At 68.3% G+C, this 57,671-nt stretch carries 45 protein-coding genes (2 of these 45 only partly in view); 16 read left to right on the top strand and 29 right to left on the bottom strand.

All coding sequences use genetic code 11. The features are described from left to right. The 10 genes from OG488_RS39060 to OG488_RS39015 all read right to left on the bottom strand — a co-directional run. On the bottom strand, positions 1-40 hold the 5' end (the start) of the coding sequence (locus OG488_RS39060) for a DUF6059 family protein (RefSeq protein WP_329239505.1). The gene continues 230 nt to the left of window position 1, outside the view; 40 of the gene's 270 nt are visible here — the first part of the coding sequence; the start codon lies at positions 38-40; its stop codon lies off the left edge, out of view. Positions 41-175: 135 nt separating this feature from the next. Further along, positions 176-931: a 4'-phosphopantetheinyl transferase family protein gene (locus tag OG488_RS39055; protein ID WP_329239503.1), complete on the bottom strand. Its 756-nt coding sequence runs from the start codon at positions 929-931 to the stop codon at positions 176-178. 116 nt (positions 932-1,047) lie between these two features. Next, on the bottom strand, positions 1,048-2,823 hold the full coding sequence (locus OG488_RS39050; RefSeq protein WP_329239500.1) for an acyl-CoA dehydrogenase family protein: 1,776 nt from the start codon (positions 2,821-2,823) through the stop codon (positions 1,048-1,050). A 13-nt stretch (positions 2,824-2,836) separates the two neighbouring features. Then, positions 2,837-3,805 (bottom strand): aromatase/cyclase, encoded by a 969-nt coding sequence (locus OG488_RS39045; RefSeq protein ID WP_329239498.1) that lies wholly within the window; start codon positions 3,803-3,805, stop codon positions 2,837-2,839. Positions 3,806-4,070: 265 nt separating this feature from the next. Beyond that, entirely contained in the window at positions 4,071-4,331 is a 261-nt protein-coding gene (locus OG488_RS39040; RefSeq protein ID WP_329239495.1) for an acyl carrier protein, read from the bottom strand. A gap of 95 nt (positions 4,332-4,426) precedes the next feature. After that, positions 4,427-5,209, bottom strand: a complete 783-nt coding sequence (locus OG488_RS39035) for a thioesterase II family protein (RefSeq protein ID WP_329239492.1) — start codon at positions 5,207-5,209, stop codon at positions 4,427-4,429. Positions 5,210-5,301: 92 nt separating this feature from the next. Further along, positions 5,302-6,123, bottom strand: coding sequence for an AfsR/SARP family transcriptional regulator (locus tag OG488_RS39030; RefSeq protein ID WP_329239489.1), 822 nt, complete (start codon positions 6,121-6,123; stop codon positions 5,302-5,304). A gap of 228 nt (positions 6,124-6,351) precedes the next feature. Further along, complete coding sequence (locus OG488_RS39025; protein WP_329239486.1) at positions 6,352-7,173, bottom strand: AfsR/SARP family transcriptional regulator; 822 nt, start codon at positions 7,171-7,173, stop codon at positions 6,352-6,354. Positions 7,174-8,392: 1,219 nt separating this feature from the next. Continuing rightward, the gene (locus OG488_RS39020; protein WP_329239483.1) at positions 8,393-9,688 is read right to left on the bottom strand and encodes an McrC family protein; all 1,296 of its coding nucleotides are present in this window, start codon (positions 9,686-9,688) and stop codon (positions 8,393-8,395) included. Continuing rightward, positions 9,685-11,946 carry an McrB family protein gene (locus tag OG488_RS39015; protein ID WP_329239480.1) on the bottom strand — a complete coding sequence of 754 codons (2,262 nt, stop codon included), beginning with the start codon at positions 11,944-11,946 and terminating at the stop codon, positions 9,685-9,687. The genes OG488_RS39020 and OG488_RS39015 overlap by 4 nt, the downstream gene beginning before the upstream one ends. A gap of 133 nt (positions 11,947-12,079) precedes the next feature. On the opposite strand from OG488_RS39015, the gene OG488_RS39010 reads away from it, so the two are divergent. The 3 genes from OG488_RS39010 to OG488_RS39000 all read left to right on the top strand — a co-directional run bounded on the left by OG488_RS39010 (position 12,080) and on the right by OG488_RS39000 (position 13,792). Next, positions 12,080-12,799 carry a hypothetical protein gene (locus OG488_RS39010; RefSeq protein ID WP_329239477.1) on the top strand — a complete coding sequence of 240 codons (720 nt, stop codon included), beginning with the start codon at positions 12,080-12,082 and terminating at the stop codon, positions 12,797-12,799. Between the two features lie 142 nt (positions 12,800-12,941). Further along, the gene (locus tag OG488_RS39005) at positions 12,942-13,373 is read left to right on the top strand and encodes a hypothetical protein (protein ID WP_329239474.1); all 432 of its coding nucleotides are present in this window, start codon (positions 12,942-12,944) and stop codon (positions 13,371-13,373) included. Positions 13,374-13,654: 281 nt separating this feature from the next. Further along, positions 13,655-13,792 (top strand): hypothetical protein, encoded by a 138-nt coding sequence (locus OG488_RS39000; protein ID WP_329239472.1) that lies wholly within the window; start codon positions 13,655-13,657, stop codon positions 13,790-13,792. Between the two features lie 41 nt (positions 13,793-13,833). Here the strand turns inward: OG488_RS39000 and OG488_RS38995 are convergent, their stop codons facing one another. After that, on the bottom strand, positions 13,834-14,997 hold the full coding sequence (locus tag OG488_RS38995; RefSeq protein WP_329239469.1) for a hypothetical protein: 1,164 nt from the start codon (positions 14,995-14,997) through the stop codon (positions 13,834-13,836). 827 nt (positions 14,998-15,824) lie between these two features. Here OG488_RS38995 and OG488_RS38990 point away from each other — a divergent pair. Further along, entirely contained in the window at positions 15,825-17,159 is a 1,335-nt protein-coding gene (locus OG488_RS38990; protein ID WP_329239466.1) for a hypothetical protein, read from the top strand. Between the two features lie 880 nt (positions 17,160-18,039). Here the strand turns inward: OG488_RS38990 and OG488_RS38985 are convergent. Beyond that, the gene (locus OG488_RS38985) at positions 18,040-18,612 is read right to left on the bottom strand and encodes a hypothetical protein (protein ID WP_329239463.1); all 573 of its coding nucleotides are present in this window, start codon (positions 18,610-18,612) and stop codon (positions 18,040-18,042) included. 358 nt (positions 18,613-18,970) lie between these two features. Between OG488_RS38985 and OG488_RS38980 the strand changes: the two genes are divergently transcribed. Together OG488_RS38980 and OG488_RS38975 are read left to right on the top strand one after the other, a co-directional pair. Further along, positions 18,971-21,355 (top strand): N-6 DNA methylase, encoded by a 2,385-nt coding sequence (locus OG488_RS38980; RefSeq protein WP_329239460.1) that lies wholly within the window; start codon positions 18,971-18,973, stop codon positions 21,353-21,355. 53 nt (positions 21,356-21,408) lie between these two features. Beyond that, positions 21,409-21,648, top strand: coding sequence for a hypothetical protein (locus tag OG488_RS38975; RefSeq protein WP_329239458.1), 240 nt, complete (start codon positions 21,409-21,411; stop codon positions 21,646-21,648). Between the two features lie 173 nt (positions 21,649-21,821). Here the strand turns inward: OG488_RS38975 and OG488_RS38970 are convergent, their stop codons facing one another. The 3 genes from OG488_RS38970 to OG488_RS38960 all read right to left on the bottom strand — a co-directional run bounded on the left by OG488_RS38970 (position 21,822) and on the right by OG488_RS38960 (position 24,896). Further along, on the bottom strand, positions 21,822-22,202 hold the full coding sequence (locus OG488_RS38970; RefSeq protein ID WP_329239455.1) for a DUF6009 family protein: 381 nt from the start codon (positions 22,200-22,202) through the stop codon (positions 21,822-21,824). Between the two features lie 133 nt (positions 22,203-22,335). Next, the gene (locus OG488_RS38965; protein ID WP_329239453.1) at positions 22,336-23,883 is read right to left on the bottom strand and encodes a DNA primase family protein; all 1,548 of its coding nucleotides are present in this window, start codon (positions 23,881-23,883) and stop codon (positions 22,336-22,338) included. Further along, positions 23,880-24,896, bottom strand: coding sequence for a bifunctional DNA primase/polymerase (locus OG488_RS38960; protein WP_329239450.1), 1,017 nt, complete (start codon positions 24,894-24,896; stop codon positions 23,880-23,882). The genes OG488_RS38965 and OG488_RS38960 overlap by 4 nt, the downstream gene beginning before the upstream one ends. 1,077 nt (positions 24,897-25,973) lie before the next feature. Between OG488_RS38960 and OG488_RS38955 the strand changes: the two genes are divergently transcribed. Then, positions 25,974-26,834: a hypothetical protein gene (locus tag OG488_RS38955; RefSeq protein ID WP_329239446.1), complete on the top strand. Its 861-nt coding sequence runs from the start codon at positions 25,974-25,976 to the stop codon at positions 26,832-26,834. A 32-nt stretch (positions 26,835-26,866) separates the two neighbouring features. Here the strand turns inward: OG488_RS38955 and OG488_RS38950 are convergent, their stop codons facing one another. The 6 genes from OG488_RS38950 to OG488_RS38925 all read right to left on the bottom strand — a co-directional run bounded on the left by OG488_RS38950 (position 26,867) and on the right by OG488_RS38925 (position 33,511). Continuing rightward, positions 26,867-27,898 (bottom strand): hypothetical protein, encoded by a 1,032-nt coding sequence (locus tag OG488_RS38950; RefSeq protein ID WP_329239444.1) that lies wholly within the window; start codon positions 27,896-27,898, stop codon positions 26,867-26,869. A gap of 544 nt (positions 27,899-28,442) precedes the next feature. After that, positions 28,443-29,108 (bottom strand): type I-E CRISPR-associated protein Cas6/Cse3/CasE, encoded by a 666-nt coding sequence (locus OG488_RS38945; protein WP_329239697.1) that lies wholly within the window; start codon positions 29,106-29,108, stop codon positions 28,443-28,445. 50 nt (positions 29,109-29,158) lie between these two features. Continuing rightward, a complete protein-coding gene (gene cas5e / locus OG488_RS38940; RefSeq protein WP_329239442.1) occupies positions 29,159-30,007 on the bottom strand; it encodes a type I-E CRISPR-associated protein Cas5/CasD in 849 nt (282 codons plus the stop codon). Further along, positions 30,004-31,323 (bottom strand): type I-E CRISPR-associated protein Cas7/Cse4/CasC, encoded by a 1,320-nt coding sequence (locus OG488_RS38935; RefSeq protein ID WP_329239440.1) that lies wholly within the window; start codon positions 31,321-31,323, stop codon positions 30,004-30,006. The genes cas5e and OG488_RS38935 overlap by 4 nt, the downstream gene beginning before the upstream one ends. Next, positions 31,320-31,820 (bottom strand): type I-E CRISPR-associated protein Cse2/CasB, encoded by a 501-nt coding sequence (gene casB, locus OG488_RS38930; protein ID WP_329239437.1) that lies wholly within the window; start codon positions 31,818-31,820, stop codon positions 31,320-31,322. Before casB ends, OG488_RS38935 begins: the two co-directional genes overlap by 4 nt. 104 nt (positions 31,821-31,924) lie before the next feature. After that, the gene (locus OG488_RS38925) at positions 31,925-33,511 is read right to left on the bottom strand and encodes a type I-E CRISPR-associated protein Cse1/CasA (RefSeq protein ID WP_329239434.1); all 1,587 of its coding nucleotides are present in this window, start codon (positions 33,509-33,511) and stop codon (positions 31,925-31,927) included. 72 nt (positions 33,512-33,583) lie between these two features. On the opposite strand from OG488_RS38925, the gene OG488_RS38920 reads away from it, so the two are divergent. Further along, entirely contained in the window at positions 33,584-34,453 is an 870-nt protein-coding gene (locus tag OG488_RS38920; RefSeq protein WP_329239432.1) for an HD domain-containing protein, read from the top strand. A 180-nt stretch (positions 34,454-34,633) separates the two neighbouring features. On the opposite strand, the gene OG488_RS38915 is transcribed toward OG488_RS38920, so the two are convergent. The 5 genes from OG488_RS38915 to OG488_RS38895 all read right to left on the bottom strand — a co-directional run bounded on the left by OG488_RS38915 (position 34,634) and on the right by OG488_RS38895 (position 45,847). After that, complete coding sequence (locus OG488_RS38915; protein ID WP_329239429.1) at positions 34,634-39,136, bottom strand: NACHT and WD repeat domain-containing protein; 4,503 nt, start codon at positions 39,134-39,136, stop codon at positions 34,634-34,636. Beyond that, positions 39,133-39,999 (bottom strand): hypothetical protein, encoded by an 867-nt coding sequence (locus OG488_RS38910; protein WP_329239426.1) that lies wholly within the window; start codon positions 39,997-39,999, stop codon positions 39,133-39,135. Before OG488_RS38910 ends, OG488_RS38915 begins: the two co-directional genes overlap by 4 nt. A 1,441-nt stretch (positions 40,000-41,440) precedes the next feature. Then, positions 41,441-42,676 (bottom strand): ParB/RepB/Spo0J family partition protein, encoded by a 1,236-nt coding sequence (locus OG488_RS38905; RefSeq protein WP_329239423.1) that lies wholly within the window; start codon positions 42,674-42,676, stop codon positions 41,441-41,443. Further along, a complete protein-coding gene (locus OG488_RS38900) occupies positions 42,673-43,830 on the bottom strand; it encodes a ParA family protein (RefSeq protein ID WP_329239420.1) in 1,158 nt (385 codons plus the stop codon). Before OG488_RS38900 ends, OG488_RS38905 begins: the two co-directional genes overlap by 4 nt. A 1,276-nt stretch (positions 43,831-45,106) precedes the next feature. Further along, on the bottom strand, positions 45,107-45,847 hold the full coding sequence (locus OG488_RS38895; protein WP_329239417.1) for a hypothetical protein: 741 nt from the start codon (positions 45,845-45,847) through the stop codon (positions 45,107-45,109). A 190-nt stretch (positions 45,848-46,037) separates the two neighbouring features. On the opposite strand from OG488_RS38895, the gene OG488_RS38890 reads away from it, so the two are divergent. Beyond that, positions 46,038-46,871 carry a hypothetical protein gene (locus OG488_RS38890; protein ID WP_329239415.1) on the top strand — a complete coding sequence of 278 codons (834 nt, stop codon included), beginning with the start codon at positions 46,038-46,040 and terminating at the stop codon, positions 46,869-46,871. Between the two features lie 229 nt (positions 46,872-47,100). Beyond that, on the top strand, positions 47,101-47,535 hold the full coding sequence (locus OG488_RS38885) for a DUF6420 family protein (protein WP_329239414.1): 435 nt from the start codon (positions 47,101-47,103) through the stop codon (positions 47,533-47,535). Positions 47,536-47,619: 84 nt separating this feature from the next. Here the strand turns inward: OG488_RS38885 and OG488_RS38880 are convergent, their stop codons facing one another. Further along, a complete protein-coding gene (locus OG488_RS38880) occupies positions 47,620-47,988 on the bottom strand; it encodes a hypothetical protein (RefSeq protein ID WP_329239705.1) in 369 nt (122 codons plus the stop codon). Between OG488_RS38880 and OG488_RS38875 the strand changes: the two genes are divergently transcribed. The 4 genes from OG488_RS38875 (at position 47,932) to mobF (ending at position 54,258) form a co-directional block, all read left to right on the top strand. Then, positions 47,932-48,234: a DUF6420 family protein gene (locus tag OG488_RS38875; RefSeq protein ID WP_329239688.1), complete on the top strand. Its 303-nt coding sequence runs from the start codon at positions 47,932-47,934 to the stop codon at positions 48,232-48,234. The two genes, OG488_RS38880 and OG488_RS38875, sit on opposite strands and share 57 nt — an antisense overlap. Positions 48,235-48,297: 63 nt before the next feature. Next, positions 48,298-48,624 (top strand): hypothetical protein, encoded by a 327-nt coding sequence (locus OG488_RS38870; RefSeq protein ID WP_329239685.1) that lies wholly within the window; start codon positions 48,298-48,300, stop codon positions 48,622-48,624. A 311-nt stretch (positions 48,625-48,935) separates the two neighbouring features. After that, positions 48,936-49,832, top strand: a complete 897-nt coding sequence (locus OG488_RS38865; RefSeq protein ID WP_329239682.1) for a hypothetical protein — start codon at positions 48,936-48,938, stop codon at positions 49,830-49,832. Positions 49,833-50,178: 346 nt separating this feature from the next. Continuing rightward, complete coding sequence (gene mobF, locus OG488_RS38860; protein ID WP_329239679.1) at positions 50,179-54,258, top strand: MobF family relaxase; 4,080 nt, start codon at positions 50,179-50,181, stop codon at positions 54,256-54,258. A gap of 151 nt (positions 54,259-54,409) precedes the next feature. On the opposite strand, the gene OG488_RS38855 is transcribed toward mobF, so the two are convergent. After that, positions 54,410-54,625: a hypothetical protein gene (locus OG488_RS38855; RefSeq protein ID WP_306105304.1), complete on the bottom strand. Its 216-nt coding sequence runs from the start codon at positions 54,623-54,625 to the stop codon at positions 54,410-54,412. A 192-nt stretch (positions 54,626-54,817) separates the two neighbouring features. Here OG488_RS38855 and OG488_RS38850 point away from each other — a divergent pair, with 192 nt between their 5' ends. After that, the gene (locus OG488_RS38850) at positions 54,818-55,396 is read left to right on the top strand and encodes a hypothetical protein (protein WP_329239673.1); all 579 of its coding nucleotides are present in this window, start codon (positions 54,818-54,820) and stop codon (positions 55,394-55,396) included. Positions 55,397-55,539: 143 nt separating this feature from the next. Continuing rightward, a complete protein-coding gene (locus OG488_RS38845; RefSeq protein ID WP_329239670.1) occupies positions 55,540-56,346 on the top strand; it encodes a pentapeptide repeat-containing protein in 807 nt (268 codons plus the stop codon). A gap of 150 nt (positions 56,347-56,496) precedes the next feature. Here OG488_RS38845 and OG488_RS38840 read toward each other — a convergent pair whose 3' ends face one another. Beyond that, positions 56,497-57,671: the 3' portion of a hypothetical protein gene (locus OG488_RS38840; protein WP_329239668.1), read on the bottom strand. The gene runs 367 nt beyond the window's last position; only the last 1,175 of its 1,542 coding nucleotides appear in the window; the start codon falls outside the window, past its right edge; it ends in the stop codon at positions 56,497-56,499.

Raw genomic sequence — 57,671 nt, 5'->3', positions numbered from 1 at the left:
GCCTCTCCGTAACCGAGGACCCGATCGTCTGTACGGGCACGAGGGGTCCTCCTCGATGTGATGTCGGACGGTTCACGGTCACACGGTGGGCTCAAGACCTCTTGGAGGTGGGCTCAAGGCAGCGCGCCGCGCACAACGCCCGCCATCGCCGCAGAGGCCCTGGGTCTGGGAGCGGTCACGGCTCCTGGCACAGCAGTCGCGACACCAGGCTCATGGACTCCTCGTCGCACAGGCCGTCACCGCCGAACTCAGGGGGCGCCGCGGGAACGGCGTCGTGGCAGGCCACGCTGACGAGATACCGGTCCAGGGCCCGGTAGGCGCCGAACGCCCACGCGTCGAGGGCAGCCGGGGCACCGTCGGGTGCGAGCAGACCGCTGTGACCGTTCGTAGCGATCTCCCCTTCGATCACGTGGGGGATGTCGAACTCGGTGAAGAGCAGGCGGAGTCCCTGCCCCAGTGCTTTGGTGTAGGCCTCCTTCAGGGTCCACAGGCGCAGCATGGCAGCTGTCAGGGCCGGGCCCTCGACAGCTCCCAGGACTGCCTGCTCGCCTGGCGTGCACACGCGGGAGCGCATCACGTCGAGGGAGAGGGAACGTGACAGCGGCTCCGCGTCGACGCCGATCCGCCCGGTGCGGCTGATGCCGACCACGATGAGTTCGTCGGTGTGGGCGAGACTCACGTCGATCTGGCGCAGGCCGCGCAGATGCGGGCGCCCGCCGATCTTGTAAGCGAGATCCAGTTCCGCGGCGTCGGTCTCCAGAGCAGCCGCCGCCGTGTGTTTCAGGAGGAGCCTCGCGGCGGCGAACCGATGTCGCACGGTGGGGTCGCCGGTACGCCGGTAGCGCTGCCAGTCGCGGCCGAGCAGGTGGCGCAGCCGGGGTTCGGTGACGAGAGCGGGCAACCACTCCCCCCAGGTGGTGAAGACGACCACGCTGCCACACTCATCCCAGGCACGGTGGAGTTCCTGCCAGGGGCCGCCCGGGCCTCCTATGTGCACGGGGTGTGCGATGCGCGGCGCCCCGGCCTTCCCGATGCGTTTCCGGTGCCTCACCGCGTCAGCTCCGCGCCGTCGAGGTCGAAGCCCCGGCCGGTGCGCTGGCGGCTCAGCAATTCGTCGAGGACGCCGGTGACGCAGTCCTCCGGTCGGTTCGGTACCTCGATGCCCGCCCGGTAGGCGAGGCGGGACAGGGCGAGCAACGCCCAGCCCGGGTCGGCGAGGAAGGACGCTCCGTCTTCCTCGGCCTCCCAGGTACCCAGAACGGCTGCCGCGGTCACGACGAGCCCGTACCGATCGCTGAGCGCCGCTGTCCAAGGGCCGGACATCGAAGCTCCGAACCGCCCGGGCAGGGCACGGCACTGCTCGCGCAGGACGCGGAGTTCGCCCAGGAATCCGTCGGCGAACCGCCCCAGCAGGGCCGTTCGCCCGTCGGCGGCCCGGGCGCACGCGATCCGCTCGGCGGAACCGGCCAGGTACGCGGCCAGGAAGTCCGCGTCCCCGGCGAACGTCAGCAGCCGGTGATCCAGCCTCGGCAGGTCGATGCTTTCCCCGAACAGACCCGGCGGCGGTTCAGCCTCCACGAACCACGAGCGGTTCGCCAGTGTGCGCAGCTGCGGGACGATCACCGCCTGGCACGCGGCTGCGCCTGCCCGGCCGAGTCCCGCAGCGGGCAGGTCGCGAGTGAGCTTGGCAAGCAGGCCATGGGGAAGACCATCGCCTTGCCGGCCCGCCGAGCCGAGGACGGCGGAGAGTTCGTCCAGGGCGTCCCCGAGCAGGGCCGAGATCATGTACGTGGCCGCCACGGTCGGGACGTGAGCCCGTTCGGGGACCAGGCTCGCGGCCCGCAGGCATGCCTGTGCCAGGGCGTCGCAGGCGAGCAGATCGGCGAAGACGCCGGCGAGCGGCCGGCGCCAACGGCGGGCCGGCGACGCGGCGCTGTTCGCGGTGGCGGCGCTCACGGCCGAACGCAGCACCGGGTCGACCGCCGCGGTCACCGCGCCGGCGAGCAGACACCTGTTGATCTGGTTCGTGCGCAGGGCCAGGGCGACGCCCTCTCCGGCGCGGCCCACAAACGCGTTCTCGGGCACGGGGCACCGGGTGAACCGCAGGCCCGAGAAGACTGCCGCGCGCAGTCCCGGGGTGACCGCACGCGGCAGCAGGCGCATGCGCCCGGCGGGAAGCCGGGCGGGATCGAGGAGCAGCGCGGAGTGGCTGTGGGGCCCGGCCGCGGTGGCGGTCGCGGCGTGGAGGACGAAAGCGCCCGCCCGCTCGGCGTCCATGATCACGTCCTTGCAGCCGTCGAGGACCGGTCTCCCGTCGGCCGGCCGACGCAGGGTGAACCCGTCCCGCGACACTCCACCGGCCGGCCCGAGGCCTGGGTGGACGACGGTGATCCGGCCGCCACCGAGCAGCAGTGCGGCGACCGAACTCTGCTGGGTGGCGTTGCCGGCCGCCCATACCGCCGAGGCGGCGAACGACGAGGAGATGCCGCATCCGAGACCGAGGGCCACGTCGCGCCGGAACACGGGACGCAGTACCCGCATCAGCAGATCGGCACGGGCCAACATGCCCCCGTGCCGGACGGGGACGAGTTCGCTCCCCATCCCTGCCACCGCGAGCAGTTGCTCGGTCTCCACCGGTGGACGCCGGTCCCTGTCGAACTCGGCCAGTGCGGTGAATCCGTGCGGGTTTCCCGGGTCGAGGGGATCGCCGAGCATCCCGTCGAGGAGGGCAGCACGCCGCAGCGCGGTGGCCCGGTCATGCGTGCCGGCGGCTTGTTCGAGGGTGTTCCGGGAACTCGATGGGGAGTCCGCGAAGGGGGGCATGTGCGGCTCCCGGTCATGACTTCGGAGTGATCCTGCGGACGGCGCTCTGCGCGTGCTGCCGGGCCGACCGGAGGATGGCGGTGCTGTCCCGGCTGAGTACCTGGCGCGCGTGCCGGTGAGCACCGGTCGCGTCGGCGTGGGTGCCCATCGCCTCCGTCATGTCCTGTAGGTGCAGCACCGCTTGGTGCCGCGCGACGACGGTCACGCCGGTCGCGTCGGGCTCGACCGACCATTCACCGGTCTGCGCGGCTGTCGACGCGAGCGGCTCGGTCAGCTTGTAGACGATCCGGCCGCTGTGGGGGAAGCACACGCGTACGGCCTCGGCGGTGTGCGTGCGGCCGTCGTCCGTGGCCGTATCCATTCTGATCTTCTGGATTCCGGGGGTCTCTTCCATGAGATCGAGGCGTCTCAGCCACGGGAGCTGTCCGGACCAGTTCTCCATCCTGTACAGGAAGTCGTAGACGAGTTCGGCCGGCCCGTCGACGCGCAAGGTGTCCTCGACGGCGACGACGCGTTCGTCGAGGGTGGTCCAGCGTTCGGCCAGATGTTTCACGTTCGTCAACAGGGCACGGAGATCGGTGTCCCGGGCCAGTTCCAGCCAGGTGGCACCGGCGCCGCGTCCTGCGGACACCGGAAGGGCGTGGTGCAGGGTCAGGCGAGACGAGCCTTTCGGAAGCTCTTTGACGACCCAGGAGCCGGACACCCCTTGCATGTGTGGTGCGGGCATCGCCTGACGGAAGTCGATCCGTCGCGCGGCGGGGTCGAGTGTGCGCCGGGTGACCCAGGAGGTGACCTCGCCGTACGCGAGCGCCCATATTCGCAGGCGCTGGTCGGCACCCTCCAAATCCAGCTGCTCCACGTGTACCGTCGGGGCGAGGAAGAGCGGCCAGCGCACCGCGTCCGCGACGATTCCGTAGACGACTCCGGCGGACGCGGTTATGTCGACACGGTGGGACGTGCGGTGGAAGGCCGTCTCGGGCATCGTTGTCTGTTCCTTTCTCCGGCACACGTGACCGACCGTGGGCCATGCCACTCGTGAAACGGTCAGCTGCAGATGAAGACCGGATCACCGGGGGCTGCGGCGGGAGAATCTGCCGGGAGTACCCGCGCCGCTGCTCGGGTCCCTATGTTTCGTGGAGGCTGAGTACTGGCTACCGGAGTGACGTAGGGGGACCTCGCCCCGTCTGGCTGGGGCGGACCCGGCGGGCCCGCCCCAGGGTGCGGTCTTTTTCTGCCGACCGTCTGGATCAGGCTGTGGCGCGCGTGGACAGCGCCCTGTTGACGGCCACAATGTACTGGCGTGGGGTCTCGGCCTCGTCCAGTGCCTCCTCGTCGAGCGTGACACCGGAATCGCGCTCGATGATGCCGGTGACCTGGAGAAGCGACAGGGAGTCGTAACCGAGTTCGGCGAACCCGATATCCAGCACGTCACCGTTCATCTCATGGGTCTCGCTGCCTCCGCTGCTGCGCAGAAGGTCGATCAGGGTGGTGATGTCGAGCTGCTGCATGATGATGTCTCTCTCCTCGTGCTGAGCACGATTAAGGGTTCGGGTCCCTATGGATCGGTGAGCGGGGCCGGCCGTTCGCCGACGGACGGCACCTTTCAGGGCTGTGGGGCGGGGGCCGACACCGACGCGCGCCCGGCTACGGCCTCGAGTCGCCGCACGACGCGGCAGGCTCGGCCCGTCAGGCGAGGCAGCACGCCACCGCGCACGAAGAAGTGGTCACCGGCCACGGTGCGGGTCGCGACGGGCCCGGCACTCCACCTGCGCCAGCCGGCGACCGTGGCAGGTGACACCAACGGGTCGCGGTTCCCGGACACTGCGAGCAGTGGAACCGGTAGCGGCCCGTGCGCGGCCGCCGATGTACGGGCGGCGATGCGTAGCGCACCGGCCAGGCGCAGGTCGTCGCGGAGCACAGGGAGCGAGGCACGACGCCAGTACCGCCGCGCTTCGGCGCCGTCGGGCAGCGCTCCCATGATGTGGAGCATCTCCAACAGATCGTCGTCGGAGCTCTCGCAGGCGTCGGAGAGCTTGCTGGTCTCGTCCGGGGGTGGGCAGGCGCCCACCGCGAGGAGCGCGGGCAGTGGCATCCCTTGTTCGTGCAGAGCCTGGGTAAGGGTGTGGGCCACCATCGCACCGAGGCTGTGCCCGTACAGCGCGTACGGCTGCCCGGCCGTGACGCTAATGCGGTCCATCAGGTGCGCGACCAGTGAGTCACGGCCGGTCAGGCGTGCTTCCTGACGCCGGCCCCCGCGGCCCGGCAGCAGCACAGGCACGGGTTCGACGCCCGGACCGGTTCTACGTGCCCAACCGTGGAAGACCGAAACTCCTGCCCCGGCGTGCGCGAAGCAGTACAGCCGCACGGGCAGTCCTGTGTCCGCCATCTCTGCTCTCCTCGGCCCGTCGGAATCGCGCGTGCCTGTTCAGGCTCCCTGACAGCCCTAGAGGCGGGCTCGAAACTCGACCGGCCGGCACCTCAGGCGGCGTAGAGATCGAAGGTCGAGCCGCGCCGGGGCCCGGTGGACAGGTCGAGGGCAGGATCCACTGCGAGCATTGCCTGGTGCATACGCTGCATCTGCGGCGACGGCTCGACGCCCAGCTCCTCGATGAGCCGCATCCGCAGCTTCCGATAGAGGTCGAGAGCCGCAGCCTGCCGACCCGACCGGTACAGAGCCACCATGGCCTGCGAGTGCAGCCCTTCGTGGTGCGGGTGGCGTGCCGTCAGGTCCCGGAGCTCGGCGGTGATCTCGCAGTGCCGCCCCAGGCGTAGGTCGGCGTCTATGCGTCGCTCCACCGTGACCAGCCTGCTCTCCTCCAACCGGAGCACCTCTATGGTGAGCGCGGGGCCGACGCGCACGTCGACCAGGGCGGGCCCCCGCCAGAGGGCAAGAGCCTGACGCAGGGTCTGGGCGGCGCCTTCGTCGTCCCCGGCTTCGAAGGCCGCCTGCCCCGCCGACACCCTTCGCTCGTACTCGTGCACGTCCGCGCTGTCCGTCGGGATCTGCAGCACATATCCGCCGTGCCGGGTGGCGAGTACGTCCTTGGCGGTGTGCGGCGCATCGGGTCCCATGGCAGTGCCCAGCCGGCGCCGCAGCTGCAATATGTAGGTCTGCAGCGTCGTCAGGGCGCTGACCGGCGGGTCAGCGCCCCAGATCTCCTCCATCAGCGTCGGCACAGGCATGATCTGCCCCGGGTACAGCGCGAGAAGCGACAGGATTTGTCGGGGTTTTCCCGCTGTGGGAACGATGGAGACACCATTGACGTCAGCATTGAGCGGCCCCAGAACCCGGATCCTCATTGACGTTCTCCCATGACTCGTCGAGAGCTTCTCGTTTTGATCTCCGAAGCAAGGCATACGGACTTCTTTGTCCGCTTCTGCGTGCACGGCCTCAAGCACCGTACTGACTGAAACAGGGCGCCTCGGATTTCTTGAGTCTTCGTCAAGCGGATCTCCGCCAGGCCGCGTGCCGCTGCGGCGCGCTCCCCCCTTCACCTGCGTCAATCGCTATAACGCGTCCTTGAAGGGTCAGACGACACGGACCACACGGGAGCCGGGCTCAGCGGCCGTTGACCCTGTGTGGGTGTGGGCCAGCAGTATCGAGCGGTGCAGTTGGCGAAGCACGACCGAAGGTTCCAGGCCCGACTCGCGTGCGAGAGTCCCGCGCAGCTTCCGGTAGACGTCCAGTGCTTCGCTCCAGCGGCCCGAGCGCTGCAGGGCGATCATGAACTGTCGGCACAGGTTCTCGTGGGTGCGATACCGGCTGACCAGAACGGTCAGCTCGGCGAGCAGTTCCCGGTGCCGTCCCAGTTGCAGATCCGCCTCGATGCGCTGGTCGAGCGCGCACAGCCGGCTCTCCTCCAGGCGTGCGGCCTCCAACTCCATTTGCTTGCCCAGCTGGACGTCGGCGAAGGGCGCCCCGCGCCACAACACGAGCGAGTCGCGCAGCAGCCGCGCACCGTCCGCGTGATCGCCCTCGCCGACGGCTCGGTAGCCGAGTCCTGCGAGCCTCTCGAACTCCTTCGCGTCGCTGGTTCCGCCCCTGGTGTTCAGGAGATAGCCCCCAGGGCACGTCACGAGGATGTCCTTGGCCGACACGGCTCCAGGGCCTTGTGCAGCCAGGGCGCCGGTGATGAGCTCTCGCAGCTGGAGCACGTACGTCTGGAGGGTGGTACGGGCGCTGCGCGGCGGCCTGTCGGCCCATAGCTCCTCGATCAACGCGGACACGGGCACAACCTGGTCGGCGAAGAACGCCAGGAGTGCGAGCACCTGTCGCGCCTTCGGCGCGGTGGGCGTGATGGAGACCCGGCCCTCCGTCACGATCAGAGCTCCCAGAATTTCGATATCCACGTTGCTTCCCCCTGTAGTTTCGTCAGCCTTTTTCGGACCCGCGGTCGAGACGGGTCGGTCCTCCTGAACGAGAAATGAAGTCTGTGCAGGCGGGCATCTTCCTTCCACACATGGCCGAGGAGAGTCTTCTCACGTTTGGCAGTCGGTCGAAGCGATCGCCCCGTGCAGGGGGCTCACGGAAGTCGACCCGACCGCTTTGGCGGAATCCGGTGGCTGTCTGAGCGGATTCGGAGACCGGCATCCGCCACTCAGGTCACGGGCGGCGGATGCCTCGTCACACCGGAGCTCGTCGAGCCCCCTCCCGGCTGGATTGCTCCGCCGCACGACCCGGCAATCGGAGACGGGACTTCTCGCTGACACGGCGACGGATGGACACCGGAAACCTCGACAATTGCAAAGCCTTCGGAAATAGTTCGGTCATACGCGCTGAGTGCACTGCCGTACAGGCGAAGCCCGGAACTCCCGTCCGCAGTCTTGGCATGACCGGACTCCGTCCCGGGTGCCACGCGAGGCCGAGATCCTGCAGGGTGCGAAGGGAGCCGCGGGCAGAGTCACCGAAGGTGGCGGTGGCGCTGACCTGGCCTTCCTGGCAGGAGGGGCCGACGGCAGGAACGTGCGGGGCACACCGCACTCGCCGCTCGGGGCGAGGCGCTCTTCCTGCGGATCCCGGATCCCATCCGAGCGAGGCCCTTTCCTCCCAGTCCCGCCCCTGCACATACGATCGCGCCCACGGCACAACAACAGCACCCTCCCCCGCTCAATCAGCCGCACCCCAATTGTGCAGCTGATCCATCAAAGCAGCAGCCCCCGCCAACACGTCACCCGAAGATCAATTTCGGTCACATGGCTTAAAATCGAACAGCTTCTCGGCCGTGTGACACCGATGTTTCAACGGTGGAATGTTCCTGCTGGTCGGGATGCCTGTCGGGACCGTAAACGGGGATACGGAGGAGTGCCTCGAGGCGGCAGGCGGCGTCATCACGACCCGCGAGCAGCAGACGTTCCCAGAGATTACGGGCAACGCTGAGAACATAACTCTGCGACGAAAGCACCGTGGTGGACCGAAGATATCGCTTCTCAGCAGCCCGCCGCTTTCAACCGGAGGCAAAGATTTCCCTTTCAAAGGACAAGTGAAGAAGTCAAACCTGATTGCACTCGCGGCGATCGGTCCGTCCTTTCGTGCGATGCTGCGACCGCTGCGAGCCCGCACGCGGGCCAGCTACTGCGGGGGCGCGCTCGCGCCCTCGATTTCTCTGAGTTGTGAGCTATGGGCGGCCTTGCATGCCTGCCCGGGCGAAGCTGGCGGGGCGGCCGTCGCCGTTCTGCCGGCCAGGGCGGCCAGGGCGGCCATCTGCGCCAGGAGGCCGGCTGGGGGATCGTTCAGGTTCAGGGCGTGAGCGGTGATCGTGACGGAGGAACAGCGGATCACGTGGTCGGTGGGGGCCGTGCCCGGGCCGGCCGCCGCGTAGATGAGGTGGCCGCGGCTGATGCCCAGGGCGGTGCAGTAGGCCAGGAGCTGGTAGAGGTGTTCCACGGGTGGGGACGTGACCTTGAGGTACGTGTACTTCGCGTCCATCACCGAGATCGGACGGCCCCCGCGGTACAGAACCAGGTCGGGGCGGAAAGCGGCCCGGCGCGCCTCGTCCAGGCGGTGGACGTCCTGGGGAGCGCAGCGGATGCCGTGGCGGGCCAGGGCTTCGCCGAGTGTCACCGTCACAAAGCGTTCGAAGACCTTCGGCAGGTCCAGCAGGAAGCCGTCCGCCGGGATCGGAACGCCTCCTTCCTGTCGTACCGAGCGGCCGGACAGAAGGAGTTCAGCCAGCCTGAGGGCCGGGGCATAGCGGGCGTTGAGTCTCGTCGGGATCCAGGTGGGAAGCGGTTGGCCGGGGTGAGGCGCGCGGACACCGTGAAGGCGGTGGGCGAGGTGGCGGAGGGTCAAGCGGGTCGAGTCCAGTACGCCCGGCAGGTGAGCGGCCAGATTCAAGGCAGCCAGCAGGATGCGGTTCTCGGGGATGTCCGGGGTGTGGTCGTCGTACCGGACCGATATCGGCAGCGGCAAACCGGTGCGGCGGAGTTGGTCCGTGGTGCGGATACGGCCCCTGATCAGGGGCAGCTCCTCGGCCACCTCGCTGTAGCCGTGCAGGACGCCCGCCTCCAGGGTGCGGCGGGCGGTGCGGGCCAGCAGGTCGGCGAGGGCGGGGAGGAGGTCGTCGGCTGTCGCCGCGGTGACCGGCTCCGGGTGCCAGGGGTCGGTGGAGGAGTAGGAGAGGAGGAAGAGGAGGTCTCTGATGGGGAGTTTGGGGCGCAGCCGGAGGTGGACCGCTCCGCCGGACCGGGTGGGCAGACGGATCAGGCCCACCTTCTGGTTGCCCCGCACATTCCAGCGCCCGCCCGGTGCCGGGGTCAGCCGTACCAGGTCCGGCACGGCGACCAGGGCCGCCACCTGGTCGCCGGTCAGTTCGTACGCGCTGCCGGGGCCGGTCTCCTGGACGGTGAGGGTGAGGTCGGCGCTCACGATTCGACGGCCGGGAGCGGGGAACCGACCGGCCGGCCCTGCGGGGCGGCGGCCTGCGACGGGAATCCGGCCGAGGGGCCCGGCATCGCGGCGGCCGCCCGCAGGGAGTCCAGGCCGTACTCCGCTTCGACGTCGACGCCGGTGCCGTAGAGCTGGTCCTCCAGGAGCGGCAGGATCTGGGTGCGCCAGATGAGGTCCAGGCCCCCGGGGCGGGCCACGCCGGGCTTCATCAGGTACGACGGGCCGATGGCACGGTCGGCGTCGCCGAGGCGGGAGTTCAGCTCGTCCAGCAGCCGGGCGGCAGTGTCCGGGAGACCGCGGGCCTGCAGCCAGCGCGCCAGCAGACCCTGCACCGGCGGCTTCTCGGGGGACAGCCGGCGGAAGGCGAAGCGGCGGCGCATCGCCGCGTCGACCAGCGCGATGGAGCGGTCGGCGGTGTTCATCGTGCCGATGAGGAAGAGATTGCCGGGCAGATGGAACGGATCGTGCGGGCTGTACTGCACGGTGATGGGCTCCTCGCGGTACTCCAGCAGGAAGTACAGCTCGCCGAAGACCTTCGCCAGGTTGGCCCGGTTGATCTCATCGATGATCAGGAAGTACGGATTCGCCGGGTCCTTCCGTGCCCGCTCGGCCAGCAGTCTGAACGGACCGGGCGACACGTCGAACATCACCGAGCCTCCGTCGCCCCGAACGGGACGGAAGCCCTCGAAGAAGTCCTCGTAGGTGTAGGAGGGGTGGAACTGGACCAGCTGCACCCGGTCCGGACCCGCCAAATGTCTGGCCAGCGCACGGGCGACGTGGGTCTTCCCGGTGCCGGGCGGCCCGTGGAGCACCAGCTGAAGCTGGTCCTGCAGCTGTTCGGCGGTCTCCCGCAGCCACTCCAGCGGCATGAGCAGTTCGTCCGCCAGCTCCTGGGTGATCGGCGGGAACTCAAGGGGCTTGGTGACGTCGACCTCGGCGAGTACATCGTCGACCGCGTTCTCCAGACCCGCACGCTCCGCCAGCTCGGCGGCCACACTGCTGATGTCGTACACCGCCGGCGGCAGCGGCAGCCTTGCCTGGACCTTCTCGGGGAGGTCGGCCCGGACCAGGGGGCGGTCGGCGGTCGCCCAGCGCACCCGGAGACGGCGGGCGTTGTCGAGGCCCTCGGAGGCGTCGTACGTCGGTGCGCCCTGCACGGTGCCGACGTGTACCTCGTCCGGGGTGACGGTGACGACCAGGTCGCCCGGCTGCATGACGGTCAGGAAGACATGCAGCTGATAGGCGGCCGCCCCGCGCAGCTGGGCGGTGGCCTCGGGCATGGCCTCGGCGACCGCCTGCCGGACCTGCTGCTTGGTGGCGCCGACGGGGATCTCCGGGACCTCCCGCCAGGAGAGCGAGCAGTAGCCCTGCCTGAGCCAGGCCGGGATGAAGTCGTGCCCGTCCACGTTGTGGCCGCGGACCAGCCAGCCGCGCTGCTCGTGCGTTACGGCGCCCTTGCGCCAGCGGCCGACCCAGGGCTCGTCGTAGAAGTCGACGGGCTGGCCGACCTGGACCTCCAGGTTTCTGCTGAGCGTCAGCAGGTCCTTGTCGTCGTTGCCGGTGGGACCGGAGAGCTCGTCCGCGAACGCCTTGAGGATCTCGTGCTTGTGGTGGGCACTGGCGATGGGCTGGAAGTCGTCCGGGAAGAGCGTGAAGAGCAGTACATGGATCTGGGCACGGCCCTTCTTGTGGCCGACCGAGTCCTGGATGCCGAAGCAGAGGGCACGGAAGCCCCACGGATCTTTGAGGAGTGCCTCCCGCTCCGTGGGCTCCGCCCTGGCCAGCCGCTCGACGAGGAGAACCAGGATCTGGAACTGCGCCCAGCGGTAGTTGAGGAACCCCTGCCCACCGTGGAGGAAACCCTTCAGTGCGGGCTCCAAGTCCGGGGGCACATCCAGGGGGCGGCCGGCCCAGGACAGCACCTCGCGGAGGGTCTGCAGTTTCTTCGGAAGACCGATCTGCTCGGGGACCAGAGGGGCCATGTTCACGAAGAGCAGTTCGGCGGCGAGGACGATCGTCTCGTCGGGGGCGTCGGTGAGCTGCCGGCGCAGCTTGACGAGAAAGGTGTCCGACGATTCGTCGGGCCGGTCGACGAATCGGGCGCGCAGATCGGAGGCGGTCGCCTCGGTCCAGGCTGCCAGTTCCGGCTGGAACGCGGACTTCCCGCTCCGTAACCCGCCGCAGAAGACTCGCTGCACCACGGCCGCGACCTCGGCGCCGTCCGGTCGTCTCGCCACACTGCCACCCACCCCTCGAGTGTTTCGAAGTGCCCACCCTAGTGAGGGGGTCGGAGGTCTGATAGGTCATACAACGGGGTTCAGGGCTGCGGGGTCGTCCCCGGTTGCCTCAGGACGGTTAGATGCTCAGGTGGTGAACTGGGCACAGATGTACGACTGCTACGGAGACGTCGATCGCGTCCCCGAGCTCCTGGCGAGGGTCGAGCGCGAGGACGATGCAGAGGCATGGGATGAGCTGGGTCACCGGCTGATCCTCGAACACGACTTGATGTTCCCCGCCAGTTTCGCCGCACTGCCGCGCCTGGTACATCTTGCGTCGCGGCGTACGGCGGCACGCGAGCTGGCTGGGGCGATCGTCCGGCGCGCGGCAGGGAACCACGGCCTCGACGATCTGCTGGCGGGCTGTACCGCAGCGATCGCGGAGTTCCGTGAGCTGCTGGATCGGCACCTGCGGTCACGGCCGGACGACTACCTCGCGACCTTCCGCGACTTGATCGCCGTCGAAGGGCACCACCACTGGAGTGCGGCCCTGGGGGACTTCTCGGACGACTTCTACCAGGTCGCCTGCCCTCACTGCGCTGTCGAGGTGACGATCGCCATAGGCGACTACGGACGCTACTCAGCCATCCGGGACTGGAACCTGGGCGACGGGGACCGACGCGCCCTGAAGCCGGTGCCCGCCGAGGAGCTCTCCAGCACCGGCTGCTGGATGTACGAGACTGCCGTGCGGGACGGGGAATTCGTGCTGGCCGACGGAATCACCCATCTCTTCGGCCAGGCGGAGTGCCCAAGCTGTGCCAGCGTCTTCAACATCGCCGACGAGTACGCATCATCCAATCGCCCTCCGATCTGAGCGGTGTACCGGAAGCGAGTGACTCTGTCTCAGGTCCAGATGCACAGCCGGATCGAGGAGACCGCGACAGCGCTATGGAATGCACAGGCGACGGCTCCCAAATCGATTGCCCTCGCTGCCCGGCACCGTGTGACATGTGTGCATGAGCAGAATGGCGCAGGTCATCGTGTTGGCGCGGTACGAGGACGAGGTGATGGAGCCGCTGACGCGGCCGGACGAGGCCCGCACCTGGAACGGCTGCTTCGTGCAGATCCCCTGGTTCGTAGGGGGCTGGCACATCGAGTTCGGGCGGTGGAACGGGCGCCGCGGCGTGCTAAAGGACCTGGAGTCCCTGCCGTGGAACGAGCCCGCCTGCGTGCAGGTCATGCTGCACGACGAGGACGACGACCTGTTCGGTCTGTATATGTTCCGCGGCGAGGTCCTCGTCGAGGTGGGCATTCCCGGCACCCAGCGAGTGCACACTGCTACCTCGCCGCGGGACGCGGACCCCGGCTTCCTGGTCCGGACCGGCCTGGGAAGGGGAGAGGACCGGCACTCGCCGGAGCACGTACAAGACCCGCGGTCGTGCTGGTGACCCGGCCCAGACTGGGCCTCGCGGCGCGGACCTCAGCCTCGGTCACAGGATGGGGTGAATCGTTCGTCCCTTCTCCGCGTCAACAGCTCGCCTGGAGTGGAACCCCGTGGTGCAGTCGAAGCGGTGATCGTTCCTCCCGGACCAGCGGTGATGAAGCGCTGGTCGGCCACGATGCTGGTCCTCACTTCTCGATGAGGCGGTACTGAACGGGCCGGTCCTGCACCTTGACCAGCAGACCGGTTTTAGCGAGGCGCCGATAGGTCCCCTCCGACCTTGCCTCCGTGGAGCGAGCGCTGGACGAAATCGGCTACGTGAGCGTCCCCGAGGAACTGCTGGGAAGCGACTACGAGGGCCCAGGTCCGCTGGTGCTGTTCGAAGCGCGGCCCACTTGGTGGACGCGGTTCTTCGGCCTTGTGTGATCCGCCTGCCCGGCGGGATCTCGCAGCAAGAACGGTTCCGGCTACCCCCACCGGCCGGCTGCGCGGAGATCGGCGATAGACGGCATGCTGTCCATCGCTTCTTCTGCACGTCCGTGTTTGATGAGGAGCGCGGCCACCTCCCACGCCTCCACGTCGGCATCTGCCCGGAGCAGGCCGAGAGCCTCGTCGACGCGTCCTGACTGCTCCAGGATCCACGCGGTGCTGGATGTCAGTCCGTACACGTCCGTCGGTAGGGTCTTGGCGTAGGCGAGGGCTTCCTCGTATCGGCCTGCCTCGCCCAGCAGCCCTATCCGGTTCGTGTGGAACCAGGACGAGTGCTCGTCGATGTATTCGGCATCGCGCTCGTCGAGGATGGCCAGGGCGTCATCGAAACGCCCGGCCTCGGAAAGAAGATGGATGACGCTTTCGAGAAGGCAGGCATCGTGGTGGTCGAACGTAGGTCGCCCCACCTCGACGGCCTCCGCGATCCGACCCTGCCGCCCCAGCAGCTCGATCAATGGCCAGCGGCAGCGGTCCCACTCGTCAGCCGCAATGAAACGTCGCAGGACGGTCTCGGCCTCTTCGGCCTGACCGCGGTCTTCGAGGGCCCTGGCGTAGTAGGGCAAGCCGACGTGCGCGTGCTCCCCTATGCCCAGTTCGCGCAGTTCGTCTATGCGACCGTTGCGCTGGAGGAGTTCGGCATAGGCGGTGAGCGTGTTCTGGACCAGGAAGTGACCGGCGGCTACGTCTGCCCTGAGTACCCGGACGGCCTCGTCGACGCGGCCCGCGCGTTCCAGGACCTGGGCCTGAAGGTCCTGCGCATTGCTGGCATCGAGGTTCCATCGTTCCTCACCGCAGGCGGTGCGGGCCCGCTCGGCCTTCGGTGCGAGCAGTTCAAGGACCCGATCGTCCCGGTTCTGGCCCTCGGTCAGCTCGACCAGGGTGGACAAGAGCCATCCCCTGTCAAGATGCGGGGTGAGAACGGAGATCGCTTCATCCACCTGTCCCGCCTTGACCAGCAGCTCCGCGAAGTTGCGGCACACGTGCTCCGACGCCAAATCCGTATCGTCCGGGCGGCCCCAGTCCAGCGCCTGCTGTACCCGTCCCGCCTGCAGCATGATGTCGGCAGCCGCCCAGCGTGCTGGCTCCCAGCCAACTTCGACAAACGGCCTCAGCACGCCCAGAGCCCGCTCGAACTCCGCCATCCTGCCCAGCTCGCACACTGCCGCCCTCGCGCAGGACCACGCTCCCCTTGAAGCCGCCCGGACCAGCAGTTCCACGTGCCCTTGCTCTACCAACAGGTCCACCAACACGGGCGGGTATCCACCGAGACCCCCTGACTGCCACTTAAGATCATCAATATTCACGGCCTGAGCGTACGGCCGCCCACTGACAAACCAGCGGCACCATACTTCGGTCGCTGAGCTAGCCCATCGTCGACAACGCGCCTTCCCTCTAGCCGTTTCGACGATCCTCAACTGCACCGCGTTGCCTCGCGCGCAGCAGGTCGTCCATCACGACAAGGCAAACGTTGCCTGATACGGCACTGATGGCCCTGACGTCGGTGAGCGCCTGCCCGGTCGGATCCGCCAGGTGCTTGACGGGGCCAGTCGGTAGACAGCACCGCGAGCCGGTTTCATCTGATTTTCAGCTGCAGTCGCCAACGGCGCCTCACCGCCCCTGGGCGTCGGCGCGGCCCGTGGGCGTCAGCTGGGCATGTTCCGCGGGGAGTTGGACCGGGCGCTGGAGCGGGGCGTGCATACAGGCGGCATGGTCGCGTTCAAGTGCCCGCCGTGGAGGCGGGATGGCCCGTGGAGCCGCTCGAGAACGTCCCGGTTCGCCGGGCAGGGCCACCATCGCTCGACTGATCAAATCCTGCGCGCCAGGCGATGACACACAGATACGATGCGCTCGCCGCTCGCACAGACGTGCCCATCGGGGCACCCTGCGTGCGATCAACGGGAGGAATCACTTGACCATGTCCTTCGGCGCGAGACCGCGTGCAGTTCTCGCCTCTCTGGGAGCTGTTGCCATGGCGCTGGCCGGCGCCGCAACCCCGGCGAACGCGGTCGACGGGACGCTCACCCCACCGACTTATCTGTTCAACGAGTACAGGCACTGCGCGACGGACGCACAGCAGCCTTCGTACCGGGGGGCCCGCGAAGGTCTGCTGGTGGAAGGCGTCCCCGGAGTCACAGAGGCCACGGGAGGCGCCCGCGTCAGCGTGCGGTACCAGGTCTGGCCGGTAGCCGATCCCTCGAAGATCACCACGGTCACCCGCGACTACGCCACCCCCGGATTCGAGGCTCCCGCCACCCTTCCGGCAAGCGCGTTCGTCGATGGGCAGAGCTACGCATGGCAGGCGCGGACGGTGGCAGGGGACGCGGTCTCGGACTGGTCAGCACCCTGCTATGTCACCGTCGACAACAGCAAACCTGCGAATGCCCCCTCCATCACCTCGTCGAACTACACACCCGAGACATGGAACGAGGGCGGCGAGCCGGTCGAGTTCACGCTCGGCGCGAACGGCGTCGACGATGTCGAGGGCTTCGAGTTCTCCTGGCAGCAGAGCCTGCCGGTCATCGGTACGAGTATTGGTGACCACGGCATTCCGCAGCCCGTCGACCCGTACGCCGATACAAAGTACTTCAAGCGCGCCAACACGCTCGGTGGCTCGACCACGCTCAGTCTGGTGCCGCCGACCGGCTCCGGTCCGATGACGCTGTGGGTGCGCAGCCTGGACCGCGCCTACAACGGGTCGGGGATCGCCAGGTACGACTTCCGAGTCAATTCCACGGCGCCCACCATCTCACCGGCGGTCCCGGAACCCGAGTTCGGTCAGCCTACCGAGTTCATGTTGCGCCCCGACCCCGAGCTGCAGGCGAAGAGCCCTGTCGTGAGCTACTCCGTCAAGACCATCGGAGGTCAGGAAGACAGGACCTTCGACGTCACGGCACGACCGGACGGCACTGCGACGGTGGAGCTCGCGCTGGATGGCCTCTACAACGAGCACCTCCAGGTGAGCAGCAGGAGTGGCAACGGATGGGTGAGCGACGCAGCGTGGTGGGGTATCAGTTTCGACACCACGCCCGGTGTCTCGTCGGTCACCTACCCGGAGAACGGTTCGGGCGGTGGCATCGGCGTTCCGGGCACCTTCACGTTCACACCCAGGGTGAAGGATGTCGTGAGCTTCACGTACAGCTTCAACAACGGTGACCCGGAGGTGACGGTCCCTGCGGGCGCCGACCACACCGCGAGCGTCGACTGGAGCCCGGCCGCGGATGGCTGGCATGACCTCACGGTGTACGCGACGACCCGCTCGGGCCTTCAGCTGGCGCCCTACGACTACTTCTTCACCGTGAACTGAATCCAACCCACCAGAAAATCCCGGGCCCGGCTCCCCTGCGGAAGCCGGGCCCGCGTCTGCTCAGGCCGGTCAGGCGTCAGCGTCGCTCCCGCGGCGCCCGACGATGACTGCCTCCAAGAGTGCCGGATGCCTGTTCAACAGCGGCCGTGTTGGAGGTCTACCAGTCCTGGTACCGCGAGGGCCGTACGGACGAGACCGAGTTCCGCTCGGTCACGACCTCCGGACATTCGACCTCCATCCGTAGGGGCCATCCCCGCGTGCGCGGAGAGCAGTGGCTGGTCACCGCTTTCAACGCCACGGTCGCGGGAGCATCCCCGCGTGCACGGGGAGCTGACCCCGCTCGGGGCGAACTGTCACCGGCGGACGGGACCATCCCCTTGTGCGCGGGGAGCAGCCGACGGCGTCGTTGGCGTTGAGGATCGCCTCGGGACCATCCCCGCGTGCGCGGGGGGCAGGGCATGACGGTACTGATCATGGGCGGCAGCGGGGGACCATCCCCGCGCGCGCGGGGAGCAGGCTGCGTGACCTGCAGGTTCATCGGCGAGGGAACGCGTTTCTGTGCAGTTTAATGGGACAGCTGTCCACCAAACAGCACCCGGCAAGGCATCGCTGCCGGTCGCAGGCCCATAGAGCCGAGAACCCAAGTGACCCTCCAGCTCCCGCCGCAGGTACTCTCCGATCTCCGTCCGGTCGGCGCCTCTCCGGAGCTTCTGGAGCAGCAAGGGCGCACCTGCAGTCGTGGTCGTCCCGCTCAACGGCCGGGACGCCAAGCGGATCTCATTCGTTGAGCAGGTATCACAGGCCATCCGCGGTGGGCTTCACGTCCCGATCCCACCGTCGTGATCCAGCCGAGGCTCACCGAGCAGCCGCGGCTCAGAGCTCAACCCGCAAGCCCGGCGCGCGCCTTCTGTAGCTGCTCCACGCTCACCGTGCCCGCCTCCGGGAGACCCGCGGCCCCCCACGCCTCCTGGGCGCGCGCCACGACGCCGCCGGCATCGTCCAGGAGCACCTTCTTCGCCATGTTCACGGAGATTGCGCCGTTCCCGAGGTCCACGAGGTGGGCGAGCATGCGCACGTTGTGCTGCCTGTTGCCCGCCTTCTCCTCGTTGTACCGGTAGACCAGAACCCACCTCCCGACCAGGGACCGGGCCCGCTCGATCAGCTGGCGGCCGCGGTCGGTCTCCTCCTGCTCGGTGCGGATGGTCTCCGCGTCGCCGGACGGCGGCCTCAGGGTGAGCAGGCCGCGCCGGCTGCTCTCCTCGATCTCGACCTTCTCCAGGAAGGCGACGAACGTCTTGGCGCTCTCCAGGCGGTCGACGTCCTGCGCCGCCTGCTTGGCGATCATGTGCAGGTCGACGGTGAGCGTCTGGACGCGGCGGCCCCAGGAGGCTTCCTCACCGGGCGGGCAAGGGCCGGCAGCGTGAGCGGCGGCGATCACAAGGCTGTAGTCCACGCCCCCATCATCGCTCCCGGCCCCGACGTCGTAGCTCCACGGGTCGTTCTCTCCCACAGCGCGGCAGGGAGCCCGTCCGCACGGACCAGCCGCAAGGAAATCCGAGGGAGGTCAACTCTCCAACGACGACACTATTCCGAAACCCCCTTCAGATCCCACTCATCACTGCGAGACTGAGTCGAGCAGCTAGGGAGCCGTTTCTGCATGGTGCACGGCGTCTCTACTAGTCCGGGGACGCAGCAGAGATGCCGAAGTAGGTAAGTGCGCACCGCTAGTGCTCACATGACAGTGTTGGTTCTCGCTCCCTACTGTCAGGGGTGAAGGGCAGCCGAACGGCGGCCACGAGGGAGTTCAGATCATGTCCATTGCTGACCACACGGATCAGCTCCATTCACAGGCGGAGATCGCCGCGTTGGCGGGCGTCTCCCGGGCGACCATCACGCAGTGGCGCAGGGCCCCCGGCTTCCCGCCCCCGCAGCGCGGCGGGGAGTCGGATCTGTTCCATCGGGCCGGCGTACTCGCCTGGCTGGACGAGCGGCCGGTGCCTGGGCGGCTGCTGCAAGGAGATTCGGAGGGCACGACGTTCGGTGCACGAGCGCGCGCGGCCCTGGCCGGGAAGCCGCAGACCGTCTCCGACGCGCCTGAGACGGTCGAGCCGGACATGCGGCCCGATCCACGTGACGTGGACCACGTGCGTGCGCTCATGGGGCAGCTGTGCGAACGGGTACGAGGCGCCGGCTCCAGGGTCGACTACGTGAACCTGCTTGCCTCGTTGCACTTCCTGCGGCGGTTCAAGGGCCCCGAATGGGACGACGTCGTCACGATGTCCCGTACCGGTGAGGGTTCGGACGGCGCCGCCGCTCTCCTCCAGCACATCGCCGGGGGACTGGACGAACAGCTACGGCGCCACGGCATGCGTCCGGCGATGCGTCAGTCGCTCGCGCGCCTCGAGCCCCGTTCGTACAACGATCTGCGCCACGTGGTGCACCTGGTCGGCGAACTCGGGCACAGGGCGTTCGACCTCATGCTCGACGAGTACGAGTTGCTGGCCGGCTTGGACAGTGGCGAGTTCTTCACCCCGCGCGCCGTGGCGGACCTCATGGTCCGTATCGCCGGGGAGAACACCGAGGGTGAAGTCCCCCTGAGCGTCTACGACCCGTACACCCGGGGCGGAGAGCTGCTCGCCGCCGCGACCACCTGGTGTGCCGAGCAAGGCGTGGCTCCGCCCCGGATGGAGGTCTGCGGAATCACTCACGGGCGTGACACCGCCCCTCTGGCGACCATGAACCTGACCCTTCGCGGTGCTCGGCCCCGTGTGTTCGTCTCCTCCGATCGGTCCCCCTGGAACACGGCCACGGCATTCTCCGGGAAGCGGTTCGACCTCGTCCTCAGCAACCCCCCGTTCAACATGAGCGACTCCACCGGGGAGCCACGCAATGAGGGCAACTGGCCTTACGGGCCTCCGCCGCTGGGCAACGACAACCTCGCCTATGTGCAGCACGTGCTGAGCTCGCTGGAGGAAGGCGGCACCGCTGCCGTGATCATGCCCAACAAGGCCGGCAACTCGGCGAACAAGGCGGAGAAGGCCATCCGCCGAGCTGTGGTGGAGCGCGGCGCGATGAAGGCTGTCGTCGCCCTCCCGGACCGCTTGTTCTCCCACACGTCCGTACCGGTGTCGGTGTGGTTCCTGGTCCATCCGTCGCAGGCCTGCGACGACATCCTGTTCCTGGACGCCCGCCAGGTGGGAATCCCGAACCGGGGAAAGCGCACCCTCCGGGACGAGGACGTCCAAGCCGTGGTCGACGCCTATCGGTACGCAGGGGGCAACCGGGACGGCATGGGGCAGAGTCTGCTCGTACCGACCACGGTCGTCGACAGGCAGACGGTTCAGGAACGGGACTGGTCGCTCAGCCCCATGGACCACATCGACACGCACGAACCCCGCCGGGGCGCCGCCGAGGCGGCCCACGCAGAAGTCCTGCACGAGCTGGAGCAGCGGAAGCGAGAGGTGCGGGAGGCGGACCTGGCCGCGGGAGTCGCTCTGGAGCGGCTGGAGCACGAGGAAGGACAGGACGGCCCCGTCGAGTGGGAGCGCGTGGTGCTGTCCAGCCTGTGCGGGGCCAGGACCACTACGGGAGGGATCCAGGCAGGGCCGTCCTACAGCCTGCTGAAGAAGCACATGGCGACCGTGGGCGGTGTGCCGCTCGTCTATCCCCAGAACCTGCGCGAGGGCCGGATCGAGAAACTGGCCGATGACCGGCGAGTCGCGGAGAGGGCTGCTCGCAGTCTGGACCGCTTCCGACTGCGGCCCGGGGACATCGTCTGTGTCCGAACCGGTGCCATGGGCCCGCCGGCTCTGGTACGGGATGTGGGGGCCGACTGGTTGATGAGCACCAATGTGATCCGGCTGCGGGTGGACGAGAGGCACCGAGACCGCGTCCACCCGGGATATCTCGCGGCCTACTTGGGGCGGCCCGAGTCGGTCGCCTGGGTACGGGACCGGGCAAGTGCGACGGGTGCGCCATCTATCAGTGCCGCGGCACTGGGCAACCAGCCCGTGCTGCTTCCTCCGTACACGGAACAACAACGCGTCGTCGCCGTCCTCGACGCGCTCGACGCTCAGGCGATGGCCCACAGCCGTCTCGCCGAAGCGGTCGCTGCCACCCGCACCGCCGTGGTGGAGCGCCGGATGTTCTCCGATCTCGATCAGGCCGCTCGGCCGGAGGCCGGAAGGCGCTCATGACCTCCGCCCGTCACCTCCCACATCCACCGACCTCTGCTGACGAAGGAACCTCAGTGACCTCCCCGACCGCCCCGTCCCCGGCACCGGCCCCGGCGTCCCACACCTGGGCGGTCTGGCTGCTGGTGATGGTGCTCTTCTCCGTCGTCGTCGCTCTGCTCGTGATCATGCTCAAGCAGCACAGCGGCTCAGGGCTCGCGGACGCGGTCCTGTCGGGTGGCGCCGCCTTCGGATCGACGATGTTCGTCTGCCTGGGTGTCGTCGCCGGAATCAGGGAGCTGCGTCGGTCACGGTGACGATCCCCCATCGGGCCCGACACTGATCGGCCCTGGAGCCAGGCGCAGTCGGCCGGTTCCAGGGCCGATCAGTACTACCGGCGACCCACGGTGATCCAGCCCCAGGGGCGTTCCCTCAAGGGTCAGCGGAACGGAGGTTCTCCGGTTGGTGGAGTCCTACTCAAAGGGCACTGTCAGGAGGGCACTATTTCGTTCCTGTGCTTCCCCTGCGAACGCGGGGTCTTCTCCCCCACCCGCCGCGGGTCGATCGTCCGTGGATCGACGGCCTCGCCCGGGGCGCCTTCCTTGTAGAGGCCCTCGGGGTCGTTCGGCCTGTCGTGGGGCAGCAGGAAGAACGTACGACGCTGGAAGAGCCCGCTGTCGGGATTGGCCTCGGCGTCCCTGTCGAGCTCCGCGTAGCCGACCATCCGTCCGTCCCGGGCGTAGCGGGGCTTGCCGCTACGCCGGGCGCTCTTGTCGAGCGCCTGGCGGACGTAGTCGAGTTCGTCGAGGTCTTCCAGCCACACCACGTTCGCCTCGTGTGTGAGCTGGCTTTCCTGCAGCAGCGAGCTCATGGACGTAGCTCCTTGTCGGTGATGTGGCGGTGCGGAGGAATACAGCTGCTCGATGTGGACGATGCGGGGCGGGGAATCGGGACACCTCCATGGTAAGAGGGTTCCCTGATCGGGGACATCAAGCCCTGGTGTCTCATACGCGTCTACCTGCCGGTCCGTCAGGACGGACCAAGTCGTCCGGAAGCAGCGCCAGGGCCGGGTAGTACTTCTTGCCGCTGGACTTCAGCATCTCGGCGGGGGACGCGAGCCCGATCTCCTGCCGGATACGGCCGGCGAAGGCGCGCGCGGTGTCGGCCCTGATGCCCTCGGAGCTGCACCACGCGGTGTAGGTCGCGTAGAGGAGCCCCTGCTCGACGCGCAGGTCTCCGGTGTCCGGGCCCTGCCGCGCGCACGCTTCGCTGAGGAACCGCCCGATGTGGTCCTCGGTGGTCTCGTACGCGGCGGTGGCCAGACGTACGGAGGACGGGCCTGTCAGCGGGTCACGGCTGGTGAGGTAGCGCATCGCGCCCTGGATCAGCCAGTGCAGGATGCCCGGGCCTTCCTCCTCCACGAGCTCACCGGCAAGGTTGTCGATCTTCCGGTCGGCGGCGACGACTCGTTCGAAGGGGATGAGACGGATGCGCCGCCAGAACGCGTGGCCTCCCGTCCCGACCTCGGGCTGGTGGTTGCCGAGCAGCCAGAGCTTGTGCGTCGGGGTGAAGCTGAAGTAGTCCTGCCGCATGCGGCGGGCCTTGATCTTGTCCCCGCCTGTCAGGAGCTTGACCCGGGCCTCGTCGAACTTGTCGTTGGGCTTGAGCTCGCTGCACACGAAGATGCGGCGGCCGTGCAGCTCCGTGAGCTCCGTCGAGTGCTCCGCGAAGTTGCCCTTGTCCATCAGGAAGCCGGGCGGAGCAGCGTCCGCGTAGTCCCCCATGACCTGGATCATGACGTCGAGCAGGACCGACTTCCCGTTGGCGCCCTTGCCCCAGAGGAAGGGCAGGACCTGCGCGCCGACGTCTCCGGTGATGGAGTACCCGAGCAGCAGGTGCAGGAAATCGATCATCTCCTGGCCCTTGGTGTCGGCACCGAAGGTGTCGTCCAGGAAGGCGTGCCAGCGGGGGGTCGGTGTGGCCTGCGGAGCCACGTTGGTGGCACGGGAGTGCAGGTCCCGCAACGGATCAGGCTTGTGCAGGCGGCCGTTACGCAGGTCGACGACGCCCGCCGGTGTGCACAGCGAGTAGGCGTCGCCGTCGAGGACATCGGGGTCCAGGCTGAGCACGGGTGCGGCCTTCGCCTGGTGGAGCAGCGCCTTCATCCCGCTCGTCGACATGGTCCGGCGGCGGTGCTGGGCGATCTCACGGTCGCTGAAGATGCCTCGGGGATCCGTGGGCGACATCTGCTCGGCCATGTCACCGGCGGCCCACAGAGCGGCCTTCTCGCCCCCCACACGCTTCCACCGGAACTGGTCCCAGCAGTACCAGCCGAGGCCTTCGACATGACGGAACTGGTCGCTGTAGAGCTGGGCGAAGAGCTTCGCGTTGCCGCGGTCGGTGAGCATGGGCGGCAGCAGAGCATGCGTGTCCGTCACGGCAGGCGCCTGTACCTGCTGGGGAGGGACCCACGCGGGGGCAGCAGCCTCGAAGTCGAGCATCTGCTGAGCGGCGGCGGCCGCATCGAAGCGGCTGCTCTCGGCGCTACTCATGCGAGTCCTTTGGGATGGAACGGGCGGCTGGCGCCTGCGGAAAGGGCTGCGTCGATGATCGTCTCACTACGGCGGGTCTGATGGGGACGAGCATAGTGAGCGGCTTCTGTCAGTTCTTGGCGGGCTTCGGACTGGTTCAGGTACCCCGCTCCTGCGAGCCCTCCGGCCGTGTACGCGGCGCGGTTGAGTTTCTCGGTGAAGCCTGTCCCTTCGGCTGAGGCCGCACATTCACGAACGGTCTCGATGAGCGGCTGCAAGAGCGCCTGCACGGCGCCGGTCCTCGGGCGCCGTGCTTGCCCGGCCGGCCTCGGGCCGGGAACCGGGGGCGGCTGTATGACATGGCCGGTACGGCGCAGTTCGGCAGAGAGCCAAGCTGGGAGCGGGGCAGGGTCCCTGACCGCTCCGACGGGGGTGTAGGCACCCGCTGTCGTACGAGTGGTGGGGGCCACGATGTATCCGCCATGAGCCCGTACGTCGACTTGCCAGGCAAGGGCAGTCCTGGGGCTGGAACCGGTGGAGGAGCGATAGCTGACGGCAGGCTCGGAGTTGACGTACCAGATGTGAAGTCCCCCGGAGGGGGTGCGTACACGCAGGGTCGTCTCGTCCTCCGCCGGGTTCGGTTCCTTGCGGTAGGCGGCGAGGAGGGCGAGCGTGTCGAAGCCGGAAGCCAGCCCGGAGAGGTCCACCTGTTCCGGGATCGGGATCCCCGGCAGGAGCCGGTCACGGCCTGGTACCTGTGCCGCGTGGGCATCCACGTCCAGGACCACGAGGTGCGCCGGTCCGCACGACACACCGACGCCTGCGCGCGGCTCCCTGCTCCACCAGTCCTCGACGCGCGCGAGGTCGGTCGTCGCGCTGTGGAAGCCGTGACACCACAGGCCTCGTTCATGGCAGGGGCATCGCGAGGGTTCGTGGCTGCGGACACGGCACTGGTCACAGTTGGCGGCAGGCGTCTTACGTCCCGGAGCCAGCGGGTGGACCGGCCAGTGGCGGCCTGCAAGCCAACGTGCCACGTCCGCAGGCCGCGGCTGTTGCGCGACGTCGGACGGAGCCGTGTCGGCGGGGCGCTGCTGCACTGTTCGTCGATCCGTCCTCATGTGTGGTCAAGCTGGGCTCCTCCCCCACCGAGCCCGGCCGTATTCCCAGCTCAGGGATGGTGGCGTGAGGGACTGAGGGACTGAAGGGACCGAGTTTCCGATATGGCGGATCGAGCGTAGCGTACGGCGTCGCCCCTTCGTGGGAGGCATGAGTACTTATTGCAGAGTCAGTCCCTTCGGTCCCTCAGCCGGTGAGTTGGGCGAGAGCCGCGGCAGATCCCGTCTTGCGGCTCTCGCCTGAGGGACCGAAGGCCTGCCAGGGGCGAGGGACCCAACGGTCCCCTTTCAGTCCCGGCCCTGTTTACGCAGGTCAGAGCACATGCGGCCAGGGACCGAGGGACTGAAGGGACCCATTTTCCTAGTTATCAGCGCACCAGGATATGTAAGGGGTAAGCCTTACGTACGCGTGCATACACGCGCGCCCACGCAGCTGGAACAGGGAGTTTCGGTCCCTTCGGTCCCTTGAGTCCCGAGCACATCGCTCTGACCTGTGGTTTTTCCGAGGGACTGAATGAGGGAGGGACCGAAGGAGTTTGGTCCCTGCTGGCTTTCGAAGCGCGGTGCGGGTGCTTCGTGAGGAACCTGCCGGGGAACCACTCCCCCGGCAGGCTTCTGTGTACCGACGGTCGCTAGTCTTCCCAAATGCGTGATGGGGGAAGCCAGGACGACAGCGAGAGCTCGCTCGCCGACAACGTGGGCGACACGGGGCGCCGAGGCAGGCTACGCAGTTTCAGGGAGCACCGGCTGGCCGTCTGTGCGGCCGCATTCGTCGTTCTGGCGGCTGGGGTGACGATTCCTCTTGTCCTGACGGGGTCTGACGACGCCGAGAAGCCCTGCCATCAGCTGACTGCCTCGGCGCGCGCTCTTGCGGACGACCCAAGGGCGGCCACCGAGGCTCTGGACCCGGGAGACGATCTTGCGAGAATCGGATCGGCACGGAAGCTCCTGAGGCACACCAGGGTGTGCGGTGACGGTGCTCAGATCCTCGGGCGCATGGTGAACAGCGCCACGAGTTCTCTTGCCCCCGGTAGCCCTCACACCGAGGCGCAGGCCCGGGCAACCTACGCGGTGGCTGCAGCGGTGCATGGTCTGGAGCTTCCCAAAGGCCTCGCGCCGGGTCTGGCCCGCATGGTGGCCGACTACGTGGTGGACGCCGGAGAGAACACAGGGTGGGGTGGGGACCGACTGCCCGGGCCGGCCGTTTCCCCGCAGGAGGCACGCCCTGACCCGCAGGGCTGGTCGAGGTACGGCCGCTTCCTCGCCCCTGGCGAGGCACACACGGTCTTCGGCTACATCGAAAGCAGTTCCGGTGCGGAGGCGGACATCGAGTCCCTGGTCGCGGAACTCAGCAAGGAGCCGGAGGCGTTCGCGATTCTTTACGATGCAGAGCGGGCTAATCTTGCGCATCATCTCGAGCGTCTGACCAACACCGGGGGGAATCCGGACTTTCGCCCCCCATCGCGTCCGGACAGCCTTTCCACGGAGACGACCGGGCCCGACCGCGATCTTCAGCATGTCGCCGACCACATAGGTTCGCTGATGAAACATCGTGCCGGATACGCCACGGACGGCACCATCCCCGACCTCGCCGCGTTCGACAGGGCTGTCCGCCGGCACACCCGCGGCACCTATCAGCCTGCTGACAAGCAGCTGAACTCGCGCCCGGTCATGGGAGACATAGCGGGCCGTCCCGTGTCGGGGCCGGTGGACGGCGATCTCATGGACGGGCGGTACCAGCTGCTCAGAGTGCTGGACGGCTGGGCCCAGGACCGCGGTATCCCTGCGCGCCGTGCCGCGGCCATGAAGCAGTTGATGGACGATGCCTATGTCCGAGCGCTCTGGCTGCGGGTCTGATCCTGGCCCGGCCCCCTGCCCACTCCTGCGGGTCAGAAGTGGAAGCGCAGGCCGGTGCAGCCTCGCCGCCGCACCTCGTCCTGGGCGAACAGCTTCAGCATCCGCTGTCTGGCGCCGACGTCAATCCCTGGAATGTCCTGCTCCCCCACGACCGCATAGTTGGCGGCCTCGTCCTCGCACTGAGCGGTGGCGGTCATGGACCTGGGTACGCCGTGGTTCTCGTCGGCGGTCAGACGGTTGCTCCAGTCGCCGTACCACGATGCGAAGGCGAGCCTGGAGGGATTCGGCGTATCTTCTCCGTTCTCCGCGGAGGACAGGTCGCAACGACTGCTGGGTGCTGCACTGCTGGCCGCCACGGCGACCTGCCAGTTCCCGCCGGCAGGCAGTCCCGCTCCGGCCACCCACCCGCAGGGTGTCCCTTCGGCCTCCGCTATCGGCACCATTCTCGGATCGTCCTCCAGGTCGGCCAAGGGCGTTTCCGGCTTCGGAGCCTTCAAGGGCTTTGCGCCGCAACCGAGCTTGTCGGAAGCCACGTTGGAGAGGGCCACTGCCAGCCGATGAGCGGCGCCGGGTACGCCAGTGAGGACAGTCCGTCCCATGGAGATGTTGACCAGAAGCTTCCGCTTCCTGCCGCCGTCATCTGCAGGCAGGTCCGGGCATGGCAGAAACAGGCGAATGGTCCCGTACTGGTCGACGAACCCCGGGAGCCCGCCCGGCAGTGGGCTCTGACTGTCGAATCCGTTCTCGGTGAAGACGGACATCAGCTCCCGGTCCTGGTCGTCCCGCCGGGTGTATGCGGCCATCGAGACGAATCGCTTTCCGTCCGTGTCGCCGCCCGCGAGCGTGACTCCGCAGGTGTAGGAGCCCAGTCCCTTAATGTTCCTGGACTCCTCGGCGTTCAGGAGGGAATCCTCCGGCGTCAACTGCTTCACGGTGTCCCGGGGAAGGCCCTCGCCGCAGGCGCTCCGGATCAGAGCCCATTCCTTCACGTAGGGCTGCGCCGTATAACCGCCCACGCCCAGGACGACAGCAGCCGCCACCGACACCTTCACCCAGCGTCGCATCGTCCCCGCCCCCGTCGCACCGACCACGCTTCGACCCCTGTTGGGGCCGTAGGTACCTTACGGGCCGAGGCACCGCATCCGATTCCAGGGCCTGAGGGGTTGGTGAAGGACGGGAACGCGCTTCTTCGGTGGCGGCGTATGGACGCGGGCTTCGCGATGGACGAGGACCTTTCCCGCTGATGCGGGGAGCACCTTCGACTCGACGACGGCGTGGCCGCCGGCGTTGGGATCATCCCCGCGCGTACGGGGAGCACGTCGTCTTCTACAGGCTCATGACCACGACGCCGGGACCATCCCCGCGCGTACGGGGAGCATTCTGCGGCGGAGTTCTCGCCCCAGCGGCCCAGGGGGCCATCCCTGCAGGAGCAGGGAAGCACGTACCGAGACCATCGCCTTCACCCTCCAGCAGGGAACATCCCCGGCGTTGCGGGAAGCACGCGCCCGCGATCGTGGCGACCGTGTCGGTGTCGGGACCATCCCCTCAGAAGCTGAGGGGTAGCAAGCGTATACAAACTGCCTGACCTGCGCACCGTGCCTGGTGCGCTCACCGAGTCAGCAGAAGCCCACACCCGTAAGCCCGACCATGCCCTATCCCGTGCGTCATGGCATCCACCAGGGCAGCAGGATCGGTCACCTTCAGGGTTCCTCGGATCTCTGCACGGGCTATCCGCAGGCCCTTGTGATGACCAGGGCTCGATACTGCCGGAAGCATCCTGACGGCCAGAGAGTCCTCCTCTGCGGTGGCACCGATTCGTACAACGCCGTCGGGTCCCGTTCGGGGCTCCCCCGGAGGCTGAAGGCGGCGGACGAACCAGTTCCGTACGTGGTCGGGCCGCGTGTGTTCAGTGCGCCGGCCCCTGGTGCGCTCGGGAGACGGAGGTCCTGACGGCCGGCTGCGGACAGGGTTGATGACACTTCGGAAGGTCAGGGAGTCTCCGGCCCGCAGCGTACGGTCGACGGTGAGGACGTGCGGCTTGTCGGTCAGTGCTCCAGGGGGCATCCCGGCCCAGTCCCCCGCTACACGGGACTGCACGACCAGGACGAGCACCCCTTCCTTCAGGTCGACCGACCACGTGGAAAGGATGCCCATCTGTGCCCGGGCGTCGGAGTCGCCGTCCGCCACCCAGCCGCGGAAGCCGCTCATGACGGTGCGATGCATGTCCTGCGCGTCGACGAGGGACTTTGCGGTGTATGGATGCCGGGTGTCCATGGACAGGACGCTATGGGTGGCCACGAAACGGGCGCTGGCTTGAGGCTCGGTCACGGGATGATGTCCCATTCGGTGGCATTTTCGGCGATGGTGACGCGGGTACGGGCTTCCCACCGTGTGCTGTGGCTTCTACGCTCCGAGTCGAAGGTGACGGGCTGGTCCTGGACGGGCGATGCCGCCGTAGTGCCCGGCGTGGTCTCGACCCACGCCCATGGCCGGGGAGACGGCAGTGGGCCGTTGCCGTGCCAGGGCAGGAGTGCGGTGCGCCGGAAAGCTTCCTCGACGGAACCGGTGATGAGCGGTCCGGCGAGCGTTCCTGATGGGGGGCACGCTTTTCGTCCCAGCCACAGCAGGCGCTTCGGGTGTTCCAGGGCTGCTGCCACAGCACGGAGGAAGTCTCGGTCCGGGTGTTCCAGTGCGGCGACGAAGGCCGCATCTGCCAGATACCAGCGCTCCGTGATGAGGGCGTTGCGGGAGAGCTGCTTCGAGACCAGAGCGCCGGAACCCGGTTCGGACTCGATGTACTTGGGTGCTCCGTACCAGTCGGCCAGCTCATGATGCCCGAATGCGGAGCCTTCGACAGCTGCCATCGATGCGGCGAGTTTCGCCGCTCTGCGGTGGTCGGTGATGACATCGCGAGGCCGTACCGGGAACCGGCCGGCGCCCACGACGTGGTAGTCACGCAGCGGCGTCCCCGGTTGGTCGGCGCGGACCCCGAAGCGGACCTCCGCGAGCTCCCCCAGGTCGTCGGAGCGGTCGAGACCGAGGGCAGCGGCACAGAGGCCGATCACCCCGGACTTCGTCGGACGGGGCTGTGTGTCGCGGCGGGAGAACCTGGACACGACTCCCCACGACTGGAGAGGGGCGGCGAGCCGAACCAGCAGGACCTGCGGATTCACGCCGTCAGTCCCTCGACCGACGGGACGTCCTTGACACCGAGCTCCTGCAGGACTGCGTGCACGGCGGGTTCGTACGTGAGGACCCGGGCGGCGGTGACGTCGTCCCGGCGCGTGCGGACGAAGTCGTGGTGGGCGAGGAGGCGCCGAACAGCCAGTTCGCCTGCCGGAGCACCTTCGGCCGCTTCGTCGATGGGGCGCTGGAAGGCAGAGGCATAGTTGAACGGCCGGTCTCCGTCGAAGGCGAGAACCAGGGCAGGCAGCGTCCCGGTCGAGGCGGTGGAGTTCTTCTTGGCCTGCGGGAAGGCGTTGACGAACGAGCTGACGAACTCCGACTCCGCGGCGGCGGCAGAAGTCTCGGACTCCTGCTCGGACATGCCGGCGGCGCGCAGGTTCTGCCTCAGTTTGTGACGGTCGAGGACGGCATGACGGTAGAAGGTGCCAGAGATCAGTGACTGATAGCCGGTCATCCCCGCCCCGGAGTCGTCCGCGGTGTCGAGGAAGTCGAGGGCATTGCTCTTGCGGTTGAGCTTGACGTCGTCCGCAGCGGCATAGAAGTCATCCGTGTGCTCTGCTTCGTGGACGGTGAAAGCGTGGCTGCTCTGGATGGCACCGTCGACGTTCGGTGAGTCCGCGATCTCAGCCAGGAAGCGACCGTAGAGAGCGATGTCGATGGCGTCCCGGGGTGCCAGGGCTGTCAGAACCGCGGCTCTGGTCTCCTTGGACAGCGCGGGAAGCTTGGCCGGTTCAGCTTCGGGCTCGTCGCTGTTCTCCTCCTCGCTGCTCTTACGGCGCCCCTTCGGCTTCTTGGTCGCAGCCGCCGAGGACAGGGCCGTGTACTCCTCTGCCCAGGTCGTGATCGAGTCCCGCTCGGCATGGAGGTGATCGGCGATGCGGTCGCCCGCGTCCGCAGGCGCGAAAAGAAGCACCTTGGTCAGGTTGACCACTGTCTGCTTTGCCGGGTCCCCGAATTTGAGGCCGATGCCTTGGAGCACCGCACGGGCAGTGGCCACGGACTGCTCCTTGGACCAGCCGTGGCGGCTCTCCAGTGCACGAGCCGTTTCCAGTGCCCATTCGCGCGTACGGATGCCCATGGTGTGCCCTGCGAGCGGACCCTTCGCAGAATTCGCGCGGTCCCGGGAGTACACCCGCTCGGCGCGTCGGCGTGCCTGGCTGGTGATCATGTGCCGTTCGACACCGCCGTAGACGATCGATTTGGGCGCACCGTTCTCGTCCCGGACAGGAAGGACGGCGACGAGCGTCTCAAGCAGGTGGAGAGAGAGGAACTGATGCCCGTGCAGGGTGACTTGGGTGCTCACGTCAGAGAGTCCTTCGGCGTGGTCGGGACGGCCCTGGGGGCCCTGGCCCTGCTCGGCGGCGCGTGGAAGTCGACGGCCCAGCGGTAGCGGATGCGCGCTTCACGGTCGGTCCAGCGGACGAGATCATCCGCGAGGCGTGCCCAGGAAGGCGGTGGCTCGCCGCACGAGCGCAGCCGGGTGATGGCGTGCTGGAGATGCCGCAGAGGAGGCCTGCGGCTGGAGACGATGCGATCGATCAGGCGAGCTGCCCCGGCGTCGTCGGGACCACGGCCGACACCGGACCCGATCCTGCGGGCGGAGTGACCGAGACTTCCGTAGCCCCAAGAAGGCTCTCCCGCGCCCCGATGGTAGACGGCGAACAGAAAGGCCACCTGTTCGAAGACCTCACGGCGCTTCTCGTCGTTCCAGCCCGCCTTCCAGCCCGCTTCGACGTGGGCGTTCTGACTGATCGTCGGCCGTCGTAGTTCGGCCAGTCGTCCGTAGTCACGGCTGTTCACCAGACCCACCAGCCATTGGGTGAGTTCCTGGCTGCGCCCGGGTTCGCGAGTCTCGGTGCCGCTGGGTTTCGCGGGCTGACCTTCGGTGGGTAGAGCCTCGGCCCTCACGTGCTGTCCCCCTTCAGTTCGTCCGGCGCCGCTGCCCCGGAGAGGTCCGTTTCGAAACGTCGGACGGCCTGTGCCCGCGCCTGGTAACCCCGTGCGTTCGCGGGCAGGGAATCGAGGCGCTTGCGAAGGAACCGGCTCGCGGCTCCGGCGAGCACGTCGGCATATTCGACAAGGGCGGCGTCCACTGCCTTGTCGTCCTCGGCGGCCGCTGTGTCGTCCAGCAGGAGGTGGAACGGCTCCTCGGTGTGCGCCCAGTGCTCCGGCCGCGCGTCGAATCGCGAGATCTGCCCGCTCTTGTCGGCCGGTTTGGGATTCGGATACGTGACGGTCCACGCCACGTATGCCGCTCTGGAGAGGGCGGACGCCACATGCTCTGCGACGAGGGAGCCCCGCTCGGCCGCGTACCGCAGATCACGCTCGCGGCCGGGGATGAAGGGGAACGTGTCCGACACCCAGGTGAGCGCCGTGGTCTGCTTCGCGACGAGCCCGACAGCCCACAGATTGAGACGCCGGCCACTGAGCCGGGCCAGACGGTCGTACAGATCGGGCCCGTGGTCCCGGTCCGCCACTGCCGCGTAGAGTGCGTGGGCCTCGCGCCACAGGGCGCGGGAGGGAGAAGGCCGGAGCGGCTTCACACCGCCGTCAGGCGCCTTCTCGTAGACGGCGTCCGGCATGTGGTGGGGGGCCAAGGGGGCGAGCAGTTCACCAGCCCCCAGCAGGACACGGTCGACGGCCGGCTCCCCGTCCTCCGTGAGGGCGGGCCGCATGAGGACCGAGCGTCCGAGGACCGTGTGGAGGTCGGCAGGCCCCTCCACGCGCCGTCCGGTGGGCTTGCTGAGGAAGCCCCGGCGCGGCTCGGGAGCCACGGTCCAGGTGCGGTTGAAGTGGCCGGGGTCCCCGGTGAGGGGCACCAGGTTGAGCCGCAGGGTGTCGCCCAGCGTCTGTCCCAGCGCGATGACGCGGATGCGGGTGCCGAGACGCCCCGCGGCCAGATTGGTCAGCGTGGGCCCCAGGGTTTCCTGCCCGGAAATCCTCGCCCGGCCCCCAGGGCCGTAGGCGTGCTGCGTGAGCATCGCGCGGAAGGCGGCCCCGGCAGGTAGGGGGGCGGGATGCTCGAGGTGGTGGTGGTCGAAGAACTGGTTGTAGTCGCCGGCGTGCTCGATGACGAGCTGAGCAGGCCCCGCACCGTGTCGGTCGATGAAGGGGGTGAGGAGGGCGTTCTGCCCCAGGGGATCCGTGGGGTGGAAGAGGTTCCAGTGCTCGTCGGGGCGACTCTCGAGCCAGTCGGCGGCAGTGGTCAGCGGGTGGTTGTCCTCCACCTGCGCGAGCCACTCGTCGACGGTCCCCGGACCGCTGCCGGACGCATAGCAGATGGCGAGCAGGTACTCGATGAGGGCGACGGACTCCCCCGGCGTCGTTCCCGAGACTGCGCGGATCTCGTCCGCATGCCGCAGGGCGTGGATCAGGGTGACCGGCGTGTTCTCCTTGGCCGCTGTCAGCGCCGGAACGCATGCTTGTCTCCGAGGGTCCCAGCAGGGGCGTAATTCACCTGCCGGAGAGGGACGTATCTCAGCCGATGTCACCTGATCCGTACTCCAGTCACCACAGTTGCCTGATGAGATGCGCGAGAACGTAACACGGCGGACAGGGGCCAAGTGCAGGATTCAGGAGAACCCAACAGCTCTGCGTATAAATGGTGTTGGGGAAGCATCCTTTCTCCTGCTCCAGAGGTGCCGGGAGACAGGCCGGTATGGAATCCGCTCGTCTTCGAGATGGTCACCGCGGGTGCGGTCATGCTCGAGATGTGGGAGCGGGTGCTGAGTCCCGCGCAGCGGACAGAGGTCGCTGAAGGGTTCGGTGCCGTTGACGAGCGAAGCGCCCGCCTGGCGGCCGGCTTCCTGGCAGGCGTCAGCCGTGTCGGCCACGCCTGCCCTTCGCAGATGGTCTCGTTCGACACCAGGCAGAGAGCTTCACCCGACAGGGAGCGAGCCTGCGCGGTATGGCGGGAGCAAGCAATGAAGGCAGGCCTGCCGCTGCCCCTTCCTGGGGCCCGTCTCCGCCACGCGGCGGCCGAGCACGTCACGGCGGCTGTTCTGCCGAGGCTGACAGGATGCGACTGTCCTGGGTTGGTGGATGGCGAGCGCTGCCGAGCCCACGCCCACCAGGGCCTCTACACGGCGGCATACGCGCTCAATCGCCAGGGGGCGGACGTTCTGCACGCCGATACAGTGGCCAAGGCGTACCGAGCGACCGGGGGCGCGCCCTGGGACGTCATCCGCATGGCCTTGGTCGATGCCGTCGCCCGGCACGTCGGCATCGCCGCTGGGAGTCTCCCCTCTCTGATCAGGCCATCGGACCCGCTGTCCCTCACGGCCTTCAGCGGTTTGGTCTCCCAGAGCGTCGCGCTCTCCCGCGAAGACGTCGCCGGTGATGTCGCGTCACCTCACGAGGACTGGGAGACGACGACATCCCGGGCACATCTGCATGCCAGGTCAGCGGTTGGGCGGATCGGCGTGGGCGGCTGACGTCCGCCGCACAGCCTTGGTCCCCGCGTGGCGGGGGTGCTGCTTCTTCAGTCCCCACAAGGGCCATCTCCGCGTTGCGGAGCGAAGGTGCCGTGGGCAGCGGCGGGCCGATCGTAGTGGGCACCTCGGCCGATGACCAGACCGCGGGTCCTTTGACGTCGGTCTCCGTTCCTAGTCGGGCTACATCGGAGATGGCTCAAGAACCACACCGGCGGCCCCGGCAGGACCACCGAAGACGATGAGTGGCTGTGATGATCTCCCACCGGTTTCTCGTGCGGGCACGATTCCGAGTGACGTCAGCGAGGCTGCGGTGACCAGCCGTAGCACCTCCTCCCCGGTTTCGGCGTCCCAGAGACGCAGAGTCGTGTCGCTGAGGCCGGCACTGACGATGAGCGGGCGGGCCTGCGAGGACCGGACGACACAGAGGGCGGACACGGGCCCGTCATGGCGGACCGGGAGAGTGAAGGCCACTGGTCCACTCGCGTCCGGGGAGCACACGTGGATCCTGCCGTCCGCTCCCCCGGCCAACAGATACCCGTCCCCCTCGTCCTCGTCCGGAATGGCAGCCAGCGACTCCACCGGTCCCAGGGATGCCGGCAACTCGTGATGCGGTACCTGCAGCGGGCGGCACAGCACGACCTCCTGATCGGTGGCTACAGCCAGCACACCCCCCGCGCGCAGGGGCAGATGTACCAGGGTGCGGATGGGACCGCCCTCTCCCCCGCCGTGGCGCCATCCCAGCGCCGAGCCGGATTCCACGTCGCAGTACGCGATCGAGCCGCTGCTTGTCCCCACAGCCAGTACGGTGCGTCCCTCGTGCGGGAAGACGACGAATGCCGTGGGCCGGTCCTCGGTCGACGTCCAGACGTTCAACGGCAGCCAGGTTCCGTTCCAGCTGGCGACGCTGCCGTCCGGCAGGCCGACGACCACGGCCATAGAGCCGTCCGCCGCCTTGTAGGTGTCGAGAGCGGTCACAGGGCCCTCGGCCGCGGAACGGTGGGGCAGAGCGATGGTGTCGAGGACGTCGCCGCTCTCCGCCGAGCGCAGGATCAGGTTGCGGTCGGGTCCGACCGACACCAGGACGTGTGGTCCGCTGTTTCCGTTCAGTGACAGGGCGAACCGTCCTCCGGCGGCGGTCCGCGGGTCGCGATGGCGTACGGTGCGCCGCCGCCAGACCTCGGGGTTCCAGACACGCACGGTCCGATCGGCGGAGCCGGACACCAGCACCTGAACGCCGTCCGGGCCGGGCACGACGGTGAGTCCCCTGACGGCGCCCGTGTGGTTGGTGGGGAACCGGCAGGACTCCTCACCCGTCGTGGGGTCCCACAGCTGCACCGAGCCGTCGTCCCCACCGAGCGCGAGCAGGGTGCGATCGCGGGAGCCCCCCTGTCGGCAGGTGGTCAGGACGGCCGCGCTCCGCCGGATCGTGCTGTGCGGGCGGGCCTCACCGGACACGGCATCCCAGAACAGGACCGCGCCGCCTTGTGCCCGCGTGGAGACGGCGAGCAGGGCCCTGCCATCGCGCCCGTCGACAAACGAGAGCGCGGAGACGTCGCGCCCTGGCACCGGCACCCTGCACAGCCTCCGAAGAGAACTGCCGTCGAGAACGTCGACGGAGTCGGTGCCCTGCACTGCCAGGAGGGCGAGCCTGCCGGGACGTTCGAGCGCAGCGAGTGTGGTCACCGGGCCGACGAGGACCTCCCGCACCACCGCGTCGGCCGTGTCGTGCCGGATTCCGACGGTGTCGTACAGCACGAGCCCCTCCGCCGTACCCACCGCCAGCACTACCTGGCCGTCTTCGTCGGTGTACGAGGACATGCAGAGAACAGGTTCTCGCACCGGCAGGTCGACGATCGCCCCACCCAACGGGTCGCATGCCTGGACTCCACTGTCCGTCCCCAAGGCCACCCACGGCTGGCCGCCCGCGCCCGGAACAACGGTCATGGCCCGGACAGCCCCACCGTGCACCTGGATCGGCGGACCGAGAGGAGTCACGGTGGTGGGGTCCCACACCCTCACAGAGCCGTCGTCACAGCCCACCGCGACCAGCGGCGTCCCATCGTGCAGGCCGAACGACGCGAGAGCGTGGATAGGTGCCTCCTGCCGTGCCAGGACGTTGCCGTGGACAGCGAGGTCTTTCCACCGAGGTCGGAGGCGCCCCGAGGATTCCGGCTCCGAACGGCCTGGGGAGGGCGTGCGCACAGGGCGCCCTCCCTCATGCTCCCAGAGAGAGAAGCGCAGGCTCTCCGCGCGTGCAGAAGGCGGAGCGTCGCCCAGGAACGGTTCGATGCGTGTCCACGCGAACAGCCGTGTGGTGTCCGGGGTGTGCTCCGACAACAGCCCGAGCGCCCCACGCACATTCCCGCTCGTTTCGTACGGGAGGAACGTCTCCGTGACGACGCTGTCGTTCAGCACCTTGCCGGCCGCTGCGTGCTCGACGAGGTGATGGCGCAGATACGGGTGCGGTGGGCTGTCGTGGGGTTCTTGGAGTCCGTGGAGGGAGCTGAACGCGACGGCCAGCCGGCGGTGGTCCTCGCCGACGTTCGCCTGGGCCGGGAGCACATGAGCGGATGTGAGGGACTCGACGAGGAGCAGGTGGGGAGTGCTCTGCAGCAGCTCTCCCACACGTTCGTGGATGGGTCGGTAGACGAACCGGCCGTCCTCGACAGCGGTCGTCAGATAGCCGGCGAGGCGACTCTCCCGGACCTGACGGATCACGCTCTCGGCAGGTGCAGGGAGGCCCCCCGGCGTGAGTGCGGCCACGGCGCAAGGCCACACCTCGGCCCACGGGAGACCAGCGCCCCGAGCGAGTGCTGTGGCCCGCAGGACCTGGATGACGGCCTCGGCGGGCAGGCCGGTGTTGCGGCTCACCTCTCCGAGGTCCTGGAGCAGGAGCAGCTGGGTGCCCTGGCGTAGGGAGGCACGCCACTCAGGGTTGTCGGGGTCCGGGAAGGTGCTACTCCTCTCCAATGACTCCGCAGCGAGCCGGGCGTCCAGGAACGAAGGGGCTACCTCTTCCGCCACGGCGGCCGCGAGCTCGTCCAGTAGCTGGATGTCAGGGTGTTCAGCGTCGTCGTGCAGTCCGGACAACGCCCTGAGCAGAGTGCTTGTGTACGCGGCAATGTCTGCCGTGGCACCGGTGTCCGTCCGCAGCGGTTCACCGGACTCCGTGGAACGGACCAGCAGGTTCAGCAGATCGGATGCCCGGTCGCGGGAAGGCTGCAGCCTTCCCGCGACCGGGGCGTGCGCGCTGCGGACGCCCAGAAGCATTCGCACCGCAGGCCGTCCGTCGTCGGACCACTGCTCGGACAGCGGCCGGATGAGGTCGGTGATGGTCCGGGTCGGATTCCTTGCCTCGTCGATGCCGTCCACGACGACGGTCAGGGACCGACCCTCCCGACGGAGGTACTCCAGGGCATGGTCGAGGACCAGGTCGACCGTCCTGACCCCGGCTCCTCGTTCAGGCGGCCGACCGGTGAGCGCCTCGTACAGAGCGGCGGTGAGTTCGTCGGTGTCCGCGTTGCGGGCGAGTACCGCGGCGTCGATCGCCCCCTCCGGCACGAGGAGGTCGGGTTCGGTCGCTTCGATGACATGACGGTAGGTCTCGTCAGCCCGGAACCGGGCATCGCTCAGGGTGACGGCTCGAGCGAGCAGCGCCGACTTCCCCGAGCCGGCCTCCCCGGTGACGATGAGCGTGCCCTCGTCCCCTGCGAGGAATTCGGTCACGCGCCTCATCTGAGCTGCCCGTCCGGTGAAGAACCAGTCGGTCACCCCGGGGGTGGGAGACGGACGGCCAGACGCCCGTGACTGCCAGTACGAGTCGAGGTCGGCGGGGCTCCAGGCGACGGCGCTGCGCGCCGGTTCCACCACGTCGGGCTCCGCTGTGTACGCGGGATTGGGCAGACAGGGGCTGGGTTCCTGATGTTCCTTGTCACGTTGCAGCGACTCCTCCGGCCATACCGGTTGCACGTCGGCCATGAGTGAAGGTACGAAGACCTTCGTCATGGCGGTGAAGAAGTCCTCGTAGCTCAGGTAGGGAAGGGCGTAGCCGGCGGACTGCGTCTTGAAGTGCGTCATCGTCGCCTTGAGGAGGCGGGAGAAGGCCTCGAGGCGGGGCGATGTGTACTCGTCAGCCGACGTCAGTACGACGAGGGATTTGAGCCCGCGCCGCTCGTCGCTGAGGGCGGCGAGCCGTCTGCTCAGATCTTTTCTCAAAACTCCCGAGAAGCAGGAGTCCACCATCACGAGTACGTGCGTGGCGCGGGAGTCCAGCAAGGTCGTGACGAGTTCGGCGGTCTGGAAAGCGGTGTTGAGGACCCTGTTCCGGTCCGAGTCGGGCAGGAGCAGGAAGTGGATCTCGGAATCACGGCTCACGCCGTGGCCGGTGATGTAGGCGACGAGGACCTCGTCGTCGTCGGCGTCCGCCAGGTCCTCCTCGTCGAGAAAGGAGCGCAGATCGCGGACAGTGCGCATGCCCTTCGGCTTCACGACCTCGAAGCCACGTCGCTCGTCCGAAGAGTTGTCCGCAGCCCACCACTCCTCGACGACGGCTACTTGGGCCTCGATGCCCTTCCTGAAGTTTTCGTGGTCCTGCGGCGTCTCATGGGTGTCGCGGTCGTACTCCGAAACAGCGATTTCGACGAGCCGTCGTCTGCCCCAGTCGTCAGCGACCGGCCCGCTCACCGCTCCTCGCCCGCGATGGCGTGGGCCACCGGCGCGGTCCGGAGATAGGTCAGGGCCTTGTGGGGATCGACCACCCCGTTGCGGACCTGTGCGTCGGCGATCGCCGGTGTGGTGCCGCTCAGTCCTCGGCCGCCGGTGATGAAGTCACCTGGATCGAAGGCGTTGACCCACGAGATGTCACCTGGCAGCTTCAAGGGTTCGCCGTCGGTGACGCCGAGCCCGCGGCGTACCGCTGGGATCGCCAGAGGCGAGCCGCACGTCACGAGGGTGCGTACGTGAGCCACCCGCTCCGGGGGGATCTCGCTCCGACGCAGCAGGTCGAAGGCGATCACGCTGCCCAGTGAGTGCCCCACGACAACGGAGGTGTCCTCGCTGAAGGCATCGGCGACCTGCTCCCTGACACGCGCCGCAAGGCCGGGCTCGTAGAGGTAGAACCGCACTTCGCGCATCGCGGAGACGAACAGCTTGCCTCCGCCGCGGGGATATCGCTGGTCGTACGCCATCACCAGTCGGGTGAGGCGGGCCGGCCACAAGCGAGGCAATCCCAGTGTCTGGAGCTCGATGTCCTCGAAAGTCGCCAACTCGGCGCCGTGGACGACCTCCTCCAAGGCGTCGGTGACGAATGCCGTCTCCTCCTGGCTCAAGGGAGCTGCCGGGCCGAAAGGGTCGTCCTCTGCGCCGAGGCGGTCGGCCCCGCGAGCCAGAAGCCCTGTCCAGTGGGGCAGTTCCAGATCGCCTGAGCCGATGCCGGGTTGCTCGATGCTGCCGAGCCCGCGGCTGATCGCCTTGCTCCACTCCGCTGTCAGCCGCGCCTTGGACGTCTGCGACTGCCGAATTCCGTGTACTCCGACGATGCGTGCCACGCGTGCTCCCCCGCCTGTGTGCTGTTCGCTCGGATCGAGGCTAATGCGGGCGTCCTTCGCAGGGGCGAGGTTCAGCGACAGCGATGTACTGGTCCTGGCGCTGATCGGCGGACGGGTGCCGGCGGGCAGTTCGCCGGCATGGGGCGGCGGGTCCGACGCCGGCCGACCGGGACAGAGATGTACTTCCTCCAGATGAAGGGATAGTGCCTGCGGCGCCGAGGTGAGCCTCGCCGCCGCCCGTATATCGGCATACCGGGATACCGGGATACCGGGATACCGGGATACCGGGATACCGGGGGAAGAATCCCGAGCGGGCTTCATCCCATGGGGTAGTGAACTCTGCTTTCCGCCCGTGGGGACGTGGCCCGAAGCTCAAGTACCTTTGACAGCAGGCCTTTGTGTCCTGCGTCCGCAGGGATGGCCCCTTGGGCCGAGGGGCGGCGTAGCCGCGACCGATGTGCCCCTGCGCCCGCAGGGATGGTCCCAACCTCCTGCGCGGCCAGAGCAGCGCGCCGATCTGCTTCCCGCGCCTCCGGCGGGCATGGCCCCACGTCGGGCAGGACCAGGGCCATCGGGCGGTCCCGTACCTCGCACGTGCGGGGATGGCCCCAACCCTGGCTGTGGGCGGACGCTCTACAGCCTCCGCTCTCTGTAGTTGAGAGGGCGAGGCCCAACTGCTCCCCGTGAACGCAGGGATGGCTCCCGACGGTGCGGCGGAGCTGCCTGACCGACCGACTGGCTCTCCGCGCCTGCGGAGATGGCCCCTACGAGCAGGACGTCATACAGCGCGGCTCACACGGTTCCCCCGCACGCGCGGGGATGGCCCCGCGCCTTTCAGCCCCGCGATCAGCGTCGCCAGCTACTCCCCCGCGCCTGCGGGGATGGCCCAGCCCACAGCGACGGGGGTACGGACGCGGCGAGGTGCTCCCCGCGTCCGCGGGGATGGTCCCATCACCGGCCTATATGAAGCGGCCAGCCTGCTCTCTGCGCCTGCGAGCCAGATCCCTGGCGAGGTGTGTTGTCCGCGGACAACACACCTCGCCAGGGATCTGGCTCGCAGGGTTTCCCTGTGCCTTGGCGAAGCGGGAATCCCATGCCCCGGATGGAGCCCTGCTCCCCTACATCGACCGCGTGACCACCTACGATCCGCCGACCGTGACGAGCATGGTCATTACCACGGTGCCCAGGACGTCGTGAGTGATTGCGGAGAGTACGAGGCGGCCTACTTCCAGGCGGTCACGGCATTCGCCTCGGAAGTCCCAGCGGCAGGCCGCCACTGAGGTCTGAGCCGGCGGGGCCTCTCTTCGGTACGCCGAGGAGAGGCCGCGTCCTTTGCTCAGGCGGTCCGCAGCCGGGCCGAGACTTGACGATCTCTGTAGCGGCTGGACACAGAAGTGCGCCGGAGGCGACTGCCCCCGGCGCACCGAACCGATGAGCCCTGTCACACGTAGGTGTGGAGCTCCTCGATCAGCTGAGTCAGCTGCTCCGGGGGAAGCCCCGAGGCGAGCGTGCGCGCCTGCTCCTCGACGGACGTGCCGAGCTGTCGGACCAGGAGGAGGCTGCGCTCGTCCGTGACGTCGGCAGCCTTCGTCCCTTCAGGGTCCGCAGCCGGAGTGTCCGCTGTGTTGTCCGCGGACAACACAGGAGGGGGAGCGGACACAGCCGTGGTCGACGAGCGCGGCTCGTGGACACTCTTGTTGTCCGCGGACAACACGTGGTCCTTCGCGGGAACAGGTTCCCTGGGGGCCGGGGGTCGCGACGACGACTGCTGCGCGGCCTCCACCCCACGCGGTGTGTTGTCCGCGGACAACACAGAAGCCGGGGCAGGGGAGTGGTCCTCAAGTTGCCGCGGGCCGCTCGTTGATGCCGAGGGCTCCGCAGCGGCTGTCTGCTTGGCCCGCTCCAGGAGCAGCTTCTCCTCCTGGCGAGCGCGGACCTCCTGCTCCCGGGTCTCCTTGAGATGGGCGAGCAGCTCCGCCCCGTCGAGTCCCGGATTCTCCTTCAGCCGCCGTGCGAGCAGACGGCCATCACGCTCGGGGAGCGAGCCGGAGCTGAGCATGGCCTGCAGTTCAGACGGGAGTTCAAGGAGGGCGAGCTGGTTGGTGATCCAGGAGCGGTCGCGCCCCAGCCGCTTGGCGGCTCGTGTGCGGGCACCCTTCTCCGACTCCTCGCTGCACACCCGCACGAGTTCGAGGACGCCGCGCGCACGCTCCACGACGTCGAAGTCCTCTCGCTCCAGGTTCTCCTTGAGCAGGTGGTCGACGAATTCCTCGCGAGAGACGGCCAGGTCGTCACGTACGACGAAGTCCAAAGCGTCCAGGGCTACATGGACCGCGCTGCGAAAGCGCCGCTCGCCGTTGACCAGTACGTAGGCGGAATCACCGATCTGCGCCTCGTGCTCCGGCCAGAGCCGCAGATACGCGGGACGGGACACAGCGACGCACGCGGCGAGCTGCGCGACGCGCAGCTCCTCACCGAAGCGGGTGAGGTCCTCGTCGGAACCGAAGTTGCGACGAGGGTTGAGCGGCGTCGGTGCGACATCCTCCAACGGCAGACGCCGCAACTCGTACGACGGGACGTCGCCCTGCACTATGGCCTTCGCGCGGCCGCGTGCGCTGCGGCCGCGGGGTACACCCCCGAAGGAGGAGCCGGTGCCGAGCCGGTCGGCGACACTCATGACATGACCTTCCGAGCGATGGCACGCATGACCTCGGACTGCTCGCATTCCGGGGCGTAGGACAGCAGCGGCTGCTTGAGACGCACCGACTCGCGCTGCTCCTTGAGCTCGGGCATGACACCGACGACCGGCGGGTCGCCGATCTCCTTCCAGCTGTGGAGCGACGACGTGGCGATGTAGCCCTTGCGGCTGTCGTACATGTTGACGATGAACCCGAGCATCGAGATCTCGACCTCCATGTCCGCGCACAGATCCTGGATCTGGTCGTAGAGCATGTCGTACGCGTCGGCGGACGAGTCCTCCGCGAGCACTGGGATGAAGATGCCGGACAGACCCGACACCTCGCCCTCGCGGGTCCGGCAGTAGTACAGCGCCGTGTCCATCGTGTACCCGAGGCTGGGTGGGCAGTCGACGACGATGTAGTCGAACTCCTTCTCCAGCGGCTCCAGCGCTTTCTCGAGCGCAGTCTCCTTGATGCGTACGAAGCGGCTGGTGGCGAGCTTGGCGTCGAGCAGGAACGCGTCCTTGCAGGCCGGCAACATGAAAAGTCGCCCGCTGAAGGCACCGTCCTCTATCGGGACAAGGAGCTCGCGTAGCTCTCCCTTCGCCTCACCGAGCATGTGCTTGGCCAGGCTGGGGGACTCGATGTCGAACAGCTCGTATCCGAGCTGCTTGGTGAGGTGGCCCTGCGGGTCGAAGTCGATGAGCAGCACGCGGTTGCCTGCCTCGGCCAGAGCCTGCGCCACACCGGAGGACGTGGCGGTCTTGCCGACCCCGCCCTTCTGGTTGCCGAAGATGAGCCGCCGGGCCCAGTTGGGCCGGGTCGCGGTGCGCCTGGGGGAGAGGTGGGTGTCGAGCCACAGACGGATTGCCTGGGCGATGCCCTGGTTGAAGGGGATGCCACGTTGCTTGCAGTCGTCCTTGAACTCCCCGTACAGCCCTGTGGGGAGGTAGGTGGAGAACGAACTGCCGCCGGTGGTGTCCACGGGGACCCGCTCAGCGTCATCTGCACGCCATGCCTGCAGGCCTTCGGTCACGGCGTCCTTGATATCGACGCCCAACTCGGCAGCTCTGACCTTGAGTTCTTGCCGCAAGGCCGCTGGCAGCTTGGCGACTACCTTTTCCCTGTCATCAGGGGAGTATGGGACGGTCATGCGGTTACCTTACTCACCTCTCGGTGGCTCCTGGCGCAGGCGGGGGTGAGAATTTGCGGCGTGTCACCCGGATGGGGCAGGGAGGGTGGAGGGCGGGCAACCCAGGGCTGTCGGGGCAATTAGGAGGTTAGGGCGCATTGTCGGATTCAGTGAAAGTGCATCAGAACTGGCTTGACCGTTGATAGAACCGCAGGTCAGTCAGTCTGCTCCCCGCGCACGCGGGGATGGCCCCGAGGAGACTGCCGACACCACGGCTTTCGACTCGTGTTCCCTGCGCCCGCGAGGATGGCCCCGCCGGCCACCGCCCGGCCCGCGTCGCCGTGACCTGCTCCCCGCGCACGCGGGGATGGTTCCCAGGGCCGATCGGCGCCTCCTACCTGCGATCGATTCATCAGCCGACGAGGGAGTCTTGTTGTCCGCGGACAACAAGCTGTCTGCCCTCCATGCCCCGCGGTTCGGTTCGCAGGTGTACAGCGATAGCTCGAGCGCGATGACGCCGGCGCCGATCCAGATCCAGCCCTTGTGTTCGTGGAGGTCCTGCCGGGTGAGGAACTGCGCCGCCGCCAGCACAACGCGGGAATGTCCGCGTGGGAGTTCGCCGACCCCCTCGGCGTCCACGAGCACGACATCTCCCTGCCAACTGCCCAATTAGCCGCTGCACGTCGTCCTCCAGGCGCCCGCCGACCGGGCCGCCCACGTCGTGCACATGTCGCAGATCGGCCGCCGCAAATACCGGGGTCTGCGCCTGGCGAGCGACATCACCGCGCTTGCGCTCGTGGCCCTGGCCGCCGCGCTCCTGACCGCCCTGACCTGACCCATGGAGACGACGATGCCGTTACCGACCGCGCACACCCACTGGACCGTCACCCTCACCCCGGCCGGGCCGCCTGCAGCTGCACCCTCGCTGCGCGCGCGGGCCCGCCGCTGAGCACTGACTGCCGTCGCGCTGCTCGCCGCGTACACGATCGGCACCGCTCAGGCCGACGGCTCCACGGCCGCACCGCCGGCACCCGCGTATACGACCCCCGCCACCGTGACCGTGGAGCCGCCGCGATGAGCCGCACGCACCAAATACACGCCCCCGAGGCGCACGTCGCGGTCTCCCACGGCGCCGACTTCTTCGGCGAGGACCGGCACCCGCTGAAATCCCTGACGAGCCTCGCTGGATACGCCGAAGGCTGCCTGTCGCGCGACGAGCGCGGTCGGTTGAGGGGCACAGAGGCTGAGTGTCGTCTGCCATGGGAACGGTCAGTCGTTCTGCACGAAGAGCTGTTCGTTAGGCCGGTTGTTCTGCTTCGCCGGGGGAGGGGAGGGAGATTGGGACGGGGGCGTCGGTTGGGGGCAGCCCTGCTTTGGCGCGGACCATGTCTGCTTCTGCTCGGAGCATTTCCGCCTTCGCGCGGATGAGGTCGGCGTCCTTTTGGCCGTGGGCCTGGATGAGCTTGGCGGGGCCGGTGAGGATTCCGCCGATGAGTACACCGATGACGGTTCCGATGTTGACGATGGAGGCGACCGTGGCGGGGGCGTCGGTGGGGCCCAGCCCGCCTTCTTGGTGGCTTTCGAGAAGACCTCGCGTGCTGATCCAGGCGATGGTCAGCAGCGCCAGGAGGAGGATGCCGACCAGCGCGCCGAGAAGGGTTCGTGGCTGTAGCCAGCGGATTTTAAGGGCTGAGCGCGGTGCGCCGCCCTGCGTGGCCACTTCCCTCCTGGTCATCTTTTTGGTGAGCGAGGAGGCCAGTCTTTTCACACCTTCCGGGCTGTCCAGGATGGCGTCACCCCAGATTGCCGCAGGTAGGCCATCCCTTGGGTGGTAGCTGGTGTTGTAAGGGAGGTCGTCGGGCCAGTTCTCGTTGGCCTCGTGTGCGCCGCCCACCGTGTCGAGGATGTGGAAAAACTGCATGCCACGGTGTTCACGCCAGTAGGCGACTTGCTCCTGGACGTACCTCGATGCTTCGTAGCTCGAGGCGATCAGGAGGAAGTTGTGGCAGAGCCCCATCCGTCCGGGGTCGAGGTCCAACGTGCTCTCGCCGTAGTTGGCATCCGTGCGTACCTTCGCCTTGTGCAGGATTTGTCTGACGGTCTGTTGGTCGCTGAGTCCTCTGGCGCGAACCCGACGTGCGCGCGGGGGATGAGTTCACGGGGAGCTGACGGTGGGACGGCGGCCGGAACGGCAGAATCAGCGGTTCGTTCACGCCCTTGGGGGAGTCATGCAGGAACTCCGTTTCGACGACATCCGGTTCACCACTGCGGTTGGCAGCGATCAGACGTGGCTGCGCCGCGCGTTGGGCGGCCATGAGCTGAGCGTTCAACTTGCCGTCGGGGTGTCGCCGTTTGCCGAGGCAGGAAAGATCCTCGCCTTGGAGGCGGAGTTGTTCGGCTTCGGCACCGCGCCGGCGCAGCGATCCCGGCTCGGTCGGACCACGGCGAACCTCGCGTACACCCCCGTCGTGACCCTTCACCGGGTGAACCTGGTGTTCCCGTTGACGTCGCTGCAGGTCCACGCGATTGAGGAAGCCCGCACTGGTGACGTCCGGTTCGAGATCGACCTCAACGCCACCCTGCCGCAGGCGGCCGGCTACCCGGGGTGCGCCCCGGCCACGGAAACCATCACTCTCGCCAAGAGCAGCTGGGAGCAGCAGATCGCACAGCTCGGGCCGTCCGCGGCCTTCGAGATGGCCGTGCCCTTCCCATTCGGCGACCCGCAGCGCGCCGAGGTCGGCCGACTGCTGCGGGAAGCCCAGCGGCTGCTGACCGCAGGGGAGATTCGTGCGTCGATCCTGGAGATCCGGCGGGCGCTGGAGTGGATCCAGCACAACGTGGACTGGGACAGGCCTGGGTCGAAGAAGCTCGCCAACCAGTGCAACCAGACCGAGCGCTGGTGGCGTATCCAGGACGCCCTCTACAGCCAGACGTCCGGCGCCATGCACAACGACCTGGTCACCAAGAACTTCTCCTACGACCGGGCCGAGGCGGAGACGCTTCTGGCGATGACTGCCGCACTGCTGAGGAACGTGCCGGACGCCCCGATTCCCCGCCCGTAGTCCGGGCCCACCACCGGCTCAAGGGCGGCGCCGGCCAGCTTGGCGCCAATGGCCCCGGCCGGGGCCGAACCGTTCGACCGCTGGCCCGCCGACGACCACCAGGACGACAAGGACCAAGACCACGAGCCCGCCGACCGGGCGGGGATGACGAGGAGCAAATGAGAGAGGACCGCGGTGCCGCCAGCCCGTACGTCGAGTACGACGGGCTGCCCGTCTGCATGGGACGGAAGTGAAGCTGCCGCTGATTCACCCGTACGCCCCGGTGAAGGCCGGGCGGTACGTCACGCCTGGCGGCGGGCGGCTGACCATCGGGAAGGCGGATGAGAACGCCGTCCATCTGCGGATCACGCTGGATCACCTCGGCTGTCGCGCCCAGTGCGTTGAGGAGAAGGATGCTGCGTTCCGGCGGCTCGCGCTGGCCGTCGAGGGCTACTGCGTCCACGCCGGTTGCCGTCACCATGCCGCGTTTACGGACGGGGTGTTCCGCCACTTCGAATTGCTCAACGGCACCGTCTCGCTCGTCGCGTTCGTACGCGCCGTGCTTGCGATCGAGCTGGGAGACGTTATCCCTGCCGGCCGGATCGTCAAGGAGTCCGAAGCGCGGTTCGGGCCCGTCCCCCGCCCGGAGGGCTCGGACGAGGAAGGGCAGGAAGAGGTCACTTAGAGCCATTAGACCCAACAGGTCTGACCGGCGGCTATTAACGGGCAGCGCGTGCTGCGCGCGGGCCGTCGGCGCTTCGCCTGACGCTCATACCGCGCGCAGCCGTGGGGGCTCGGTCGCGTCTGTCTCCTCGACCACCTTGGCGGCCGCGACCGTCTCCTCGATGACGTCCGCGGCCGCCTCGGCGTGCTTGGCCTTGCGGTCGTCGAGCTGACTCTTGAGCTTCATGCACGCGAACGTTAGCCCGCTGCCCACCGTCACCGACGCTGCGGCGATGCCCACGACGACGAGGGCCGGAGAGCGCAGATCAGCGTGACCGACGATCTTGTTACCGGTCCCGCGCAGCAGGGCCCGCAAAGCGCCGGGCGTGCTGGAGTCGGACAGCGACGTCCAGTCCGGTTGCTCGACCACCTTCAGGGAATAGCGCATGCCGTTCCTGACCCAGCTCATGTCCATGGCGTCACTGTAGGGGCGCTCTCCCGCACCGCGTGGCGGAACCGGGTGCTCTCTGATGCCTTCGGCTGTTCCGCCCAGTGCGGTGAGGAGAAGGATACTGCGTTCCGGCGGCTCGCGCTGGCCGTCGAGGGCTACTGCGTCCACGCCGGTTGCCGTCACCGTCCCGCGTTTTACGGGTTGGACCTGTTGGAGTCAATGGACCCAACCCGCTACCGGGGTGCCGATGCCGTGGTGGGCAACCCGTAGGTCGTCCAGGAGCGCCAGAGCCTCGTTACTCAAGGTCGCGCTGTCCGTGATGCGGTGCACCGGATGTCCGCGTGGCTCGCCGAGCTGCGCCGCCAGGGCCACACCTCCGGCCCGCTGTTCCGCGCCGTCACCAGGAGCGGCGCCATCCCGACCCGCAAGCGCGGCGACTCCCTCACCCCGGGCAGCATCATCAAGGCCCGTGCCCAGGCCGCGGCCGCGCCGCTGCCGGACGACGATCCGGCCCGCGCTGTCCTGGCCAAGCTCACCGCACACGGTCTCCGTCGCGGCCCCGCGCAGTACCTCGCCCGTCTCGGTCAGGACCCGACCGCACAGGGCCGGTGGAAGCCCGGCTCACGGACCGTTGAGAAGCATTACCTCGGTCCCGCCTGAGGCCGGGCCGACAACCCCTTCACCGCTGCCCGCGCCGTCGGCAAGACCGCATGACTTTGCCGAATCTCAAGCTGTCTGCGCACCGCGAACACAAGATGGGCGGCATGACAACGGTGGAGGGTACGCGGGCGACTCCGGAGCCGCCCGGGCTCGCGACGCGGGCACGTAGCGGGGTAGGCAGAGCACGAGCCCGGCTTACGAGGTGGTGGCAGCGTGAGGCACTAAAACGGGCCCGGAGGGCTGCGGAAGGCATCCGCCGGGATACGGCAGGGGCGGCTGCGGTGCGATTGCGGTTAGGCGTCCCGCGGCCGGTGACCAAGGGGGTGCGCGAGTCGGTGCGGGTGTACTACCGAGGGCGGTATGTGCCCAGCCCCTATAAGCGGATGGCGGCGCTGTATGTGGTCGTCGTGGGCTTCGTCTTCGCGATTAATGTGGGGCAGACTGTGCTGCCAGAGATGCCAGAGCTCATGGCACGACAGGCCGACCGGTGGTCCACCGAGGTCGTGGAGGCGCCACCACTGCTTGCACCCATCGCCATCGCCGTGCCGACGGTTATCACCATGGCGCTGTTCAGTGTGGGTCTCACGGTCTACTGGGTGGTGCTCAGCCTCGTCTCCTTTGCGTTCATGCGTAGGGTGCGTGCGTTTAGACCGCTCGTGGCGGTCATGTACGCGGTTCGAAGTTGCGGTTCCGTTTACGGCACGGCGGGACCGCAGCGGATCGAAAAGCTGCTCTCGCTCGCCGTGTCCATGAACGGTGTCAGGAGAAATCTGCGCCGCGCGCACCGGGTCCAGGGAGGCTTGCTTCGTCGCGGCAACCGTATGAAGACGGTTCGTGCCCACCTCAGGAGCGTCGTGAAGTGCCTGGACGCAGCCGAGAGTCGGATCGACGTGGACGGGGACCATGCCCTGCCGGATCTTGTCTCCCTCTTGGACAACATTGCCGACGCCTACGCTGACGGCCGGCTCGCCGCGATCCTCGACAAGAAGACCCTTGACGAATATCCGGCCGGACGAGATTGGGAGGCGCTGCGCCTCGCGCTTCTTGCCTTGATCATCGGGGCCGGTGCGGTCGGCGCCGGGTTCTTGGCCTTGTCTGATCCAGTGACGACCATCCTCATCGCGAGCGTCGGCGTCGTGGGAGTGACATTGCTCTACCGCAAGAACCTGCGTGAGGGGATCGGCCACCTCGAAATGTGGCGGCCGTAAACAACCACTGCCACCGTGCGGATGGTGACGCGGTTCTTACCAGCGCCCCGACTTGGGTACAGGGGCTGAGCCCCGAGGATCCGCGACGAGCCTCCGCGTCGCCCGCCGACGACCGAGGGTTGTCGTAGCTGGCCGTTCTCTGGCTGGACGACCTTTTGGTCAGCCGCCGATCCGGCCGTACGGTGATGGGCCCGGCCCGCCGATCTTGCTGACTCCGGACCGTTCCGATCCATGATCAAAAACAGGGGATGCACGAAGGGGGTTCCCTTGTCGGGGAACCCCAGCACGCCGGGAACGCACAACCGCACAAGCCCGGCTGACGGGCCAGTACGAACAGGGGTGGCCGGTGGCCTGGGTGACAGCGATCCGTGACGACGAGCAGGTCGAGTACCGGCTCCGGGAGCAGGCAGGGTGCTCGGTCGTGGCGGTCGAGAACGTGGTCCAGGAGGTGGCCGACCCGGCGCTGGAGTACCGGCTGCGGGAGGAGACGGACTCCCTGCTTGTGTGGATGGGCAGCGGCCTCGCGGCGGTCGGGCTGACCGCCGGCGCGGTGCTGGACGAGGAGGGCAAGCAGGCCGCCCGGCAGCTCATGAGCGGCTGCCATCCGGAGACCGGCGCCCGGCTGATCCGTACGCAGACGTCGGCCCGCGCGCACCCGGCAGCGAAGCTCACGACGGCCAGGCTGGTGGAGGCGATCGAGGCCGCCGCCGAGGAGCGCGGGGTGGCGGCCGCGAGTCTGCTGGAGGGCAAGCCGAAGCAGGCCCGGGTGTTCGCGCAGCAGCAGCGGATGGTCCACCGGTTCGGTGACCGGCACCGGATGCAGGTGGGCACCCTGCACAAACTGGCCCGTGCCGCCGGCCTCTCGCTGGACGACGTCTACGGGGAGAGGGAGCTGGCCGAGGCGCGGGAGCACGCGGGCCGGCGGGTGGACGACCGGGTTCGCGGCTGGGACCTCATGCTCGACGTCCCCAAGAGCGACAGCGTCCTGCCGGGGCTGATGGGCGAGGGGGACGAGCGGGAGTACCGCGACCTGGTGCACCTGGCGACGCGCGAGACGATCCGTGAGGTGGAGCGCTGGGTCGGGTACGCGGTCGGCTCGGAGGACGGGCGGCCGGTCCGGCTCGCGGCTGGCGGGCTGCTGGCGTGGTCGGTGGAGCACCAGTCGGCGCGTCCGATGGGCGACGGGACGCCCGGCGACCCGCACCTCCACCTCCACGTGACGATCGCCAACATGGGCCTGTGCGAGGACGGTGAGTGGCGCTCGATCGGCAACTCCGGCCAGGACCTGCACCGGCACGCGGCAGCAGCCGACGCGTTCTTCAAGGCCAGGATCCGCGCCCTCACCCACGCTCGGTTCGGCGTGCGACGGCAGCAGTCCGAGCGCACCGGCGCCTGGGAAGTCGAGGGGATCCCCGAGCCGGTTCGGGACCTGTTCTCCCGCCGCCACGGACGGATCGTGGACCTTGCCGGGGACAAGGCGGGGCGCCAGGAGCGCGACCGTGCCGCCGCCGAGACTCTGCGCGGCAAGCACCGCGGTGACGCGTCGGCGATGCGGGAGAGCTGGCGCCGGCGTGCCGAGGAGGCCGGGGTCGACGTCGACGCGATGGTCGCGGCAGCGGCCCCAGGACCGCCCGGACCGGACAGCGGCCCCACCGTCGACGGCTCCACCGGACCGCGGATCCCGCCGCCTGCCGACCTTGCCGCCGTCGTGTTCAACCCGGAGACCGGCCTCACCGCCGGCGCGAAGACTTTCTCGCGCGCGCAGCTGCTCGCCGCGGTCGGCAACGCGCTGCAGCACGGCCTGGACGACGGGGTCGGGCGCCTCGACGAGCTCGCCGACGAAGTCCTTGACGTGGCCGGGCACGCGGTGCGCGTGCCGGACTACGGATCCGCCGTAATGACGTCGACCGCCCGCTACACGACGCAGGACATCCTGGATGCGGAGGCGTACGTACGGGACCAGGCGCTCACCCGCCACGGCGAAGGCCACATTGCTCTGACGGGTGGCCAGTCGGCCGCCGCCATCGACGTGTTCCAGGTCGCGGTCGGCTTCGAGCTGTCCGACGAGCAGAACGCGGCCGTGACGCGGCTGCTGACCTGCGGGCACGGCATTGACACCGTCGTCGGCGTTGCCGGGTCAGGCAAGTCGACGCTGATGGAGGCATGCCGGATCGGATGGGACGCCACCGGCACCACCTACGCCGGGGCGTGCCTGAGCGCCGTGGCCGCCCAGAACCTCACCCAGGCGTCCGGGATCCCCGCCCGCACGGTCGCGGCCTGGCTCCAGCAGATCCGCACTGGCACCGGTCTCACCGGAGTGGAGGTCCTGGTCATCGACGAGGCCACGATGGTGGACGACCGATCCGCTCAGGTCCTCATGCGCGAGGCGGCCCGCACCGGCACGCAGATCATCGGCATTGGCGACCCTCTGCAGCTCCAGGCCATCGCGGCGGGTGGATGGTTCCGCGACGTCCACCGGCTCGTCGGCGGGCTCACCCTGCACGAGAACCGCCGCCAGGAGGATGCCGCCGAACGGCACGTGCTGGAGGTCTGGCGCACCGGCGACCACGACCAGGCGCTGCGTCTGCTCGCCGACCAGGGACGGATCCATCCGACCGAGTCCGCGGATGAGGCCCGCTCGCAGATCCTCATCACGTGGGACGAGCTCCGGCGTGACCGTTGGCCTGACACGCACGACCTCGTTGACGAGCTGGTGGTGCTTGCCGCCCGCAACGCCGACGTCGACGCGCTCAACGCCGGTGCCCAGCAGATCCGCCGTGCCTCCGGCGAACTCGGCACCGAGCACACCTACGCTCTGTCCGGCGGGGGCCGACTCACCCTCGCTGAGGGCGACGCCGTACGGGTGCGAGTCAACGACTACCGCAGCAGTCGCGGGGAGGGGCCGGACCTGCTGAACGAGTACCGGGCCGTCGTCAGCGAGATCGCCGATGACGGGCGGATCGAGATCACGTGGCGCACCCAGGCCCGCGGTGAGGGCGACGCCTTCGTGTCCGCGTGGCTGACGCCCGACCAGGTCGCCTCAGGGGCCCTGTCCCTGGGGTACGCGATGACGATCGCCGCCTGGCAGGGCATGACGTGCGACACGAGCCTCATGTACGGACACGGCGCCAACGCATTCGCCGCGTACCCGGGGCTGACCAGGGGGAAGAAGGCGAATCACCTGTGGCTGCCGCTCGCGGTCATCGAGAGCGAAGACACCCGGGCCCGGCTCGGTGACGCCCGCACCGAGAAGGAACGCCTGGAGCGCGCCGTCGACGCGTACGCCCGGTTCCTGGGGCAGTCGCAGCCCGACGCGATGGTCTCCGACCTCCTCCACGGACCGCCGGCCCCGGCCGTCGTGCCGTCGCCGACCCGCACCCACGCCGTGAGGGCCAGCGCGGCACGCGCCCGGTCGACCACCGTCCACGACCAGCGCCAGGGCGAGGCCCAACCACAGAAGCGTGAGTATCGGCTGACGGACGAGCAGAAGCAGCGCCTGGCCGACATGCAGGAGGAGCGGGAGCTGGCCGGGGTCCGGGCCTGGAACCGCCGCCAGTACGGCGACCGGACCGACCAGGAGCTCACCAAGCTCATCGCAACCGGCCCAGTCGACGCCCGGCGCGAGGACAAGGCAGCGGCCGAAGCCGAGGCGACCGAGCGCGCCCTGCAACAGCAGATCGCCGCCGACCGAGCCCGTGGGGAGACCCGGGGCCGGCGGGAGGTCGCGCCCATCTACCCGCTGCTCGATCTCGCCGACGAGCAGCTGGCCATCGCGCGCACCGAGCAGGCCCGCGAGACCGCGATGGCCGTGCACGCGGCGAAGGCGGACGAGCACCTCCGCGTCCTGGCGGCGGCCGAAGGCAAGGGACGGATCGCGCTGCGGATGGCGGGCACCTCACGTAAGGAACACCGCCAGCTCACCCAGGAGGCCACCGAGCAGCGTGCCGCCGGGTGGAGGGAGGCGGCCGACGCCCGGGTCGCGGCCTCCCGAGCAGCCGAGGCCGCGTGGGGGATTGTGCGCAGCAGCCCGTACTCCGACGTGCTCGGTGCCACCGAGCGCCAGGCCCCGGACGTCGACACCCTCGAGGCCCGGCTCACCGATATGCGGGAGGCACGGATCCCCGCCCGAGTCCAGCAGATTGACACCGGCGACGAGAAGCGTGTCTCCCGCGCCCACGGCCAGGCTGCCAAGGCCAGGGAGAACGCGGCCCTGTACCGGGCCGTCGCTGTCGACGCGCGCACCGAGAAGGCTCTGCGTGCCCGGATCTCTGAGCACCATCCGGTGCTTCACGAGTCAGAGAACCGAGCGCGTACAGAGGTCCGGCAGGCGCAGGAGATCCGCAGCGCTCGTATCGAGGCTCAGCGGGCGCCCAGTTACCGGCCTCCCGCTCTGGGCCGGTCAGGACCTTCCCGGGGCCGCCGGTGAGTGGGCGGCTGCGTCTTCCTCCTCGTACTGCGCGAGCGTCTTCTGCAGGCGGGCGGCGAGCTCCTGAAGGTGCGGCGTGAGGGCCCGCGGGACCGCCTTGACACCTGCTACACGAGCCTGTCTCCGAGTCGGAGTCCAGCACTCCCCGGCATCAGCTCTTGATGAGGAACCCAAGCGCCTGGCGCAGGATGCCAGCCATCTCCTCGGGCGGCGCAAGGCGCATGGCCACATAGGTAAGTACGAGGATCACGACCGCGGCGAGTGCGAACCGGACAACCGATGCGACGTCGTCCTCCTTGAGCTTGTCCATGGCGCGCCACAACAGCAACGCCAGGACAACGAGGGCAAGACAGATCAAAGCAAGCATGGCCTGGGGCTTCCCTTTTCCACGAGGTGTGCAGGCGAGGCCAAGGAGGGCCTCAACCTTCGGTGGAACGAGCCTCAGCCCGGCGACCGGGTGTTCCGCCGAAGCGATACACCTGCTGAAACCCTCTGCTGAACCTTGTCGTCGTCCTCTACGTTGAGACGTAGTTGGACGCTTTTGGACATAGGAGAGGCCATGGCTCGTGCCGGGCGGTTGAGGAAGCCGATGCTGACGGGGGAGGCACATCAGGCGCTGAACGAGGCCCTCCACCAATTGCATGCCTACGCGCGCTACCCATCGCTGTCGTCACTCGAGACGGCGCTGGAGGGGAACGGCGTGCGGCGTGCCTCGCGAGCCACCATCCACAATGCCTTCTCCAGCGCCAGGTTGCCGCGAGTGGACCTTGTCGACGCCCTTGCCGTGGAGCTGGCTCGACAGGTCCGCAATGTTGAGGAGGGGGCGATCGACAAGGTCGGCAACATCTTCGACAACCTTTGGTTCCTAGCTGACCTGGAAGACCGGGAACGCAGCCGGCCGGAGGAGATGAGCTCAGAAGCGGGCACAGGCGATGTCCCCGACAGTCAAATGCCAATCCTTCCCACCGCAGAGCTCTTGCCCGTATCGATACAGCGATCTGTGCCCGACGTCCTGGACGTCGAGAGAGTGACTACCGGGCGGCTGCGGACCCTGTTCCCCAAGCGCACGTGGTCCCTGCTCGACAAGGAAGACTTGCTCTTTGCCTGCAGGCACGCCATCGTCACGCTCTTGGTCTGAGTCCGTTACCGTCCGGGGGCGGAAACGGTCGTCAATCGCATGCCCAACGGGGCGGCTGCAACCGCTGGCCTCGGCACCTTGTCCTTCTCGTCATGACAGCCAACCGAAGGCCACGATCCCCTCCGAATGATCGGGGGCCGCGGTTGAGTATCCGCAAGGCCCTGACCCTCGCCCTCGTCGCTGCGGCCCTTGTTGCGGGCGGCGTCTTTTACGGCCTGGTGGTGCTGCTGGACTTCAAAGAGATTGAATCCACCACCCAGCTCGACGCCAAGACCCTCTTCGACCTGATGAAGCTCTCCTTCGGGGTGGTTGCCGGGGCCGGCGCGCTCGTCGCTCTGGTCGTTGCCTACCGGCGTCAACGCGTCGACGAGGTCGGCGCTCACCGCGAAGCCACCCGACTACACACCGAGCGCTTCTCCCAAGCCGTCGACAAGCTCGGATCCGACTCACCCGCAGTCCGGCTCGGAGGCGTTCACGCTCTGGCTGGCCTTGCCGATGACGCCCCCACACAGGACCTGCGTCAGACCTGTATCGACGTCCTGTGCGCCTACCTGCGGCTGCCATTCCCTGCCGATCCCGGCGATCTGTCTGACCCCTTGCCCGACGGCACCTCACCCACTGCGGAACGTCGCGACGCGCACCAAGACAAGAAAGACCGGTACCGCGCACTTCGCGAGGTCCGGCATACGATCTTGCGCCTCATCGGTGACCACTACCGCATCCCCAAGGATGCTGGCCGCTCGTGGCAGGGCTGCAATCTCGATCTCACTGGGGTCACCATCGACGGAAGAATGGACTTCAACGGCGCGGTCTTCTCCGGTGGCACGGTGTCCTTTGACAACGCACGGTTCTCCGGTGGCACGGTGTCCTTCCAGAGCGCGAGGTTCTCCGGCAGCGATGTGTCGTTCATGGGCGCGATGGGGCCGGTGCCCAGTACGGGCTTCCAATAATCCTGAGGAGGCTTAATCGGTCGAATCCCCCTCCCCAGGGTGATCCAATCCGTCAAGTCGCCTACATAGGTTCAAAACGGGTCATTCGGCGACGACCATCCAATGGAATCCATTCCGTTATTGCGCCGGGCCCGGCCGACTGAGGGGGCTTCATGAGCACACCCGCTGCCGTACCTGCGGCTGCTGCGCCAGGAGCCCTGACCGCCCTGCCGTGTCCGCTCTCCGGCCCTGCCCCCAGCCCATGCCCGTCGCCAGGCTGCGGTGAGCTGCGGCATCCAGCAGGGCTCGCGGGACGGGTACGCCCGCCTGGCCGGCCACCTCGAGAAGAGATCCTGCCGACGCCTGTTCCGCCGGCAGGACGGCCTTGAACGGGAGCGACAGGGCTTCCAGCTGGTGAGGGTTCACCGGACGGAAGCGATGGTTCTTGTGCCCGGGTGCCTGGTTCTCGAAGACGTCCGTGACCAGGCCGCCCCGGGCCAGGTTCACCGCCTGTGGTGCGGCGAGGGCCAACTGCCAGCCCGTGGCGGGAAGCCGGTACAGAGCGGAGGCCAGGGCTCCGGTGCCCCGCGCGTCGGCGAGGATCTCCGCGCCTCCCCGTGGGTCCGGGCGGGTCGCCGTCTCCGGCCGCCACTCCGCGCCGTAGAGCAGCTGTCCCAGCCGGACCGCTGCCGTGTGAGCGATCACGGTGGCCGGGTGCGGGATGACCTGTGGCAGGCGTACGACCTCCCCGCGCCGGACGATTTCGTAACTGGGTGCCGGCAGCTTGGGGTGTGATCGCGGGTCGGCGATGTCCACGATCCGGTGCCATGCAGTCGCGGACTTCTGCCAGGCCTGCGCGGACGCGCGCAGCGCCCCCGCACTGTCCCGCAGGGCGACGGCGGCCTCGTCCGGCAGTTCGTCGGCTGCCCTCAGCATGAGGCGGCCCGCCAGGAGGCGCTGCATGGCCGTCCAGCGCGCCAGTTGCTGGAGGTCCGATCCGCTCATGCGGTGCTCGGAGCGGTGGTGCAGTGTTTCGAAGGCCGCCCTGGAGAGCCGGTCGCAGTCTTCGGCGAGGTTCGCCGGTACGTCTCGTGTCCGGTCGGTGGGGTGGGCTTGGACAGGGCTGACGGGAAGCGTCAGCGGCAGGGCGCCGATCGCGGCGTCCGCGTCGCGGGTCCCGTCCCGGCCGAGCACGGACGCCTTGGCGAGGAAGCTGCGGACGTCGCTGAACGCTGCTGCGACGGAGGGGTCCAGGGTGTCCCCGCCGAGTGCGAACGCCACCTGGGCGGCGCCCCAGGCGAGCTCGGAGCAGCGGCGGGTGAGGTAGTGGTGGGCCGGGCCCGTGG

This window comes from Streptomyces sp. NBC_01460, from assembly GCF_036227405.1.
Classification (GTDB): Bacteria; Actinomycetota; Actinomycetes; order Streptomycetales; family Streptomycetaceae; genus Streptomyces.
The sequence above is the reverse complement of the archived record's forward strand: the minus strand, read 5'-3'. Positions and strand labels throughout refer to the sequence as shown.

What these genes read in the sequence shown, in the direction of transcription:
- OG488_RS39050 (WP_329239500.1), bottom strand. Translation starts at nt 2,823, where the DNA reads ATGCCCCCCTTCGCGGACTCCCCATCGAGTTCCCGGAACACCCTCGAA.
- OG488_RS39045 (WP_329239498.1), bottom strand. Translation starts at nt 3,805, where the DNA reads ATGCCCGAGACGGCCTTCCACCGCACGTCCCACCGTGTCGACATAACC.
- OG488_RS39040 (WP_329239495.1), bottom strand. Translation starts at nt 4,331, where the DNA reads ATGCAGCAGCTCGACATCACCACCCTGATCGACCTTCTGCGCAGCAGC.
- OG488_RS39035 (WP_329239492.1), bottom strand. Translation starts at nt 5,209, where the DNA reads ATGGCGGACACAGGACTGCCCGTGCGGCTGTACTGCTTCGCGCACGCC.
- OG488_RS39030 (WP_329239489.1), bottom strand. Translation starts at nt 6,123, where the DNA reads ATGAGGATCCGGGTTCTGGGGCCGCTCAATGCTGACGTCAATGGTGTC.
- OG488_RS39005 (WP_329239474.1), top strand. Translation starts at nt 12,942, where the DNA reads ATGAGCAGAATGGCGCAGGTCATCGTGTTGGCGCGGTACGAGGACGAG.
- OG488_RS38995 (WP_329239469.1), bottom strand. Translation starts at nt 14,997, where the DNA reads ATGGCGGAGTTCGAGCGGGCTCTGGGCGTGCTGAGGCCGTTTGTCGAA.
- OG488_RS38990 (WP_329239466.1), top strand. Translation starts at nt 15,825, where the DNA reads ATGGCGCTGGCCGGCGCCGCAACCCCGGCGAACGCGGTCGACGGGACG.
- OG488_RS38980 (WP_329239460.1), top strand. Translation starts at nt 18,971, where the DNA reads ATGTCCATTGCTGACCACACGGATCAGCTCCATTCACAGGCGGAGATC.
- OG488_RS38970 (WP_329239455.1), bottom strand. Translation starts at nt 22,202, where the DNA reads ATGAGCTCGCTGCTGCAGGAAAGCCAGCTCACACACGAGGCGAACGTG.
- OG488_RS38965 (WP_329239453.1), bottom strand. Translation starts at nt 23,883, where the DNA reads ATGAGTAGCGCCGAGAGCAGCCGCTTCGATGCGGCCGCCGCCGCTCAG.
- OG488_RS38955 (WP_329239446.1), top strand. Translation starts at nt 25,974, where the DNA reads ATGGTGAACAGCGCCACGAGTTCTCTTGCCCCCGGTAGCCCTCACACC.
- OG488_RS38950 (WP_329239444.1), bottom strand. Translation starts at nt 27,898, where the DNA reads ATGCGACGCTGGGTGAAGGTGTCGGTGGCGGCTGCTGTCGTCCTGGGC.
- OG488_RS38945 (WP_329239697.1), bottom strand. Translation starts at nt 29,108, where the DNA reads ATGGACACCCGGCATCCATACACCGCAAAGTCCCTCGTCGACGCGCAG.
- OG488_RS38905 (WP_329239423.1), bottom strand. Translation starts at nt 42,676, where the DNA reads ATGAGTGTCGCCGACCGGCTCGGCACCGGCTCCTCCTTCGGGGGTGTA.
- OG488_RS38900 (WP_329239420.1), bottom strand. Translation starts at nt 43,830, where the DNA reads ATGACCGTCCCATACTCCCCTGATGACAGGGAAAAGGTAGTCGCCAAG.
- OG488_RS38890 (WP_329239415.1), top strand. Translation starts at nt 46,038, where the DNA reads ATGCAGGAACTCCGTTTCGACGACATCCGGTTCACCACTGCGGTTGGC.
- OG488_RS38880 (WP_329239705.1), bottom strand. Translation starts at nt 47,988, where the DNA reads ATGGACATGAGCTGGGTCAGGAACGGCATGCGCTATTCCCTGAAGGTG.
- OG488_RS38870 (WP_329239685.1), top strand. Translation starts at nt 48,298, where the DNA reads ATGTCCGCGTGGCTCGCCGAGCTGCGCCGCCAGGGCCACACCTCCGGC.
- OG488_RS38855 (WP_306105304.1), bottom strand. Translation starts at nt 54,625, where the DNA reads ATGCTTGCTTTGATCTGTCTTGCCCTCGTTGTCCTGGCGTTGCTGTTG.
- OG488_RS38850 (WP_329239673.1), top strand. Translation starts at nt 54,818, where the DNA reads ATGGCTCGTGCCGGGCGGTTGAGGAAGCCGATGCTGACGGGGGAGGCA.